The sequence below is a fragment of the Chelativorans sp. Marseille-P2723 genome (genome assembly GCF_902809845.1).
In the GTDB taxonomy this organism is placed as follows: domain Bacteria; phylum Pseudomonadota; class Alphaproteobacteria; order Rhizobiales; family Rhizobiaceae; genus Chelativorans.
Map to the genome: position 1 here is coordinate 171,500 of NZ_CADDWI010000009.1, position 57,540 is coordinate 229,039.

The following is a 57,540-nucleotide window of genomic DNA, read 5'->3' on the forward strand; positions in this document are numbered from 1 at the left end:
GCGAGCTCATACCAATGCGGATAGAAGTGCCCGCCGATGAAGCCATATTCGCGGACCGCTCTTTCGAACTCGCGAACACCCGCCATGCCTTCAGTAGGATCAAGGCCGGCGATTCCCAGGAAGCGGTCAGGATGTGCCTGTACAGCATCGGCTACCAGCTTGTAGGGCACGTGATAGCATGCTGGGTGGCCGAGCTGCCCCACCTTAGCGGCTACCAGAAATGCCTTTTCAATCCCAGCCGCATCCATGCGCGCCAGCATGTCGGGAAGTGAAAGCCCTTCCATATCGACATTCACACGCATTTTGCCGGTGTAGAAATTCTTCCGGTCCGGACGGCCAGCCAAAGCCTCCTTCGTCCAGATATTCACTGTCGAATCGATCGCCTTTATTGGTCGCTCGTCTGTCATCTCGAGTCGATCCCTCCTATCAGTTGGTTTGGCTGGCACATCAAAGGCCTAGCTGCCGCGCGATCAGCTCGCGCTGGATTTCGTTGGAGCCTTCACCGAAGGTGTAGAGACGGGAATCACGCCAGTAGCGCTGCATATCGCTTTCCATTGCGTAGCCGGCGCTGGCCAGAATCTGCATCCCGTGATGCGTGACATATTGCAATGCTTCAGTCGCGATGACCTTCGCCTGCGATGCTTGCCGTCCGCATTCCTGGTTCTGCGAGATCATCCAGGCCAGATGGTGTACGATGAGTCTTGCCTGGTCCACCCGCATCTGCATATCGGCAAGGCGGAAGCGGATAGCCTGGAACTTGCCGATGCTTCTGCCGAACTGCGTACGCTCCCGTGCATAGGAAAGGGCCAGGTCGACTGCCGCCTGGGCGCAGCCTGTCACTGTCGCCGCCATGCTGGCGCGCGAGTAGTGCAATGTAGACATGAGGTTGGCGAACCCATCACCTTCCTCGCCGATCAGCGCGTCCTTCGGCACGAAGACATCGTCAAAACCGATGTCGAAGCTTGGCATGCAGTTGTTGCCCACTTTTGGCAAGCCCGTCATCGATATGCCAGCCGCCTTGGGCGGGACCAGGAAAAGCGAGATTCCCTTCGCGCCTTCCGTTCCTGGTTGGCGCGCCGCTACAAGCAGCAAGTCGGCTCCTTCGGCATCGCTGATCCAGACCTTGCGTCCGCGAAGCCGCCATCCCCCATCCACCGGAATGGCGCGCGTTGACAACGCCGACGCATCCGAACCCGCGCTCGGTTCTGTCAAGGCCAGAGCAATCAGCAGCCGCCCCGCCGCAATTTCCGGAAGCAGCTCTTCGCGCTGGGCAGGCGAGCCATAGGTGAGAATTGACATCGCACCGAAACCAACGACGCGATTGAAGATCGACGCGGCGCAATAAGCATGGAGGCCCAGCCGCTCCTGGACGAGCGCTACCATGCTCCAGCTCGCATCCAACCCGCCATACTCGGAAGGCAGTGGCAAGGCAAAAAGCCCGAGCTCAGCCATGGCTGGAAGAAGATCATATGGAGGGATGTGGCCGTCGTCGCGTCTTCGCACCTCCTCAGGAGGCAAGTGATGCGCGATGAAACGGTCAACGCTCTCGAGCAGCAGGCGATCTTGTTCGGAAATCGAAAAGTCCATTTACCCTCGCCAGGTTCGCGAAAAAGCCGCTTATGGGGTCAGCTTCAATCCCGAGTTTTGCTATAAATATATCAAGATTACAATTGCAAATGTGGATTGCCTCGAAAGAGCATGCTAGCGACTAGGCGCGTGCCATGAGAGGCATTGGAAGGGGAGGACGTCCGGAGGATATGCCGGCGATCAACTGGGGAGGCTAAATCGATGTCGGAACTGGAGTGGACTTTCCGCTCCTGCTCCCTTCGCAGGAGACGAACCTTCGCGCTCGAAAACTTTCACTTTGCGGGCGAAACTTTCTCGATCAGCGAACGTCTGGACGGGGGAAGGCGATGAGTAACATGACGGCCAATCCGATGCCGCGTTATCATCAGGTCTATCTACTTCTTAGGCAGAAGATATTGGAAGGAGAATGGCCAGTAGGAACCCCTATGCCGGGCGAGCATGAACTGGCCCTTGCCCACGACGTTTCGCGCATTACCGTCCGGAATGCATTGGGGCGGCTGCAGAGGGAAGGCCTGATCACCCGGCGTCGCGGCTCAGGCACATTCGTGCAGCCATTGAAGCCCCAGCGACGCCGGGAGAACCTGCAGGGACTGCTTGAGAACCTCATTGCAATGGGGCTGCGGACCGAGGTGCGCCTGCTAAAATTCGCTTATGTGCCTGCGCCGCCCGATGTTGCCGAGCAGTTGGAACTGAAGCTCGGCAGCGTGGTGCAGAAATCCATTCGTGTAAGGCTCAGCGATGGCGTTCCCTTCAGCCATCTCACGACCTGGGTGCCTGAGGATGTCGGCCGGCATTACCGGCCCGATGATCTTGCAGAGCGACCGCTTCTGACGCTTCTGCGCGAGGTCGGTTTTCCGCCCACCCACGCCGAGCAGGTCATCTCATGCAAACTTGCCGACTCCGTAATCGCCAAGCTTCTCGAAGTGGAGCCAGCCAGCTCGCTCCTGTGGGTGCGCCGACAGGTTCGCACGCAATCACAGCGACCAATCGAATATATCGAAGCGCTCTATCGGCCCGATCTTTACGAATACAAGATCAGTCTAGTGCGCCAAGGCGACATCTGGAGTCATCTCGGCGAGCGACCCGGCTAGTCGGACGATCAGCCACATACGATTGCAAAAGGCGCTTCAGTGCCAAGCTCCTCTGATTGTGGGAAATCCTCGCTGGGCTGCCTTCTACCCGGAGCCTTTTTTGTATTGCTGATCCGAAATTGCTTTGCTAGGTTGTCTACATTTAGGGACAACTTGCCGGGGCAAAGCCTCGTCTACAGGCAAAAAATTGGGTGGGGCATTGGATAGACTGGATCTTCGTCGTTTCTTCGCGCCTAAATCCGTTGCACTTGTCGGGGCAAGCTCCGATCTCGGCAAGTTTGGCGGTCGTTGCTTCCGTCAGTTGCGCGATTTCGGATATGGTGGAAACATTTATCCGGTGAATCCTCGTCTGAACGAGCTCGACGGTCTTGCCTGCTATCCGGATATACGTAGCCTTCCAGAGACGCCGGACCATGTATGCATCATCGTGCCGAGCGCGGCGATTCCCGAGACGATCCGCCAGTGCGGCGAACGGGGCGTACCGTTTGCAACGATATTCAGTTCGGGCTTCGCTGAGGGTGGTGGCGAGGACGGCAAGAAGCTTCAGGCGGAAATCGTCCATCTGGCCCGCCAGAATGGCTTGCGCTTCATGGGGCCGAACTGCAACGGCCTGATCAACTATGTGGACGGCGTCGCTCTAACCTCGACGGCAACAATCAATGGGCCCCGCGCACCCGCTGGCGACGTTGCCGTACTCGGACATTCCGGCGGACTTGCGCAGGTCAACGTGATGTGGCGTGCCCAGCAGGCTGGTCTGGGCATCAGCTATCAGGTGAGTTGCGGCAACGATGCCGACCTTGATATCATGGACTACGCGGAGTTCATGGTCGATGACGCGCACACGCGTGTCATTCTCATGCTCGCCGAAAGCATCCGCAGCGGGGCCAAATTGCGGCGCCTGGCAGAAAAGGCCCGCAAGGCTGGCAAGCCCATCGTGATGATGAAGCTTGGCCGTTCGGATGCAGGGCGGCAGGCGGCAATTTCTCATACCGGCGCTCTGGCTGGTAGCGACGCGGTAGCAGATGACGTGTTGCGGCAGCTCGGTATCATCCGGGTGAACGATTGTCATGAGATGGTCGATATGGCCATGGTGTTGCGCACCGGCCATCGCTTTTCAGGCGGGGGCCTTGCCGCCGTCTCAATCTCCGGCGGCAATCTCGTTCACCTGGCTGACCAGGGCCCGGCCCAAGGCCTATCTTTTCCTGCCTTCAGCGAGCAGACGCAAAGCCGCCTCTCATCGCTGATTCCTAACTACGTTAAGGCGGCTAACCCGGCTGATGTCACCTCGGCTGCCATCGGCGCGCCGGAAATCTTCTCCGGCGTGATGCAGGCCATCGCTGCCGACCCGTCAATCGACGTGGTGGTGCCGGTCCTCACCCTCCATTCGCGGCAGATCATCGAGGCGGCAGCGGAGGCCATTACCGGCTGCGGCAAACCTTTCGCAATGGTCTGGAGCGGCGGCTGCACCGATGACCCGAACCTGACGCCGGCTGAACTGGTCCGGCGGGGCATTCCAGTATTCCGTGACATCGCACCGGCAATGCAAGCAATTCGGCATGCGGTCGATTATGCCGGCTTGGCAGCCGAGCCGTCGCATAATGGCAGTGTACTTGGCGGAAAAAGCCACCACCTGCGAGCCGCGCTCGCGGAACTGCCTGCGCGTCCCACAGAGGTCCAGGCAAAGCTGCTGCTGACTGAAGCCGGTCTGCCGGTGCCCAAGGGGGAGCTTGTGGCCACTGCGGAATGCGCCAGCGTCGCCTTCGACCGCATTGGAGGGCCGGTAGCAGTTAAGATGGTTTCTCCGGACGCAAGTCATAAGACGGAGCTCGGAGGCGTACGGCTCGGCATCACCTCCGGGCATGCTGCTGCCGAAGCCGCGCGCGCGATCGAGGCGCAGGTCCGCGAAAAGGCGCCTGACCTTCATATTGAGGGGTTCCTTGTGGAGCGGATGGCCGCACCGGGGGTGGAGATGATCGTGGGACTCTCGCACGATGCTGCGTTCGGCCCGATCATTACCGTTGGCCTCGGTGGCGTTCAGGCGGAGATGTTGAAAGACGTTGCCCACCGAATGTTGCCGATCACCGAAGGGGATGCTTATTCGATGCTCAGGCAGTTGAGAGGCTGGCCGCTTCTTGACGGTTTCCGGGGTGCACCGGCCGCGGATGTGGAAGCACTCGTCAGGCTGATGATGCAGGTTTCGGAATTCGGTCTGGAACTTGCCGAAGACATCGGCGCACTTGACCTGAACCCTGTCCTCGTCGCAAGCAAGGGACAGGGCGTCGCAGTCTGCGATGCCCTTCTGATCCGCCCATGATGCGCGCTGCTGCAGCGATCGTCGGCACCGGCGAAAGCCGGATCGGGGTAGTTCCCGACCGCACCTCCATGGAGCTCATCGCGGACGCCGCGGCGCAGGCGCTGGAAAATGCCGGCTTGACGTTCAAGGACGTAGACGGCCTTCTGACAACTCCCTCACGGGTGGAAGGATGGCCCATGCCGTGCGTTGTCGTTGCAGACGCGCTCGGCCTCAAACCATCCTATTTCGCCACCGTGGATGTTGCGGGCGCGTCAGGTACTTCGATGATCCATCAAGCTGCCATGGCGGTCGCTACCGGGGCCTGTTCGACAGTGCTTTGCGTCGCCGGACAGAGCCTGCTTTCCGGCATGTCACGCGGCGGCGCGATCGCGTCCATGGCCACGCGAGGCTCCGCTGCCCATGCAGAATTGGAGCAGCCCCTCGGCCCACCAATTCCGGCGCTCTACGCGTTAGTAGCGCAGCGGCACATGCACGAATATGGCACGACACATGAGCAGATGGCGCAGGTAGCGGTCGAGATGCGCCGCAACGCTGGCCTCAATCCGAATGCGCACATGCGTGAGCCGATCACGGTCGAGGATGTTATCAATGCGCCGATGATTACCTCGCCTCTCGGCCGGTTGGACTGCTCACTCGTTTCGGATGGCGCGGGTGCTGTGATCGTCACGACGCCCGAGCGGGCGCGTAATCTCAACGGGCAGCCCGTCTGGTTGCTTGGCGCAGGTTATGGGTTAGGCCACGCCTGGGTGGGCGATTCCGGATCGCTCACGACGACCGCTGCAGTTGCTTCGGGAGCGGATGCCTATAGAGGCGCCAGCATTTCGCCGTCCGACATCGATTTTGCGTGTCTTTACGACTGCTTCACCATTACGGTGATCGCAGAACTTGAGGATCTTGGCTTCTGCCCAAAGGGAGAGGGTGGAGCTTTCGTCGAAAGCGGCGGTATCGCGAGAAGCGGCATATTGCCGGTAAACCCGCATGGTGGATTGCTTTCTGCAGGTCATAGCGGGGTGCCGGCCGGCATTTTTCATGTCATTGAGGCAGCGCGCCAAATACGGCAGGAGGGCGGAGACCGACAGTTGGAGCGCGTTTCTACTGCTCTCGTCCACGGCAATGGCGGCATCATCGGCGTGCATTGCAGCCTCATTCTTGGTGGAGCTGATGCGCTATGACCGTCGCGAACCAGAATGTCTTTCCGACAATGCGGCGATGCACAGCATGTGGCTCATTGCGCTTCTATCCCAAGCCGCTTTGCCCAGCATGCCATGATGCCAAATCTGAAGCGGCTCAAGTCAATGGCCAAGGGGAGCTTTATTCCTTTACTGTTGTCCATCGGGCACCAACACGCGAACTCAAGGCAGAAGCACCCTATATCATCGCCCTCGTAGATCTTGACGAGGGCGTAAGGGTCACAGGCCGCCTCATCATGCCCGAAGGACGCACACCGCGCTGCGGCGACCGCGTGAGGCTTGTGGCTGGCGGACAATCCTTCGCCATTTTCGAGAGCATCGACAGGGAAATCATCTGATGAGCGCCAAGCTGTGTGATGCCATTCAGGCAGTCGTTTCTGCCCGGCTCTCCCCGCGATCCGAAATGTCGGAGAACGAAGATGTGGCGGCAATGGCGCAAGAAGCCATCATGCTTGCCACAGACATTGAGGCATTCCGTCCCCATCTTACCCCGGTGGCATCCCCTGAGCCGCTTTGGCTTCATCTGCGCAGCCATGGGAGGACGCCGCAATGAACGACATCCACCGTCTGGCAATATCGGAAATCCGTGCGCATCTGCAGGACGGAACGCTCACCGCGACGCAAGTGACTGTATCGATGCTTGAGCGTGCACACGCAATCGATCATCGTCTCAACGCCTTTGTTTCGATCGAGGACGAACAGGCATTACGTCGAGCTGAGGAACTCGACAAAGCCGGCTTTGACGGCAGCAAGGCCCTGTGGGGCATACCCGTTGCGCAGAAGGATATGTTCGCACGGCCAGGGCGGCAGCCGCGTTGCGGCGTTGGTCATGCTGTGGAGGGGCTTGACCTGCCGGACTCGCCGGTTATCGCGGCGTTCGAGGCGGCGGGAAGCGTCGATCTGGGTCCGCTTACGATGGCGGAGTTCGCCTTGGGTACGACGGGTACAAATGCTTTTTATGGCAATGCAGGCAACCCATGGGATCTTGATCGATGTACCGGCGCTTCCTCTTCGGGATCAGCAGCAGCGGTAGCGGCAGGTGTCGTGGCCGGTTCGCTGGGCACGGACACCGGCGCATCCGTGCGTATGCCGGCAAGTTTCTGCGGCGTTGTTGGCCTCAAGCCCACCGCCGGCGCGATCGCCTCGACTGGCGTGTTCCCGGCCGCCTGGTCATTGGACTCAGTTGGCGTAATCACCCGAAGCATCGAGGATTGTGCATTATTGTTCAGCGTCGCAGCCGGAAGGGATGTGTCGCTGGCGGAAGGGGTACGCCAGCCGCTTACCATTGGCGTTCCTGATCGATACTATACCGAGCATGCTGACCCGCAGGTTGTGGAAGCCTGGCTGAACGCTCGGGCGACGATGGAAAAAGCAGGGTTCCGGGTTGTGGATACGGCCGTTGTGGAGACTCCGGAAATCCGTTCCCTGCTGCGCATCATCATGCGCGCTGAGGCCGCTTGTGTCCATCGCGAGCTTATGGCGAAGCGCCCCGAAAACTATCCGATGGCGGTGCGCAAGTTCATCTCTTCGGGCGAAGGTGTGCTCGGCGTCGACTATATCGACGCGTTGCGGTTGCGCGCTACTCTTCTGAAGTCGGCCTTGTCCACCAACTTCGCGCAGGCTGACGTCTTGATGACGCCGACAGTGCCGGTCCTTCCGCCTCGCTACACAGAAATTTCCGATGCCCAAAATTCGGAACAATGGCGGACTGTGACGCTGCTGGCGCATTACACGCAGCCTGCGTCCTATCTGGGTCTACCTGCTATTTCCGTACCCTATTCGCTATCTGCGGAAGGATTACCTATCGGCATGCAACTGATCGGCGCTCCTTGGAGCGAAGCGTCCTTGTTCCAGTCGGCAGTGCCTCTTCAGAAGCATTGGCTTTCCCTTGGCGCCGTACCTCCGGAAATGTCTTGAGCACGGTTGCCGCTGGCTTGTTTCGCAATTTCGAAAGGAGGTGCGCCATTCATTATTCAATGCTGAAATCCACCAATGAATGAACCTTCTCGTTTAAAAGGGGAACTTACAATGCCGACCCTCAAGCTCAATCGCAGAAATTTTACGGCAGGACTTCTTGCAACGCCCTTTGTGGCACGGTCAGTGCCGGCGCTTGCCCAATCGTTGCAGGAGATTTCCTACATCACGCCGTTCGGCCACTCTGTCGTTTATGCGCCCGACTATGTAGCAGCCACTTCAGGTCTCTTTGAAAAGAACGGTCTGAAAGTGAACATCATTGGCGGAACAGGCTCGGCTGCCGCTGTTCAACAGCTAGTCGCCGGTCAGGTGCAGGTTGCACGCACAGGCGGCATAGACATCGTGCGCGCAATCGCAAATAGCGATGCGCCGATCCGCGCTATCGCCACGGTCTCTCAGTCGTCGACCTGGCACATCATCAGCTCGCAGGATGCCCCCATCAACACGCCGGAAGAGCTGGCAGGCAAAACCGTCGGCATTGTCTCGGCCGGTGGCGGCTCGGAAGACACGGTGGATATCGTGCTTGCAGGCGCCGGAATACCGAAAGAAGAGGTCAGGCGACAGGTTGTGGGCAACTCCCCTGGCGCCTTCGATCTTGTCAAGCTTGGCAGGATCGACGCGTTTATCTGTGACCTGTCGGTGGTGTCGAACCTGAGGGCTATCGATGCACCGATGGCAGTGATGCAGGTGGATCCGTTCGTAGCTATCCCGGGCCAGGCCTATATCGCCACGCAGGAGACCATCGACAACCATGGCGACATGCTACTTGGCTATCTGCGGTCGGCGAAAGAGGCGATCCAGGCGATCGAAGCCGATACGGATGGCCAAGAAACCCTCAAGCTTATGGAGCCGTTCGATTTTCCAGAGCTGAGGGACCCCGATACCGCGCTCGCGTCGCTACGTGCCGAGCAGCAGGTCTGGTTGTCGAAGGGTAGCGAGAACGTCCTGCGGATCTATCCCGAGGTATGGGAAGAAGGCTGGGCGCAGATGGCCGCTGCGGGCATCGTTGAAGCGGGTGACGCTTCGAGAGCTTACACGACGGTCTTTTCCGAACAGCTTTGATGCATCACGTGAACCAATGACGATTTCGATTAGCTGCCGGGGACTCGGCAAAACATATCATTCGCGTTCTGGCGACGTGCGCGCGCTGGAGCCGGTGGATCTTGAGGTTAAGCCTGGCGAGTTCCTAGTGCTCATCGGACCGTCCGGTTGCGGAAAGACCACCCTGATGCGCATCATCGGGGGACTTCAATCCGCCAGCGAGGGGACGCTGAAACTGACTACCGGCCCGGATGGACGGGATACGGTTGGTTTCGTTTTTCAGCAGTCAAACCTCCTGCCGTGGATGACCATTGAGGACAATGTGGCGCTACCGCTGCGGTTGCGCCACATTGGCAAGCAGGAAAGGCGCGAAAGAGCCGTAGAGCTCTGCAATAAGGTCGGGCTGGCGGGTTTTGAACGTAGATGGCCGCGTGAGTTGTCCGGAGGTATGCAACAGCGCGCGGCGATCGCCCGTGCGCTTGCGGACGATCCGGCCCTTTTGCTCATGGACGAGCCCTTTGGGGCGCTGGATGCACTAACGCGTACGCGCCTTAATTCGGAGCTGGAGCGCCTCTGGATGGCGTCAGGGGCAACTGTTGTACTTGTCACTCATTCAATTTCCGAAGCCGTGATGTTGGCTGATCGAATAGTGGTGATGAGTGCGCGCCCCGGCCGCATCCGCAGCATCACCCAGGTTCCCTTCGAGCGGCCCCGTCCGGTCAGCCTCGAAGGGACAGCCGAATTTCAGGCAATCGCAAGCGAACTGCGCGCACAGTTGGATCAAACGGCATGACCCGTCTTCAGAAATCCCTGCCCGGAATCGTATCGGTTACCGGCTCCTTCATCATCTGGGAAGCCTATTGCCGCCTTTCCGGCATGCCCGCGCTGATACTTCCAGCTCCCACCCAAATCCTCGCGGTGTTTTTCGATGTGATGTCGGAGCGGAGCACGTTCTACCATCTCAGTATAACGCTATGGGAGATTCTGGCTGGGTTTTCGATTGCGACGGTCGCGGGCGTCTTTCTCGGCTGGCTCATCTATGTCTCGCCGATCATCCAGCGCGCCTTGCACCCGTTTATCGTGGCGAGCCAGGTCGTACCGAAGGTCGCGCTTGTGCCCCTTTTCGTGCTGTGGTTTGGTTTCGGGCCGGCTTCCAAGATCATAGTTGCCGCGGTGATCGCCTTCTTCCCCGTTATGGTAAATACTCATCTTGGCCTTCGCTCCGTCGAAGACGGGCACAAGGACGTCTTCAAGGCATTGCGGGCCAACCCCTTCCAGCGGATCATGCTGCTTCAGATCCCCAGCGCGCTTCCCGCCATTCTCGCTGGAATGGAGATGGCAATCGTTCTGGCGACTATCGGTGCCGTGGTCGGGGAATATCTGGGGGGTAGCGAGGGGCTTGGTTATCTCGCGGTTGCCACCATGAACGCGTTCCAGACGGATCGGTTGTTCGTGCTGATCATTCTGCTTACCCTGATTGGATTTTCGCTCTTCATCGTCATCGCGACGTTGCGCCGTATGTTGACCGCGTGGCATTCGGTTGATTGAGCAGCCGGAAGGCAGCTCTCTTACCGCGACCTAGTCCAAGGTCCGCAGGTCTGCACCCGAGTATTCGGGTGCATGATCCACCCATGGAGCGGCCAAGGGTTCTACTCTTTCGGTGGCCGGCTCATGAACCAGTTGGATACGCCGAGGACATCTTCCTGCCGGACTATGGCAAAGCCGAGCGTTTTATAGAAGGCGACATTGACTTCCAAATCCGTCTCCAGATAGGCGGTGGTGCCATCCGCATCGACATCTTGGCAGCATTTGAGCATCAAACGGCGACCAATTCCGCGCCGTCGAAATGCCGGATGCACAGCTAAAGGCCCGAGATGCCAGTGCGGCTGAACCGGATCATTGCGCCCCCAGATTTTGAGCCAGCGCAGGATGCGCAATGTTCCCGTCGGTGGATTGCTCGTCACGATGGTGCCAACGAGGCTCAGCACGTCTCTCAGCGAGGGACGGCAGCCGCCCGGCTTCATCATTCCCAATACGCCGACCAGTTCACCTTGCGCATATGCGCCCAGCAATCGGCCATTCGAGTGGACGTAGCGGACAACCCAGTTCAGGAAGCGTAGCAGTCGCCTTTGCCCGCGTGCAGTCTGCCTGCCAAACACCTTCAGATGGTTGGGGTTGTCGCGCATACCCTGCGCCAGGATGCGAGCTGCTGCCTGCAGTTCGCCCGGGGTCAAAACTCTTATTTCCTCGCCGGTACTTATGGTTGATTCATCCGTTTTCGTAGCCGAACTGAACCCTACGGCTGATCTTGCCAGACGCTCATTCTAGTTCGCAAAGGAGCTGAGTGTTAGTGTGCGTGCGCTCCTAGTCCGGCATCGACTGGCTCCTGGTTGAAGGCCACACGCCAGGAACGCGAAATCAGCTACTGAGCTTCTTGCACTTTGCGACTGTGGGATGAAATCGGCGTGAGCCCGTTAAATCAAGCTCAACCCTCAGGAATTTGCTTTAATTCAAGCCTGTTCAAAGGGCGGCTGATAAAGAACGCAGCCGCTTGCTACCTGACTGCTACTGAGTGGAGGCGGTGATCTGGGAAATTCAACCTGAAGCGCATGGGCGGGCCGAACTTGTCTTCCTGAAGTTCCAGATCCAGGCGTGGCCCACATAATTCCGCACTCTCCACATGCAGCTTCTTATCGCCCAGCCAGGCCTCGCCCGAGACTTCCTGGTACTTTTGCCGCAACTTGACGCGATAGCGTTCGCCATTCGCTCTTTTCCACTCCCATACGCCCGCTACCTTTGCCGGTACGATCCACTTGTAAATGGTTGTGCCGTTCAACTTGATCCAATCGTCCGCTTTCCAGTCGCCCATGTGGAAGGCGTGAGAGATGACGCGGGTGCCCGGACGGAGTTCGTTCAGCAGCCGCGGCCGCAATTGCGCATTAACCGACTCCAGGAGATAGAGCGTGACCACCGTGGCTTCCCGGATATCGGCGGTGAAGATGTCTTCCTCGATAAAGTCGACAAGATACTCCACCCCGGCCCAACCAGCATATTCCATCGCATCTGCAATGCGCACCGGATCGATTTCAACGCCGATGGCGCGCGCGTTCCTTTCTTTCGCCGCAGCAATCACAATACGCCCATCGCCAGAGCCCAAGTCATAAAGGACGTCTTTTGAACCCACCTTCGCGAGTTTCAGCATCGCATCCACCGCTTCTTCATCGGTGGGGACAAATGGTACGTCCAAATACCGCTCAGGCTCGGCAGAGTAGTTGTCTATTTCATCCAGCAAATCTCTGAACATTTTTACGCCTAACGCCCGCCTTTTCTATACTCTACGATAATTAACCCGATCATTCCTTTTACATTCCCTCCGCCGGCCACGAAGCACGACCCACCCTGTATCTATCGGCCCGGAGGAAAGGAACAAGGGACGCCGCATAAATCGGCACGGCGTCCTGTCGGTCCGGGTACCTACTGTCGTAAGCGATGCTTCCAGCTGACGCGAAGACCCGCCCTAAAAGCGGTAAATTGCTGCAAGGCCCGTATCTGTAGGCATACGCTCCGCCGGAACAATGACCACTTCGCCTCCCGTTTTTAGCGTATGCTCGCCGAGATCGTCCAGCAGGTCATCGACGCCAGGCTCGTCCAGCTTCGCGAACTCGATTGCACCGGTGTCAGGGTCGAAGCGCCCTGGAACCACGCGGTCTGCGTCGACAAGCAAGGTCTCAACGCGTCCCGCGACAACCGCTCTTGCAATTTCAGCAACATCCGCCGAACCGCGCTCTTCTGATCTTGATGCACCAAACTGCTCGACAAGCCGGCCGAGGCGGTTGAGATATATGGGAAGGACAAGCTGCCATGCACGCTCGCGCAATTCTTCGATCGATAATGCGCTGGGATGAACGTCGAGCCCCGTTTCGATCAGATACGGATTGTTGCTCACAGAACGAAACAGAGGCTGCTGCTCCGGTAATGCTGCCAGCAGTAACGGCATTTTCGACGGCTGCGAATACTCCTCGAGAACCGCTTCATCCACCATGCGGAAGAACTGTTCCATCTGAGCATCCAGAAAGGCTTGTCGACTGTCGGTGCCATGTTGAACGTTTTGGCCGGCTGGCCCGTAGGCTCTGTTCCTTTGCTCCGGATCGTCATCTCGACCTTTTACTACCTCATCGCTTGTCCGCGGGAAGCCAGGCCCTGTTTCAACCTCGTCCAGAGCGTAACGGTTTCCTTCAAACAGACGAACCTCCTCGCGATTGAGCCCGAGGATGTGGTAGCGATCGGCCGACTGCAGAATGCGCATGAGGGGCTTTGCATGGAAGGAGTTGGCTGCTATCGCCATTTCCCCGACCAGGCGCTGGAGCCGGTAAACCTTGAAAATATCTACGGTTGCGAAGATCGCAAGCCCGTCGCGAGGATGATGCCAGAACTCTGTATCCTCCGTCAGTTCATGAAATGGACGGAGGAGCGGCTCGCTCTCCCGGTCTGAGTATTTTTGCCGTAAGGACTGCTCCAGTTCCTTTACAAGGTTGCGAAAACGGGTCTTGTTCTGCTGCCTGTCGGGGAACGAACGGAATGTCGGCTGGTACAGCGACAGACAGGGCGGCTCATGATCTGCCAACAGTACAGTCCGGTAATCCCGCTCTAGTGCGTCCATTTCCAAACTTTCCTCATTGTGCTTTCGCTCTTGCTCGCGTGATATCGGCCTGTTGCAATCAATTCACGGCGCCGAACAGCGGCTTCATTTCTTCGGGCAGTTGCCCACGCACTTCCTCCATCTGTCCTGCGGACACATTGTTGGAGATCACCCTGCAAATGGCTAGAAGAACCCGGTTGGCGTCTTGCGGGTCCGAGCCGATGGTTTCACTCAGCTTGTCTTCAATAACCTCGGTGGAGACGTTCCGATCCGGCCCATCGGCGCATTCTTGAAGCCGTGGCTGGAGCAAGGACGGCAATTGCGCGATCAGGTCGCGCGCCTCATCCTGCGTTAAGCGGCGGCAGAGCATGCAGCCGACAACATATAACGCCTTTTCCGCCGATTGGCGTTCGAGCCCCGTCGCGTCTGCCACTTCCTGCAGGAAACGGCCATAGGTCGCTTCGGCACGGGCTTTTGCCCGCATCAATGCACGCGTGCGTGATTGTGCTGTCTGCGCGGCGCTCGGGTGCAGGCTTCCTGCAGGCTTTTGCGGAGCTTCCACCTCAAGCTGGGCGGTTACGATGTTGCGCAACTCCTCAAGGCTCAGGGAACTGTCCACAACGAGGTCATCGAATGTAACAAGACCAACGGGCCTGCCCTCCTCCACCAGCGGGAGACGCCGTATGGCATGCTGCTGCATGAGTTCCACGACCTTGCCAAGGTCGGAACCGATGTCGCAGGTGACCACCTCTTCAGACATGATCTCCGACAGCCGTGTAGCCGGATCGAGGGCGCCACCGAGCACTGCAAGCGCCAGGTCGCGGTCGGTAACGATGCCGGCAATTGCCTGCTTGTCGACCACGAGAACGGCCCCGATATGGTTGTCGGCCATCGCTCGCGCCGCCTGATACGCGGTCGACCTTGGGGTGAGAACTACCATTCGTGACCTCCGGAAGCGCGCAAGCGACATCTCCATACCTCCTCTGCTAGGCAGCCTCGATTCTGTCGCCCGAAGGGCTCTAACGCGGGAGGCCGGCAATGGCGGTTGGGTCAGTACATCAGCCTTCTTGCCCGACCCGGCTGCAGTTGCGCAGCGCTTCAAGGCGGCGCAAGATCCAACCCATGCGGCTGCGAATTGTTCCTGTCGCGGGGAGCATCGGCGGGATCGGTGTGATCGGCTTCCGGCAGTCAATCGGCGGCACCCTTCAATGGTAAGCGCTCGTTCAAAGTCGACTTGCAACAACGCGAAATGAAAGAGGCTCACGAGGGGGCGAGGCCCTTGGGCCTCGTCCGCAGGTTCAATCAGCGCTTGAGCTGAAACTCCTGCCACTCTGCCTCATATCGGTCGAGGTAGATGGCAGACTGCTCGTCGTTGAAGATCACGGCGTCCTTGATATTGTCAGGGTGGGTGATCATCTGGCCAGCCTGATCCGGCGTGGCCTTGCCCGCTGACTTCTCTAGAACCGGAGCGTAAATGCCCATGGGAATGAGACGGTCCTGGGCCTCTTCCGAAATGGCATAGTTGATCAGCTCCATAGCGAGGTCCTTGTAGGGTGAACCCTTCGGAATGATGAAGGCGTTCCCCCATGCAATGCCATCCTTCAGCGTCATGGCAACAGGGGCGTCCTCCCTCTGCGCATCGAGGATGCGACCGTTCCACGCCATTGCGATTGCAACCTCGCCCGTCGACAGAAGCTGCGGCGCTTGCGCGCCAGAGCTCCACCAAACAGCGACGTGCGGTTTGATTTCTTCCATTTTCTGGAACATCAACCGCACTTTCTCTTCCGTTACCGGATAGATCTCGTCTGCCGGAACACCGGCTGCCCTCAAAGCCGCTTCATAATTGTAGTGCATGCGCGAGTAGAGACTGCGCGGACCGGGGAACTCCTCGACATTCCAGAAGTCGGCCCAGGATTTCGGCTCCCTCCCCTCCGGGAAGGCGTCTGTGTTGTAGGCTACGACCGTTGCACCTGTGCTGGTAAAAACGCCGAATTCAGCCTTCCAATCATCCGCAAGGTCGTCGTTCCTGATGACGCTATAGTCCATCGGCTCCGCTAGATTCTGATCCTTGGCCTGATACATCCACTGACCGCCAACGCAGACGAGATCCCATTCGACGTTTCCAGCCTCGACCTGAGCCTTGATCTTCGCGTAGTTGGTCGGCGAATCCTCGGCAAATCTCATGCCCCGCTCGGCAAAGAATGGCTCGATGAAGGCCGTCTTCTCCATTTCCTGCAGGGCGCCTCCCCACGAGCAGAATGTGAATGGCCGAGAAGGCTGCGCGATCGCGGTCGCGCCGAATCCGGCCGGCAAGATCGCTGCGGCGCCAAGCGCGGTGCCTGACTTGATCAATGTACGGCGATTCATCATGGTAAACTCCTTCTACTATTATGCCGCCCGCCCAGTATCTTTGAGCAGGCGGACGTTCTGCGGATGCCAACGGATCCGCATCTTTTCTCCCTCACGCACAGGAGGCAGGCCCATCTGTCGCATCCAGACGGAATGCCCTGTTGCAAGTTCCAGCTTGAGTGCAGTGAGCTCGCCGAGATAGACGGCCTCTTCGACTCCAGCCTCGATGCCAGGCTCGTTCTCGGGCGCAGGTGTAAGATCTTCCGGTCGGACGAGCAGGAGAGCGCGATCATTCCTCATCGGCATGCCATCATGCGCCTGCATGCTCCAGATGCGGGATTCACCTTCAACCCGATATGAGATTTCGCGTCCCGACCGCTCGGCGATTTCAACGGGCAGCAGGTTCGATTCCCCGAGAAATCTTGCGACGAAGACATTCTTCGGTTCCCGGTAAAGCTCTGTCGGCGTGCCCACCTGTTCGATGCGGCCCTGGCTCATGACGGCGATACGGTCTGACATGACCAGCGCTTCTTCCTGGTCATGGGTCACGTAGATGGTCGTACGGCGATGCTCGTTATGGATCCGGCGGATCTCAAGCTGCACGTGCTTGCGCAACTGGCGATCAAGGGCGCTGAGCGGCTCGTCCATGAGCAGAAGATCAGGCCTGATCACCATGGCGCGAGCGAGCGCGACGCGCTGCTGCTGCCCGCCGGAAAGCTGCTGAATCCTACGCTCTTCAAAGCCCTCAAGCTGGACCATGGCAAGAACAGCGCGCACGCGCGTGCGGATCTCTGCCTCCGGTATGCGGCGGACCTTCAGCCCATAGGCAATGTTATCGAAGACGTTCAGATGCGGGAACAGCGCATAGTTCTGGAACACCATGCCGATATTGCGGTGGCGCGGCGGCAGATGCGTGACATCGCGGTTTCCCAACAGGACCCGCCCCCTATCCGGAGAAACATAACCGGCGGCGATGTTGAGCAGCGTCGTCTTCCCGCTTCCCGATGGTCCAAGAAGCGTCAAGAACTCGCCGGGGCCGACCTTCAGCGAAGTGGGCAGGAGCGCCTGAACCGTGTCAAAGCTCTTGCTTACCTCATTGAAGAAAATCGGGTTGCCTTGTGCAGAATCTCTCATGTTCAGGTTGCACCTCTTGATCGGATGAACTGGACCAGCAGGAACAGCAGCACTGTGGCAATCAGGATTACGGTGGAGGCGGCAGCAGCGACGGGCGTGAACTCGATCCGAATCTGCTCCCAAAGCTGAATGGGAAGCGTCTTCGCGCTGACACCGGAAAGGAAGATCGAAATCACGACTTCGTCAAAGGAGGTGATAAACGCAAAGGCTCCGCCGGCCGCCAACCCCGGCCTGATCGCCGGCAGCGTCACGGTGCGGAAGATGTAAAGCGGCTCTGCCCCAAGCCCTGCTGCAGCTCGTGGCAAGGAAGGATCAAGGCGCGCCAAGGAGATCCCGACATTCAGGACCACGAAGGGCATGCATAACAGGGTATGTCCCAGCGCCAGCCCCAGAACACTGCCATGCAGGCCGATGTCCAGCATGACATAATAGAGCGCGATGCTCGTCATGATTACCGGCACGATCAGCGGCGCAAGCATCAGCCCTGTCAAAAGGCCCTTTGTGCGCGCCTCGACCCGCTCCAGTCCCAGCGCTGCCAAGGTGCCGATCACGAGGGAGATGAAGGTCGCCAAAAGCGCAACCTTCGTGCTGGTCAAAATCGCAGCCAGCCAGGCCGGATCGCTGAAAAAAGCTTCATACCAGCGGGTTGAAAGCGCCTGCGGAGGGATCTTGATAAAGGAAGATCGATTGAAAGAGGCCGGCACGACCGCGAAAATCGGCAGCACCAGAAAGGCCAGCACAAGCGCGCCAAGCACCTGAGCAAAGCCGGCGCCGTAACTACGCTCCCTCATCGCGTCACCAGCATCTGCCCGATCGACAGGAAGCGTGCTGCTACTGCCAGGATTACAAGGATGATAAACAGGAGGATGAAGGATGCTGCCGCGGCAAGCGGCCAGACAAGGCGCTCATTGACAAAGTTGTCAATCAGCATCGCAACCGTGAGATTGTGGAACCCGCCAAGAAGCATCGGCGTAATGTAGAAGCCGAGTGAAAGCAGGAAAACGAACGTGGCGCCCGCCGCAACGCCAGCGGCAGTGAGCGGAAGGGTCACCCGAAGAAACGTCTGCAACCCGGAGGCTCCGAGTCCGTTGCTTGCCTGCAGCAAGCGCGGATCGAGTTTCAGCAGGGAGGCATAGATCGGCAGCACCGCATATGGGAGCAGCACGTGAATCATGCCAAGATGGACAGCTAAGTCATTGAACAGGAGTTTCAGCGGCTGGTCGGTAACGCCGAGCCACATCAGCGTAGAGTTCACCGGCCCATTGCGCTCCAGCAGCAACATCCAGCTAAAGGTGCGCACAAGCACGCTGATCCAGAAAGGCACCAGCACGCAGTAAATGGCCAAGGTGAGCCATCCGTCCTTGAGCCGGGAAAGAAGATAGGCTGCCGGATACGCGAGCAGGACAGAAATCACCGTGACGGTTACAGCAAGAATCAGTGTCTGCACGAAAACGGCGCGGAAAACCTCGCTTCCGATGATTTCGCGATAGGCCGACAGCGTGCCGCCCTCACTTTCCAGGCTTAGCGTGAAGAGCTTGATGAGCGGGAATACAAATCCACCGGTGAGAAAGAGGACGGCCGGTAGCAGGAGCAGACAGGTGACGATGGCTTCGCGCGAGGCCAGCTTCGTGGCAAAGACCCTTCCCGCCCTGTGGATCGGATACGCGATCTTCTGCTCCCTGCTTGTCTCTGCCGTTGTCATACATGCCTCATCAAACCGTTAAGCCAAAAATCCGCAAATCACTCCGGCCTTTAGTCGCCGTCCGCTGGATGCGGAGATGTTCTTCCCTGATCGCGCCGACGGATTGCCGGGGTGAATGCAGTTTGCCGCAGCCTTCAGCTCTGGCGCATTGCTGTTAAGTAGCCTGCCGTTTACCGCGCGGGAGGATTCGCCGCGCTTGTGGCGTGAAGATCTACTGATCGACGGCCAGAGGCGAGCATCAAGGTGACCGCCTGCAATTTTGCAGCTCGACGACCCAAAGAGTTCAACAGCGTCTTTGCCGGATAGCTACAGTCAATATGCATGTAGCAGGAGATCGTCGGTCGATCAAAGCGACGACATTCCCGACGAAGCGTTACCAACCCGGAAATGTATATCTCTCAAATCTCAAAGTATTTACAGCATGCCACATACGAAACGAGCGAAATTCCGCTTCATCAAAAATAATCTCACTACACGCTCAAGACACAATTCAAGTATACAAGACATTAATACTTGATATCATAAGACGCCATCATCCGCATTTATGACTTTATTTCGCTTATGTCAAGATCATCGACTGTGTCAACATCGTCGCAGGCGGAAGACGCGTATTTAACCGTAGCCGCAGTTTGTCACGGCGGGACTGCCGGCGTGAGGGCAAGACAATCTGGTCCGCATCAAAAATCACACGTAATGCGCTGAAAATGCTCTACACCCGCTACTGCGGGTTGCAGCACCGCGCGTGCGAGGACGGAGCGCGTTCCGATCGCCCTGCTTACGGCGCCCTCATTCTTGCTGGCCTGCTCCTGTGGTAGGCTGGCTCAGCACAGCCTCGTAGCCGCAGCGATGATGATTTCAAAATAACGCTTGCAATAAAATGCAAACATATCTACTTGGTGTCATCCGCTTAGCGGACACAAGTAAGAACAAGAGGACGAATCATGACAGCTAGGCCGGAAGTCACAGGGTTCTACGATAAGCGCACTGGGTCGATCCAGTATGTAGTTGCCGACCGGGAAACAAAGACGTGCGCCATAATCGATCCGGTGCTTGACTATGACGAAAAATCCGCTTCGACGGCTACTACTCATGCCGACAATATACTCAAGTTCATCGCCGACAAAGGCTACAACGTTCAATGGATTCTCGACACCCATCCTCATGCGGATCACGTTTCTGCCGCTTCCTATCTGAAGGAAAAGACGGGTGCACCCATCGCCATTGGCGAGAAGGTCACCGAGGTGCAGAAGCTGTGGAAGGATTTCTACAACCGGCCTGACTTTCCGGCGGACGGATCCCAATGGGACAAGCTCTTCGCGGACGGTGAAACCTTCAAGATCGGGAATATCGGCGCGAGGGTGATGTTCTCGCCGGGGCACACGCTGGCCTCGATCACCTATGTCATAGGTGATGCGGCCTTCGTCCACGACACGCTGTTCATGCCAGACTCCGGAACAGCCCGCGCTGATTTCCCCGGCGGCAGTGCGAAGCAGCTATGGAAGTCGATCCAGGACATCCTCGCTTTACCTGACGAAACCCGCATTTTCACCGGCCATGACTATCAGCCGGGAGGACGGGAACCGAAGTGGGAATCCACTGTCGCGGAGCAGAAGGAAACGAACATCCACATGTCGGTCTACAAGACCGAGGAGGAGTTCGTGAAGGCACGCGAGGCCCGGGACAAGACGCTTCCCATGCCGAAGCTGATCCTGCACGTCCTGCAGATCAACACCAATGCAGGACGTTTGCCCGAGCCTGAGGACAACGGGCGCCGCTACCTGAAGATTCCGCTGAATCTGCTGGAAGGCGCAGCCTGGGGCGATTAATGGGATGACACTGATTGCGGATGAAGCTCGGGAACTGAAGGGAAAGGCCGGGGAAGCCACGGCCTTTCTCAAGAAGCTGGCCAACCGGGATCGTTTGCTGGTGGCCTGCGCACTCGTCGAGGGCGAGCGATCAGTGCGGGAGCTGGAGGATGGGCTCGGCATTCGCCAGCCCGGCCTCTCGCAACAGCTTGGCGAATTGCGCGAGGCAGGGCTCATCGCCGGACGCAAGGAAGGCAAACAGGTATTTTATCGCTTGGCTGACCCGCGGATCGAGACGTTCATCCACACCATGCATCAACTGTTCTGCAAATAGACGGGACCATCGTCTCCGCAAACCGCTGGGCCGGCATGTTCATCGCCATCGGCTCCCGCTTGCATCCGTTTTGGTCTGTCTGTTTCGTCTTCCGTCGTGCCGGGACGTTGATGTTCGGCTGATTTGCGGGTTGTGCTTGCCCGCTGTACTCAGCAGAGGCTGGAGACACATGGAGCGAGCTCGGCTTGAGCCAGCTTGCATTCCTCGGTATGCCGCCAATTACAAACAGCAAAGGGCTATTCGCATCCCCTGCCAGAGCGCCCTAGCCGCAAAACTTATCCATCGGAGGAATAGGAGAATGCGCTTGCCCTAGCCTCAAGGGACTGCTGATCCGGTGCCTAAGTTCACCGCCGCTTAATCCTCAACCGGGCTGTAAATCGCCTTGCCTCCCCGGGCAACACCGTCCGCTTTAGAGTTCTCCTCGTGCCGGCGTCCTTGTTCATGATCAATCGTTATTTCCCGTTCCTCCAGTGGGCCAACGCCTATAACAGCGTGACACTGTCAAGCGATCTTCTTGCGGCAGTGATCGTGACGATCATGCTGATCCCGCAATCGCTTGCCTATGCAATGCTGGCTGGCCTGCCAGCCGAAGTGGGACTTTACGCCTCGATCCTGCCTCTGGTGGCCTATGCAATATTCGGTACCAGCCGCACGCTGGCCGTCGGCCCGGTAGCCGTCGTCTCCCTGATGACAGCTTCAGCAATCGGCGAGATTGCCGCAGAAGGCACTCCCGACTACCTCGGCGCTGCGATTGTTTTGGCTCTGCTTTCGGGCGGTATGCTCGTCGTAATGGGTATTTTCCGACTGGGGTTCCTTGCCAATTTCCTTTCGCACCCGGTCATCTCGGGCTTCATCACCGCTTCCGGCCTGCTGATCGCTGCTGGACAGGTTCGCCACATTCTTGGCGTGCCGGGAGGCGGAAGCACCCTCCCCGAAATTCTTTCGTCGCTCTTCGGTCAGGTCACCGCCATCAATCCGGCAACGCTCTCCATCGGAACCGGCGTTCTGATATTCCTGTTTTTCGCCCGCAAGTCTCTTAAATCCATGCTGATCGCTGCCGGCCTCCCGGCGCGGCTTGCCGATATGATTGCCAAAGCCGCGCCGATAGTCGCGGTCGCGGCAACCATTGGGCTTGCAGCCGGGCTTAACCTCGGTACGCACGGTGTCGTTCTGGTCGGAGAAATTCCCCAAGGATTGCCGTCCTTTGGCATGCCCTCCTTTTCTCTCGACCTTGTCTCCACTCTGCTTGTCCCGGCATTTCTCATCTCGGTGGTGGGCTTCGTGGAGTCGGTCTCAGTGGGACAGACGCTCGCCGCCAAGCGACGCCAGCGCATTGATCCCGATCAGGAACTCATCGGACTGGGAGTAGCAAATATCGCCGCCGGGCTGTCTTCAGGATATCCGGTCACCGGCGGATTCGCGCGGTCCGTGGTGAATTTCGATGCCGGCGCCCAGACGCCAGCGGCCGGCGTTTTTACTGCCGTCGGGATCGCTCTCGCCGCCCTGTTCCTGACCCCGCTGCTGGCGAGCCTGCCCCAGGCGACGCTGGCTGCCACGATCATCGTCGCCGTGCTTTCTTTGGTGGATTTCGGCGCGGTTCGCAGGGTCTTCGCTTATTCGAAATCCGACTTTGCAGCCATGGCAGCGACGATCGTCACGACGCTCTGCTGGGGTGTCGAACTCGGCATTGTAGCGGGGGTCCTGCTCTCGCTGCTGCTGCATCTTTACCGGACGAGCAAGCCGCATAGCGCAATTGTCGGGCAGGTGCCCGGCACTGAACATTACCGCAATGTCGACCGGCACACGGTAATCACCTTCCCCGAGATCCTCTCGATCCGCGTGGATGAGAGCCTGTACTTTGCCAATTCACGCTTTCTGGAGGACACGATCGCCGTGCACGTCGCCGAACGTCCCGAGGTGAAGCATGTCATCCTGATGTGCTCGGCCGTTAATGATATTGATGCTTCTGCACTGGAAAGTCTGGAAGAAATCAACCGCCGGCTCTCCGATTCCGGTATCGGCTTCCACCTTTCGGAGGTGAAGGGGCCGGTCATGGACAGGCTCAAGGGGACGGAATTCCTGAAACATCTGAATGGAGGGGTTTACCTCAGCCAGCACGAGGCCGTGAATATGCTGAGAACGACGGAGAAATGCACGGCATCATAGCCCTCGCGCAGAAAGTTGCGGAGATGATAAGCCACTGCTGCCCGCCTTCTTGGAGCGCCTTGGAACGGCAGGCACAATTCCCAGATGTTTCCTCCCTGCCTTGTACATGAAGATGAGGCAGAGAAGGGCGCAGGCTTTATATCACGGCAGTGTGCCCGTCAGAACATAGCGCAAGATCTGGACGACCTGTTCGGGTTGCTCCGCAACTGCAAGGGCAGCCGCATCAATCTCCTTCAGTGCATGCTGATGTTCGGGCCCATGTAAAATGATGAGCGATTTTCCCAGCGCCGATGCAACGCCTGCATCGAAGGCTGCATTCCATTGCCGGTACTGCTCGCCAAAGCGCACGACCACCACGTCGGCTTGCTCGATGCCCCGGCGGATACGGATCGCGTTGATCTGGGCGCTCTTGCGATCGTGCCAGAACTTGTTCTCCTCGGGGCCGAGGATCGCGGCACCACAATTGTCGCTTGCCTCGTGATCGGTCACCGGACCGTCGAAGCTGATATCCAGATCCTTTGCGCCCGTGATGATCTGTTCGCGCCAGTCGGTATGGATCTCACCGGATAGATAGACCTTTAGCGTCATCACTTATTCCTTCTTCTGCAGGCTTGTGCCTTCGGCGGCCCGCTTCGGCTTAGTCATGCGCTACTTTAGGCAGCACCGGGCACGCAGTCTACGTTGCCCCATGACAACGGCAGCCGCCGCGGAGCGTTCCGCAGCGAGACGGCCTATCGCGGCAGCACGGTGCTTCCCATCAGAAACTCGTCAATGGCGCGGGCGGCCTGCCGGCCCTCGCGGATTGCCCAGACCACCAGCGACTGCCCCCGCCGAACATCGCCGGCGGCGAACAGGCGATCCACGCTTGTGCGGTAATCCTGGTCGTTGGCCACTATATAAGTGGAGTTGCGCCGGTCGACAGCGATTGAAAGGGTATCGCCAAATTCGGAAAGCACCCCTGTCACCATGGGGCCGGCAAAGCCGATGGCGATGAAGGCGAGATCCGCCTTGATGACGAATTCCGTTCCGGCGATCGGCTGGCGATGCTCGTCCACCTGGCAACAGCGAACGCCGGTCAACTCCCCTTCCTCGCCGATGAACGCCAGCGTGGCAACCTGGAACTCCCGCTCCGCGCCCTCGGCCTGAGAAGACGACGTGCGCATCTTCGTCGCCCAGTAAGGCCAGACGGTGAGCTTGTCCTCCTTTTCAGGCGGCTTCGGGCGAATATCGAGCTGGGTGACGCGCACGGCGCCCTGCCGAAAGGCGGTGCCAACGCAATCCGATGCCGTGTCGCCGCCACCCACCACGATGACATGCTTGCCGCCCGCAAGGATGGGCTCCGATGGCCAGGCCGCCGACTGGATATCCTCTCCGCCAATGCGGCGGTTCTGCTGAACAAGATAGGGCATAGCGTCGTGTACGCCGCTGAGTTCCACGCCGGGAATGCTTGCCGGGCGCGGCTTCTCCGAGCCGCCGCAGTAAAGCACGGCGTCGTATTCGACGAGCAAGGCGGTCACGGGCTTGTCCACCCCGACATTGACGCCGCAGAAGAAGGTTACGCCCTCGCCCTGCATCTGCTCGACCCGGCGGTCGACGAAGCGCTTCTCGATCTTGAAGTCAGGGATGCCGTAGCGCATCAGGCCGCCCGGCCTGCTCTCGCGCTCATAGACATGCACCTCATGGCCGGCGCGGCCAAGCTGCTGGGCCGCGGCCATGCCCGCGGGTCCGGAACCGATGATGGCGACGCGCTTGCCCGTCTTCCTTTCCGGTGGCTGCGGGCGCACGAAGCCAAGTTCATAGGCCTTGTCGCCAATCGCCTGCTCGACGGTTTTGATGGCCACCGGCACGTCTTCGAGGTTGAGCGTGCAGGCTTCCTCGCAGGGTGCCGGGCAGATGCGCCCCGTCCATTCCGGGAAATTGTTGGTGGAGTGAAGGTTGCGGATCGCCGACTCCCAATCTCCCTGGTATACGAGATCGTTCCAGTCCGGGATCTGGTTGTGGACCGGGCATCCGGTCGGCCCATGGCAGTAGGGAATGCCGCAATCCATGCACCGGGCGGCCTGTTTTGAAACCTCCTGCTCCGACATCGGCAGCGTAAATTCGCGGAAATGCCGGATGCGGTCCGAGGCCGGCTGGTACTTGTTCTCTTGCCGGTCGATTTCCAGAAACCCTGTAACCTTGCCCATGCTGCTTCCTTGTTCCTGAAGATGCCCCCGGCTTACTCGGCAGCGATTCCCATGCGCATGCGCTCCATCTCCTCCAGTGCGCGGCGATATTCGACCGGCATCACCTTGCGAAACTTCGGTCGGTAGTCCGCCCAGTTGTCGAGGATCAGGCGTGCGCGGTCTGAGCCCGTATAGCGATAGTGATTTGAGATCAGATGGGCGAGCCGCTCCTCGTCGTGGCGCGTCATGTCGCCGGAGACGTCCACCCGGCCCATATGGGCCAGATCGCCGCCGTGATGATGCAGCTTCTCCAGGATGTCATCCTCATCCGGCACCGGCTCCAGCTCGACCATAGCCATGTTGCAGCGCTCGGCGAAATCGCCTTCCTCATCGAGCACATAGGCGACGCCGCCCGACATGCCGGCGGCGAAATTGCGGCCTGTCTTGCCGAGCACGACGACAAGACCTCCGGTCATGTACTCGCAGCCGTGATCGCCCACGCCTTCGACCACCGCCACCGCGCCAGAATTGCGCACTGCGAAACGCTCGCCCGCCACGCCGCGGAAGTAGCACTCACCCTCGATGGCGCCGTAGAGGACGGTATTGCCTACGATGATCGAGCGTTCCGGCACGATTTTCGCTTTGTCCGAGGGCCTGATGACGATACGTCCGCCGGACAGACCCTTGCCGACATAGTCATTCGCGTCCCCGGTAAGTTCGAACGAAATGCCGCGCGCAAGGAAGGCGCCGAAGGACTGGCCAGCGGTGCCTTGGAAACGGACTGAGATCGTGTCGTCCTTCAGGCCCTTGTGGCCATAGCGCCTCGCCACCTCGCCAGACAGCATCGCGCCAGCCGTGCGATCGGTGTTGCCTATCCTGAACTCGAGCGTGACCGGCTTCTTGCCCTCCAGCGCCGGCATGGAAGCCGCGATGAGCTTGCGGTCGAGAACATCTTCGATCGGGTGCTTCTGCCGCTCGGTCCAGCGGATTGCCTCGCGCGGAGCTTCCGGCTTGAAGAAGATACGGGAGAAATCGAGGCCCTTCGCCTTCCAGTGCTCGACCATCTGACGCTTTTCCAGCAGGTCGGACTGGCCCGTGATCTCGTCGAGCTTTCGGAAGCCCATCCGGGCAAGGATCTGCCGCACCTCTTCCGCGACGTGGAAGAAATAGTTGATGACGTGTTCCGGGGCTCCCTTGAAGCGCTTTCTCAAAACAGGGTCCTGCGTTGCCACGCCAACGGGACAAGTGTTGAGGTGGCACTTGCGCATCATCACGCATCCCGCCGCGATCAGCGGCGCAGTGGAGAAGCCGAACTCGTCCGCCCCGAGCAGCGCACCGACAATGACGTCCCGGCCCGTCCTCAGGCCGCCATCCACCTGTAGCGCCACGCGGCTTCGCAGGCCGTTCAGCACCAGCGTCTGGTGCGTCTCGGCAAGGCCCATCTCCCAGGGGCTGCCCGCATGCTTGATGGAGGTGAGCGGCGAAGCGCCCGTGCCGCCGTCATAGCCGGCAATCGTGATGTGGTCCGCCCGCGCCTTGGCCACGCCCGCGGCCACCGTACCCACGCCGACCTCGGAAACGAGCTTGACCGAAACGTCTCCCGCGGGATTGACGTTCTTCAGGTCGAAGATGAGCTGCGCCAGATCCTCGATGGAATAGATGTCGTGATGAGGCGGCGGCGAGATGAGGCCCACGCCCGGGGTCGAGTGGCGCACCTTCGCGATGGTGGCATCGACCTTATGGCCGGGAAGCTGGCCGCCCTCGCCGGGCTTGGCCCCCTGCGCCACCTTGATCTGCATCATGTCGGCGTTCACCAGATATTCGGTGGTCACGCCGAAGCGGCCACTCGCCACTTGCTTGATGGCCGAACGCTCGGGATTGGGCTTGCCGTCCGGCAGGGGCAGGAAGCGGTCGGCCTCCTCGCCACCCTCGCCGGTGTTCGACTTCCCGCCGATGGCGTTCATGGCGCGCGCGAGCGTCGTGTGCGCCTCCCGCGAGATCGAGCCGAACGACATTGCGCCCGTGGAGAAGCGCCTCACGATCTCCTCGGCCGGTTCGACCTCCTCGACAGGGACGGGGGAGCGGCCGGTGTCTGCGGCTTCCCTTATACGGAACAGGCCGCGGATGGTCTTTGCGCGGGCAGTCTCGCCATTGATGAGCTTGGAGAATTCCTCGTAGTCTCGCCAGGAGTTCTTGCGCGCGGCATGCTGAAGCGTTGCGACAGCATCGGGCGTCCACACATGGTCCTCGCCGCGCATGCGGTAGTTATACTCGCCGCCCACATCGAGGAAATTGCGCAGTAGAGGGTCGTCGCCGAAGGCTGCGCTATGGCGGGCAACGGTTTCGGCCGCGATCTCTTCCAGCCCGACGCCTTCGATCGTGGTAGCGGTGCCGGTGAAGTAGCGCTCCACGAAGCTCGACTTCAAACCGACGGCATCGAAGATCTGCGCGCCGCAATAGGACTGGTAGGTGGAAATACCCATCTTGGACATCACTTTGAGGATGCCCTTGCCGATGGACTTGATGTAGCGCTTGACGACCTCGTGTGCATCCACCTCGGGCGGGAACTCCCCGCGCGCGTGCATGTCGATCAGCGTGTCGAAGGCCAGATAGGGGTTGATCGCCTCTGCGCCATATCCCGAGAGGCAGCAGAAGTGATGCACCTCGCGCGGCTCTCCCGATTCCACCACCAGGCCCACGGCCGTCCTCAAGCCCTTTCGGATCAGGTGATGATGCACCGCCGCCGTGGCGAGCAGCATCGGAATGGCAATGCGGTTCGGCCCGATTTGCCGGTCAGACAGAATGATGATGTTGTATCCACCGGCGACCGCCGCCTCCGCCCGCTCGCAAAGCCGGTCCAGCGCGCCAGCCATGCCCGCCGCCCCTTCAAGGGCGGAATAGGTGACATCGAGCGTCTTGGTGTCGAAGCGGTCCTCGGTGTGGCCGATGGAGCGGATCTTTTCGAGATCCCCGTTGGTCAGGATCGGCTGCCGCACCTCCAGCCGCTTGCGGCGCGAGCTGCCGACGAGATCGAAGATGTTGGGTCGCGGGCCGATGAAGGAGACGAGGCTCATCACCAGCTCTTCGCGGATCGGATCGATCGGCGGATTGGTGACCTGCGCGAAGTTCTGCTTGAAATAGGTGTAGATGAGCTTGGGCTTGTCGGACATGGCCGAGATCGGCGTATCCGTGCCCATCGAGCCGATACCCTCCTGGCCGGTCGTGGCCATGGGCGGCATCAGCATGCGCACGTCCTCCTGCGAATAACCGAAGGCCTGCTGGCGGTCGAGCATGGAGACATCCTGGCGCAGCGCACGCGGAGCCACGGGCTTCAGCTCCTCCAGGATAAGCTGGGTGTTGTCCAGCCAGTCGCGGAAGGGATGCCGGACAGCAAGCTTGGCCTTCAACTCGTCGTCGGAAACGATGCGCCCGTCGGCAAGATCGATGAGCAGCATTCGGCCGGGCTGTAGGCGCCATTTCTCCACGATGCGTTCCTCCGGCACGGCGAGGGCGCCGGCCTCGGACGCCATGACGACCCTGTCGTCATCGGTCACGATAAAGCGCGCCGGCCTGAGGCCATTGCGGTCGAGGGTGGCGCCAATCTGTCTTCCATCGGTGAAAGCCACGGCCGCCGGTCCATCCCACGGCTCCATGAGGGCAGCGTGATACTCGTAGAAAGCCTGCCGCTCGGGGCTCATCAGCTTGTTGCCGGCCCAGGCCTCAGGAATGAGCATCATCATGGCGTGCGCCAGGCTGTATCCGCCCTGGAACAGGAACTCCAGCGCATTGTCGAAGCAGGCCGTGTCCGACTGACCCTCATAAGAGATCGGCCACAGCTTTGAGATGTCGTTGCCGAACAATTCGGAGTCCACGGAGGCCTGGCGCGCGGCCATCCAGTTCACATTGCCGCGCAGCGTGTTGATCTCGCCATTGTGGGCGACCATGCGATAGGGGTGCGCGAGCCTCCAGGAGGGGAAGGTGTTCGTCGAAAAACGCTGGTGAACCAGAGCGATGGCCGACTCGAAGCGCGGGTCCGAGAGGTCGCGGTAATAGGCGCGAAGCTGGGAGGCGAGGAACATGCCCTTGTAAACGATGGTGCGCGCCGAGAGCGACACCGTGTAAAAGCCATTGTCGCGGCCATTCGTCTCCTCATAGATACGGTTCGAGATCACTTTGCGCACGATATAAAGACGGCGCTCGAAATCCTCGTCATCGGCGATGTTCACGCCACGACCGATGAAGACCTGCCGGTGGACGGGTTCGCACGCGACGATCTCCGGTGCTGCCGAAAGGGAGGAATTGTCGACCGGCACGTCGCGGAAGCCGAGAAGCACCTGCCCCTCGGACCGGCATACATCGGCGATCACCTCCTCGATGTGCCTCCGCAGCGCCGCATCCTGCGGCATGAAGAAATGACCCGCGCCGTAGCAGCCGGGGGCGGGCAGGTCGATGCCCTGGCGTGTCATCTCCTCGCGGAAGAAGCGGTCGGGGATCTGCACGAGGATGCCGGCGCCGTCGCCCACCAGAGGGTCGGCGCCCACGGCGCCGCGATGGGTGAGATTTTCCAGCATCGCAAGCCCGTCCTGGACGATGGTGTGCGACGTTCGGCCCTTCATATGCGCGATAAACCCAACGCCGCATGCGTCATGCTCATGGCGAGGATCGTAGAGGCCTTGCGCGCGAGGCAAGACGGGGAAGCTCCTGTGCTGGGCGGCTTTCACGCCCGCCTGCTCAGCGGACAGAGGTCCAGTCGATACGGACGGCATCGATTCCGTCATCGCTTTTCTCCACCTGGGGCGCCAATGCCGGCGGTTGACTCAGGACGGCTCACCTTTGGCCGCGCAACCCGCTTGTTCAGCGTCATAATTTTGTATGTCGGAGAAGTGACGTGTCGACTTACGCGGACGCCCCTTCATAGTGGGCGGCTGTCCGGCTTCATCGCCTTCAACACCGCCTGCCGCGCCTCCTGAACTGCCAGCGCGCCGGCACAAAGAGCCTTTCGGAGGGCGCACATGAGACAGCACTGCTGTCCTATTCCTCCAAATGCCAGAAAATTTAGCGTCGCACAAGACGGAAGAACAAAAAAAATCCGATGCCGGAGCAACAAAATTACTCTAGGAGAGAGTCTTTCGGCTAGCCACTGGCAATTCCATGGGCCACGGAGGTTACATAGAACTTGAAACTGCTCCCGCAACACGCAAGGTTTGCGCGCAGGATTTCAGGAGACTCATCCTATGCCGTTGTATTTTGCTTCCGATAATTGGGCTGGCGCGCACCCAACGGTCAGCAAGGCATTGACGGCTCATGGGGAAGGGTTTGCCACAGCGTATGGAGCGAGCGCTCTTGACCGCAGGGTGGAAGAACGCTTCTGCGAAATTTTTGAACGCAAAGTGGCTGTCTACTTCGTGGCGACTGGCACCGCCGCAAACGCTCTTTCCATGGCCCTGCTCAATAGGCCGGGAGGCGTCTTCTTTGCGCAAGCTGGGGCCCACATGATCGCAGATGAAGGCGGGGCACCTGAATTCATGACAGGCGGCGGGAGACTGCATGGCGTGCCAGGCCCGCAAGGCCGCATGACGCCCGAGGCGCTCGATGCCGCCATCCGGCTTTTTTCGCCAGAGTTCGTTCATTCCGGGCAGCCCGCGGCAGTCTCCATCACGCAGTCGACCGAGATCGGGACGGTCTATTCACTGGAGGAGATCGATGCCATTGCCGCGATCTGTGCGGCTCACGGCCTGCCGCTTCACATGGATGGAGCGCGTTTTGCCAATGCCTTGGTAGCACTGGGCACAACGCCCGCCGAAATGACGTGGAAACGTGGGGTCGACATCCTCTCTTTCGGCGGAACGAAAAATGGCTGCTGGTGCGCCGAAGCAATCGTGGTGATGGATCCGGCACGCGCCAGGGATATGCCGTTCATCCGCAAGCGGGCGGCCCAACTGTTCTCCAAATCCCGTTTCATTGCGGCGCAGTTCGAAGCCTATTTCAGCGACGGCCTGTGGCTCGAGAACGCCCGTCACGCGAATGCAATGGCGGCTCGGCTTGCCCGGCATATACGCAATTTGCCAGCCACACGCCTTGCATGGGAGCCGCATGCGAACGAGGTTTTCGCGGTGATGGATGGCAGGTCAGCCGAGACCCTACGGGCCCAGGAGGTGTTTTTCCATCCCTGGGACTTGCCGCGCGACGCGGATATCAGGCTGGAGGAAGACGAGGCGCTTTATCGCTTCGTCACATCCTTCGCGACAAAGCCGGAAGAAGTGGATGCTTTTGCAGAGCTGCTGGCGACCTAGACAGATCAACAGCGCAGGCCATCGCACCCTGAACGTAAGCCAACACATACAAAAATGGCGGCGCCAGTGGCACCGCCATCATCAAGAAGCGCGGCTGTTCAGGCGGCCTGCTTCGTAGCCTCAAGCTGCTTTGCTTCACCCGTACCGACGCGCGTGATCGGAATCCGGCGCGGCTTCAACTCCTCGGGGATGTTGCGGGTGAGTTCAATATGCAGCAGGCCATCCCGGAGTACGGCGCCACTCACCTCCACATGGTCGGCAAGCTGGAAACGCCGCTCGAAGGTGCGGGAGGCGATGCCGCGATAGAGGACCTCACGTTCGTCCTCATTCTTATCTTCGCGCTTCTCACCCCTGATCGTCAGCACGTTGCGATGCGCCTCCACCGAAATTTCGTCTTCGGTAAAGCCGGCGACGGCCATGGTAATGCGATAGGCGTACTCGCCGGTGCGCTCGATATTGTAGGGCGGATAGGTCTGACCGCCGTCGAGCTGATTAAGGGAATCAAGCATTGTGAAGAGACGATCGAATCCTACGGTCGATCGGTATAGGGGCGAAAAATCGACATGACGCATGGTCTGTCCTCCTTTTGAGCAACAAGTTGCGTTTGACCACGCCGGAACCCATTCAAGGCATTTCCATACGGGCCAGCGGCCCCATAAAAGGCGGCCGCATCCCATATTTGGGAGCTTCCTGAAACCCATTCAAGTCCCAGAAAACACACACGCCGCAATGGGCGCCACAATCATGAATGCAAGCTGAACGCTTCTTTCGCCTGCCGTTCAGGAAGGACATCCTAGCATCAGTTCTTGCTATCGGACCGGATGTAACCGTCCCTTCCATCGGTCCGGCAAGGCCGGAGGCGCTCCTTGGGGGGACCGCCTCCGGCACTGTTTCGGGGCATGTCTAGAAAATCCTTTTGATTTTGGTGGGACGCATCTCTATCAGCGGGAAAGGCGATGCGGTGAGGCGATCCTGAATGCCCAATTTGCTCCGCGAAATTCCGGAAAATCCCATCCCCGAAGGCGCTGTGTCGGGCATGATGTCCGCCTTTGATGGCCGCCAGATCCGATATGCGTGCTTCCCTTCCGCCGGCAGTGCGGGAACCGTTGTCATTCTTCCCGGCCGCAACGAGTGCATCGAAAAATACTTTGAGACCGTCGAAGATCTTGCGTCGCGCGGTTTCTCCGCGGTTTCATTCGATTGGCGCGGTCAGGGGGGCTCTGAGCGCCTGCTCAAGGATCCAAGGCGCGGCCATATAGAAAGCTTCGACGATTACGTGGCCGACCTCGACCAGTTTTTCCGAGAGATCGTGCTGCCCGACTGCCGCCCGCCCTACTCCATCCTCGCGCATTCGACCGGAGCGCTGATTGCCCTATTGGCTTCCAGCGACCTTGCCAATCGTGTTCGCCGGATGGTGCTGCTTGCGCCCCTTCTCGACGTCGCTGCGCCTGTGCAAAGCAGACTTTTGGCCCGGTTTTCAGCGTTCCTCAATGCCTTCGGCCTCGGCCGCATCTATATTGCCGGCGCCAGCCGGCGCGGACAGGAAATTCCTTTCCAGCCAAGCGCGCTGACAAGTGACCAGCGACGCCATGACCGTAACCAGGCGCTTCTTAAAGCTTTTCCCGAACTTTTCATCGGTGGACCCACCGCCTCCTGGGTGAACGCGGCATTTGATGCCGTACAGCGCGTGCGTCACCCGGATTTCGCCGCCGGTATTCGCATTCCGGTGCTAATGCTGACGGCGGGGGCGGATCGGGTCGTCTCGACTACCGCCGCGGAGGAGTACGGCCGAAGCCTGCGGCTCGGCAAGGTCCTGTCCATTGACGGAGCCCGCCACGAATTGCTGCAGGAGGCCGATATCTATCGCGAACAGGTGCTGGCAGCATTCGCCGTCTTTGCAGGTTCGGCATCCTCAACGACCGTCTCCGGCATTACGGACTTGGTCTGAACGGCTTATTCCCTCAGGAACGTGAGTGCCGCAGCGTGCAGTTCAGGGGTTGCCGCCGCAACGATATCGCCTCCCTCCTCGGGGCGCCCGCCTTCCCAGGTCGTAATCACGCCGCCAGCCTTCTCGATTATGGGTATGAGAGCGACAATGTCATATGGCTGCAAGGCGCTTTCCACGACAAGATCCACATGACCTGCGGCAAGCATGGCATAGGCGTAACAGTCCGTACCGTAGCGCGGAAGGCGCACGGCCTCCTCCACTTTCTCGTAAAGGCCCCGCTTTCGCGTAGCGAAGAGGTAGGGCGAGGTAGTGCAGAGCGTAGCGTCCGCAAGAGAGGTGACAGTGCTAACGCGAAGCCGGCTTTCCCCTCCCGGTCCCTCATAGAAAGCACCGCTCGAATTGGCGTAGTAGAACTCGCCAGTAAAGGGCTGAGACATCATGCCGGAGACCGCCCTTCCCTCTACGATGAGACCGACCAGCGTGCCCCAGAGCGGCAGACCAGAGATGAAGGCGCGCGTGCCGTCGATCGGGTCGATCACCCACACATGGCTGTTATCTGGCTGTTCGGAGCCAAACTCCTCCCCCAGGATGCCGTGCTTGGGAAATTCGGCCCGTATAATGCTGCGGATCGCCAGTTCGGCTTCACGGTCGGCCTCGGTAACCGGGTCAAAACTGTCTGCAAGCTTGGTGGCGACATTACTCTTGCGGCGAAATCGCGGGAGGGTCTGCGCAGCCGCAGCCGCCGCAAGCCGGCGCATAAACTCGGGACCGGGATCTAGAGGCATGCCACTTCCTTGCAGAGCATTCTGGTTCCTTGTTGGTTAGACGGATGAAGGATTGACAATCCTGCACCGCAAAATAAGCTTGATTCGGATAGTGATTCTGTCCGATGCCCGCATTGGGCGTTTCCTCCCTAGACTTGTGGCCGTGTCGTGTAAACGATGCGGTCTCTTTTTAACGAAACGGCGAAAAGTTACTCAGCCGCTTGCCGCATCGGATGGAAATGGCGCGCGGGGATCAAGGTCAGCGCCGCGATGAAATCCCGTAGGTCGGCCGCAAGGCTGTCGAAGTGGCGCGTCCGGGCAAGCGTGCGCTCGTTCATGTAAAGACCTCGGTTGATCTCGATTTGCAGTGCGTGAACGCACTCGGCGGGCCTTCCGTAATGCTCGGTAATGAAGCCGCCCGCATAAGGTTTGTTATAAGCCACGGTATAGCCCTTCGCCGCAAGAATGCCGACGGCGTATTCCGTCAACGCAGCGACGGCAGAAGACCCGAACCGATCGCCGATGATGAAGTCCGGCGTAGGCGCCCCGTCACCGGCGCGAACATTCGCGGGCATCGAATGGCAGTCAATCAGGATGGCATAGCCGAAGCGCTCACGCGTCTTGCGGATGAGGCTGGCTAGGGTTTTATGATAAGGCTTATAGATGTGCTCGATCCGTGTCAGCGCCTCGTGCAATGGCAGCCGGTCCGGATAGATGTTAAATCCCTCGCCTACCAGCTTCGGGATGGTTCCCAGCCCTCCGGCAACACGCGGGGAGCGGATATTGGCGAAGGGCGGCACCGGCTCCCGGAACATGCGTGGATCGAGTTCCCAAGGCTCGCGGTTTACATCCAGATAGGCGCGCGGGAAATTGGCCGAAAGTAAAGGCGCGCCCAGAGCAGCTGCAGGAGAAAACAGCTCTTCCACATAGCAATCTTCCGAACGCCGGATGGTCGCGGAATCCAGCCTGCTCATGGCGAGGAAGCGAGGCGGATAATGGCGCCCGCTATGGGGGGAGTTGAACACGAATGGAATTCGCTGTTCCCCTGATTTCAGGATCTGGAAGGGCGGAATTTCGGAGAAATCCGTTTCTGCACCCATCGATGGCCTCTTCGCTGACATGTCTCACCCTGCCATTGGGAATGGGGCATGTCCAGATGGGCGCCACCCGCCTTGTGCGGTCTTTGCGTTCACTTGATATTTACCATGCCCCGACCATATGGCAGATTGATTTGCGCCGGATCCCGGCGCGCGGATCGGGTTTCATTCGGTAGGCGTGATGGCACGAATTCTTCTTGCGGAAGATGATGACGATATGCGTCGGTTCCTCGTCAAGGCGCTGGAACGGGCCGGCTATGAGGTTGTGGATTTCGATAATGGCGCAGGCGCCTACGAACGGCTCCGGGAAGAGCCATTCTCTCTACTTCTAACAGATATCGTGATGCCGGAGATGGATGGGATCGAGCTTGCCCGGCGGGCAACGGAAATCGATCCTGACCTAAAGGTGATGTTCATCACAGGCTTTGCTGCCGTGGCGCTGAACCCGGATTCACAGGCACCAAGGGATGCAAAGGTGCTGTCGAAACCTTTCCACTTGCGCGATCTTGTGGATCAAGTGGAAAAACTCCTGCAGGCCGCCTGAACTTGTCCAGGCATACGCGCATGCAGGCTATTGACGCACCGGCCATTTATATGGTCTATGCGCGCGTGTCGGATGGGCGTGTAGCTCAGCGGGAGAGCACTACGTTGACATCGTAGGGGTCCCTGGTTCGATCCCAGGCACGCCCACCATCCTAACCGCTTGAGATATAATTTGGATGCCAAGTTGACCCTGACATAGGCTTAATGAACAGTCGTCAATTTGCGAGTCATTTTGGTAGCACCTTAGCCGTAGAGGTTTTCCAGCCCGCCTTAGAGAAGCCGCGACGACGCCGCTCCTCAGCCTCTGTCCCCGCCTGCTGATGCTTCCGGGCTGAAAAGTTCGTCTGCGCCAGTTAAGCTCAGGCAGCGGCCCCTAATGCGCCTGCCCCACGAAAGACGCAAGGCGCAGCAATTTCCGCTCGGAGGCCTATTGCGGGCGGCGCACGAGGCCGAAGCACAGGATCGACGCCGCCATTATGCCTGCGAGCGTCACAAGGGCGGCGAAATCGGAACCGCGCTCTATAACAATGGCGAGGGCAAGCGGACCTATGGCTTGCGAGCCCAAGCTGCCGAAGCCAAGAATACCTGCTGCTTTGGGGTAGCCGTCATGGCCGAATAGCGCCAGTGGCAGCACGCCTCGCGCGATGGTCATGACGCCATTGGCAAAACCCATCATCAGGACGAACAGTACGGCCGTTGGTGTGGAAAACCCGACCGCCACAACAGTGGCGAAAGCGCAGAAGAAGGTAACCACTGCCGCGCGCGTTATCAGCAGCGGGTGCGAGCGCTGCCCGAACATGAACTCGAATAAGCGTACCGCCAGTTGCATCGGCCCGAGCAGCATGGAAATGGCAACTGCGGTGCCCTCCCCTACCCCACTGCGGGCCATCATCGGGATGATATGCGCCAGGGTCGCAGAAATCGCGAAGGCATAGCTGGCAAAGCCCATGAACAGAAGCCACAGCGGCAGCCCGCGAGGAGGCCATCGTGACGCAACCACTTGCGAAATCTTCTGTGCGGATGCGGCAGGCGTCCCCGCCTCGCGCGGCAGCACATAGGCCAGGAGCGGCGCAATGAGGAAAGCAAACACGCCAGCATAAAGCAGAAGCGGGGTACGCCAGCTTCCAACCTGAAGGAGAAGATAGGTGGAAGCCCAACTCACAGAGCCGGCCAGGCCGGCCATCATCGAGATGAGGACCATGGGCCTGCGTACGTTATCGCGGAAAATCCGGGCCAGCGCGACATAGCTGGAATCGGAAAGCACCAGGGACATGCCAGCCCCAAGCCATATCCAAGCCCCGATATAGGCGACCTTGCTTGCGGCTAATGTCAGCGCCACGAGGGCGCCCGCTGTTAGCAGGGCGCCGATGGCGATGGCAACCTGTCCGCCGGCGCGATCAACCCACCGCGTCGAAAGGGGCGAACATAGCCCGGCGACAATCAGCCCGATGGTGATGCCGCTGATGGTGAATGTCAGCGACCATTCCCGCTCCGCGGCGATTAACGGTGCAAGCAGAGCCGGCGCATAATAGGTCGCGCCCCATCCCGCTATCTGGACCAGCCCGAGGATGGGAACAGCCCGTCCGCGCCCCTGGACGGCGTTGCGAAGGAGAGAAATCTGCTGCGCATCTTCAGTCGTCACGTCTTTTCATCCGCTCTGGCCCGGGGTCGGTGTTGGAAGGAAGGACTGACCACATCCAGCGCGCCCTCTCGGGCCAGTCATGGGGAAAATCGAGCATCCTTTCCGCTCTGACGCTCTTTTGTGATCAATCGTCGGCTGCAGGAATTTCCTCCCTGCGATGCGCTACCGCCGGAAGAACCGCAGTTATTACGATGATCATGGAAAGCGCCAGCAGGACCAGCGTGAGTGGATCGCTCAGGAAAGGAACGAAGTCACCCCGCGCCAGCACAAGGCCGCGCCTCAGATTGTTCTCAAGCAAGGACCCCAGGACAAGGCCCAAAAGGAGGGGTGCGGCCTCCAGCTTCAGTTTCGAAAGCAGGTAGCCGGCAAGTCCGAAGATGCCCACCTGGATGACATCCGCCGGCTGTAGCCCAACCGAGAAGATGCCGGTGCAGCACACGAAAACGATCGCAGGAAACAGCAGCCGATAAGGCACGCGCAGCAACTTCACCCATATGCCGATCAGCGGCAGATTGATGATGACCAGCATAGCATTGCCAAGCCACATGGACGTGACCACCCCCCAGAACATTTCCGGATGCATATCCATCATCTGCGGGCCCGGCAGCACGCCATGCAGCATCATCGCCCCCGCCATCAGCGCCATGGTCGCGGTGGCCGGTAACCCCAAGGTCAGCAGCGGCACGAAGGCGGTCTGCGCTCCTGAATTGTTGGCAGATTCCGGCCCTGCAACGCCCTCGATCGCGCCTTTTCCGAAACGCGAAGGATCCTTGGCAAGGCGCTTCTCAAGCGCATAGGAAGCAAAGGAAGCGAGTATGACGCCGTTGCCTGGCAGGATACCTAGAATCGAACCGAGCAATGAACCGCGCCCTATCGCCCCTGCCGATTGGCGAAAATCGTCTCGGTCCGGCAACAGCCTGCCTACCACCGGCGTAATCGTCGGTCGGGCCTCCCGCAATTCGAGATTCCGCAAGATCTCGGCAATGCCGAACAGACCCATCGCGACGATGCCCAGCTCGACGCGGTCGTAGAGCGTCTGCAGGCCGAATGTCAGGCGCGGCTCGGCGGTAAGCGGGTCCGCGCCAACCAGCGCCATCGTCACACCGATGATGAGCATGCAGGAAGCCTTGATGAGCGATCCTCCCGCCAGCACCACCGCCAGCGTCAGGCCAAGCACCATCAGCGCGAAATAGTTGGAGGCAGTGAAGCTGAGCGCGATGCCGGCCAGTGGCGTTGCCAGAGCTGCAACCACCAGCACGCCAAATGTGCCGGCGATAAACGAGCCAATGGCGGCAATGCCGAGCGCCTTGCCCGCGCGGCCCTCCTTCGCCATCGCATGACCGTCAAGCGTGGTGACTACGGAAGAAGCTTCCCCGGGCATGTTGACCAGGATGGCCGTTGTCGAGCCGCCATATTGCGCACCGTAGTAGATGCCGGCCAGCATAATCAGCGCGCCGACCGGATCGACATTGTAGGTGATCGGCAAGAGGATGGCGATCGTGGCCAGCGGGCCGATGCCCGGCAAAACACCGATAAGCGTTCCCACAAGACAGCCCAGCAGACATAGCAGGAGATTTTGGAGGGAAAAGGAGACGGAGAAACCGAGGGCGAGATGATCCAGCAATTGCCCGGTCATTATCTGGCCTCCGGCCCGCTGACGGGTTTGCTACCGAGCCCCTTCCGGAAGTATCGAGCGAGCATTGCTGCTATCGTCATGAAGCCGAGTGCTGTCAGCCGCGCCGGCCACTCAATCCCCCATTGCGGGGGTAAGTTGCGCTCGACGAAATCTGGCAGCACCGGGAGCCGCACATCCAACACATCCACGAAGAGCAAAGCGCCCAGCCCGCTCAGGCCGAAGGCCAGAACAATGAGTTCACGCGGCCGGGCTTCCACGCTGCCAAGACCGGAAATGAAAATCACGAGGCATCCCGCCGCCAGCAGACCGAATTGCGGGACGATGATCGGTCCGACCCCATAACCCCTGATCGTCAGCGCGAACAGCAGTATGCCCAGCCCGACAAGGAGGGGCCCCCGCATCGCCAGCACGAGCGGCTCGGCCTGGGTATCTGGCTGCGTCAGTCCGCGAAAAAGAAGGGCTAATCCGCCAACCAGCAATGCCGCCGCACAGAGCCTCGGCATGAAGCCCGGACCGAAATAGCGTAACTCGCCAACAGGCAGATGTGACGAGCCGTACCAGATCAGCGCCGCAAGCGCACTGACGAGCACGCCCGCCACCACATCGATGCGCAGGAATAGCGGTATCGTCCCGCGCCAGGCGTCTTTGCCAACCACTGACGTCCCCCTTTCAATCCGGTGAAAAAAAAGTTCGCGCGATATGCCGAACCCCGCCGCCAGCCTGGACCGGGTCATTCGCAGTATTCATGTAGTAGACGCAGAGAAGGCGGCCCTGTTCGAGTTCGATCACGCGGGGGTAGCCGAGATCCCAGCTTCCGCCGTCATCCCGCAGAATGATCTCGCTGCCCCAGCTCTCCCCGCTATCCTCACTGACACGGGCACGTATCCCCCATGGCCTCACTCGATAGCCATAGACGCAGACCACCCTGCCGTCGCGCATGTGCACGAGATCTCCGGGTGCTCCCCAATCATTTACCCGCGAAAGAAAGCTCCAGGTCAGGCCTCCGTCCCGCGAGCGATAGACGTCCGTCCAGATCACTTCCCGCGCGTCGCGCTGGAATCGCACCGAGGCCAGTATCGTCCCGTCGTGAAGTTCAATCAGACGGGGATAGAACTGGCGGATCGCACCGAAAATGAATGGGCCGGCGCGGTCACTGATCGCCGATCCCTCGTCTCCCTTCGGCGTAATGAAAGACAGGAAGCGCCACTCGACTCCATCACGGCTGGCGTAGACCAGAGGTCTGTTTACCCAGCCACCTTCGGTGGTCGTCGCCAGGCCGATGAGATTCATGCCGTCGGAACGTACCATTGAGGAGCCGCTGCCCGACAGGCTTGGCAAGCCGCCGTTAGGCAACAGGATATGGCGCCGCCAGGTCCGCCCACCGTCGGTTGATGCACGCAGCCAGGCCTGGCTGTCGGGCTTGAGAAATGCGGGGACGGCGCCAGTCATGATGAGCGTATCCGGGCTCGTCAGATCGAGCGGTCCTTCCGCCTCGTAACACCGGGGGCCGTGCGCAAGAATCTCGTCGGCGGTCATGTCGAGCCGGTGCACATGGGAAAGCCCCTCCTGCGGCCATGTATGCCCCCCATCATGCGATCGGATCAGGTATAAATCTCCGCGGCGGAAGGTGAGCTTCTCGTGGGAGACCTCGTCTTCATCCGCGTAGGCATTGGGAATGCGTTTGAAGCTGGCAACGATATCCCCATTTGCGACCCGCCACAGACCGCAATAGAACGGCCAACCGCAGAACTCGCCCTCGTTCCTGTATATGATGGCGTGGTCACAATTGCGTGCCTTGCGGGGTGGCAGTTGGCGGTAGCTTTTCACTGTCATGCCTCTTGGGAAACATGCCGGCCGCATTTCACGGGACGGGTCCGTTGTCCGGAAGAGCGCTTCAGTCCACGGAATTGACCTCTTCGATGGTCCGCGCCCAGATTTCGCTCTGCGTGACAACGAACTCCTTCCACTCTTTTGGGCTCCACGTGTAAACATCGGCGCCGAGTTCAGCGAGGCGAGCCCTGACTTCCGGATTGTCGAACACCTTGTTCGTCTCTTCGTTAAGGCGTGCCACGATATCGTCCGGCGTATCGGCGGGCGCAAACAGGCCAACCCAGGAATTGATATCGACATCATGGACGCCGGCATCCGCGAAGGAAGGCAGCCCGGGCAGCAGTTCCGTTCTGTTGGGTCCAGTAACCGCCAGCGCCTTGACGTTGCCGGAATCGATGAATGGCCGTGCGGAAGTATAGTCCAGCGTCGCGACGGACGTCCGCCCGGCAACGAGGTCGTTCAACGCCGCAACCGCACCGTCATAGGGCACTGGCTGAATGTCGACGCCTGTCCTCAGGGTGAATATCTTGCGAGCGATCTCACCAGTGGATGTCCATCCGCCCCAGGTCAGCTCTCCCGGGTTCTCCTTTCCGTAAGCGATCAGCTCCTCGACACTGTCGATGCCAAGCTGCGCGGACGCGACCATGATCCACGGCGTATAGGCGAAAAGCGCAACTGGCTTCAGTTCGGTAAGCGGAGAATAGCCGATTTCATCTCCGAGCACATGCGGGTTGATGGCTATCGTGGAGGCAGTTCCGGCGACTACGGTATACCCGTCGGGTTCGGCCCCGATTGCCGCCTTGGTGCCAATTGCCCCTGCTGCGCCAGGCATGTTTTCGATGAGGAAACGCTGACCCGTGGCCTTGCCCATTCCCTCGCCCCAGATGCGTGCGAAAATGTCTGTTCCACCGCCCGCGGCGAACGGCACGATCGCCCGCACGGGCTTGGTGGGATACTCCTGCGCCGCGACCGGCACTGCAAGTGTGCACAGCATTCCGGCAACCGCGCCAGCGCCCATTACCTGCTTCAACAGTCTCGAAATCATCGCTCATTCCCTCCCGGATTTTACGGGGTTTGTGCCTGGTTCGTCGCTTCAGCCAGTTGCACTGATTGCAGGCAGGGGTCGCGCCGGTCAGCGGGATCCTTCAGCCGGTCGGCAAGATGCAACGGGCGGACTTTCGTCGTTCGCTATGCCCAGACGAGGCAACTGCCCCGTGAAGGCAAGCTAGAGCAATTTCGGACCGGCCTCATTGCCAACATGGCTTAATTTCGAAGGCCGAAACTGCTGTTGCAGGCGGGTTCCGCACCTTCCCATTCAGGGCATGGCAACCGCCGTCCCCCTTCCCTTGAAGGGTCCGCCAGGCCAATACTCGTACGGTCCTCCGGTGGTCAGAAGCCGGGTTCCATGTGCGCTTGCGCCTCGGCAGGCGCGCCAGTGCCACAGGAACTGAAGAAGGCAAGCGCCGCCTCGATATTGGCTATTGTCTCCTGCACGGGCTGGATCACGCGGCGATAGAGCTCGTGCGCCGGCACGGCCGTGCGGAAAACACTGACGGAGACAAGGGCACGAACCTGCCCTTCCTCGCGAAGGGGCAGCCCGATCGTGATCGTCCGGAACGGTGGTGTCCGCGGGTTGCGGATTGCAAAGCCATCCATGCGGGCACGATCCAGTATCGTACGGAAGCTCGTCTTCTCCTGATCGGTGAAGGACTGGCCCATCTCGTTGACCGCCGCCTCGATTCGCATCTCCCGCTCCTCCTTGCTGCAGAAGGCGAGATAGGCGCGGCCCATTGCCGAATTGTGATAATCCGGGCGAAGCCCGAGCACCGTGTTGGTATGCGCCCAGGGGCTGATCGTCCCCGTCCAGAACTGGATCGCGATCGCATCTCCGTCGGGGACGCCGAGGCCGATCGGCCAGTTGATCCGCCGCGTCAGGTCTATGGCGAAGGGCCGCGCGGTTTCGATCACACGGCTGACACCATCATAGCCGGAGGCAAGCTCCTGCACGTTGCGCGTCACACGGTAGCCGCCGCACATGTTGTCACGCGCCACGTAACCCTGAGCCATCAGCGTCTCGAGCATCCGGACCACCGTCGACTTTGGTATGTCTGTAATCTCGTGGATCTCGTTTACCTTGGCAATCCGCAGGTCGTTGACTGCACGCAGCACATCCAGGACGCGGCAGGCGGCCTCCACCGGGGGATACGACGGGCGGGAAAGATCGGTCAGTCCGCGCCGGGAGTTGGTGCGGCAACGAGGCACTGCGGAGGCTGCTGATGGTCTCACCGGACGGTCGTCGGCGACCGCCGCCACTGTGGCAGGTTCCATATCTTGTCCTCCTCCATTCCCGCTCTTGCCGCGCCGTCTTATTGTCTTTGATACGGTGCCACTGGGCGGGTCCTTCCACGCAGGGGTAGCTGCCGCGCAGTATTGCAGCGGGTAAAGCTACACAACCAACACCCTCCGCTATCACTCATCATAGAAATACTGCGCTTGAACGGGAAGGGTTTGCTGTCAATTTCGCTGTACGAAACTGAAATGCGGCCCCCGCGTGGGCGATACCGTCACAAACCGCTGAACTGTCTCAGTGCTGCGCTTGCAGCCTGGCGCATGAAGCCATGATCGCTCTGGATCATGAAGGCGGAGGCGCCAAGTCCCGCCATATGCTCGGCATCGCCACGGTCGGGGCAGAGCATGATGATGGGCATGACCGCCGCGCGCGCCGCGGCCATGATCGGTTCTACCACGCACATGGTCTCGGGCGAGGTCATCGACGGCGCATCCAGCGCCGCCGACAGGTCGCCACGGCCGATGAAGATCGCGTCAAGCCCCTCCACTTCCAGGATGTCCCCGATGGAATCCAACGCCTCTACATCCTCAATCATGGCGATGCAGACAGTTTCGCGGTCCTGCCTGCTCTTGTGTTCGGCAAAACTTGACGAGCCGAAGCCGCCGGCCCTTGTCGTGTTCGCAAAACCCCTCGTCCCGGTATATCGGCATGCGCGCGCGATACGTCGCGCCGTTTCCGCAGAGGAGACGTGCGGCACCATTACGCCGGTCGCTCCGCAATCCAGCACGGTCTGAATCATGGCCGGGTCGGCGCTGGCCACGCGCACAATGCCAGCTACATTGGCTGCCCGTGCGGCAAGGATCATCATGTCGAGTGCACTGGCGTCCAGCGGCGCGTGTTCCTGGTCAAACACCACGAAATCATAGCCGATCTGTCCGAGAATTTCCGTCGCGTGTGTCGTCGGTGTCTTGATGAATGTCCCGAACATCGTGGTGCGTGCGGCAAGCCGCTCGCGGAAGGTACGAAAGGAAGGCCGCGCGTCGTTCATGGTCAGATCCCCTGCATTGACTGACCCGATTCTTGCGTTGGCATCGGTCTGACGCGAGCGGTGCGGACGGCATTTTCGACAGGAGAAATTGGCGTGGTTTCAGCCTGCTCCGAGGCCAGCACAGGGATAAGAATGCGTGACCGTTGGAGAGGTGTCATGGCCGCTGAGAACAGCAAGATTATCATTACCTGTGCCGTCACTGGCGGTGTTCATACGCCGACCATGTCAGAGGCGTTGCCGGTAACGCCGGACGAGATCGCAGAGCAGTCGATAGCGGCGGCCGAAGCTGGCGCATCCATACTGCATCTTCATGCTCGCGATCCGGAGACAGGTCGGCCGACACCGGACCCGGCGGTTTTCATGCGCTTCCTGCCACGCATCAAGCAGGCTACCGACGCGGTAGTGAACATCACGACTGGCGGCGGCATGAAGATGACTTTGGAAGAGCGGCTCGCCGCGCCGCTCGTTGCGCGGCCGGAAATGTGCTCCCTCAATATGGGTTCCATAAACTTTGGCATATTCGGCATGGCCGATAAATACGAAGGATGGAAGTACGACTGGGAAGAGCCTTATCTGCGCCAGACCACAGACTACATCTTCCGCAACACGTTTCGAGACATCGAGCGGGTCATCCGCATCCTGGGTGATGAGCATGGCACCCGCTTTGAACACGAGTGCTACGATGTCGGCCACCTCTACAACCTTGCCCATTTTGTGGATCGCGGCCTCGTCAAGCCGCCCTTCTTCGTGCAGATGATCTTTGGCATTCTCGGCGGCATCGGTCCCGATCTGCGTAACCTGCTGTTCATGAAGGAAACGGCGGATCATCTGTTCGGCAGCGACTATCGCTGGTCCGTGCTGGCCGCAGGGCGGCATCAGATGCCCTTCGGTGTAGAAGCGGCCATGCTTGGCGGGAATGTGCGCGTGGGGCTGGAAGACAGCCTCTACATCGCCAAGGGGCGGCTGGCGAAAAGCAATGCCGAGCAAGTGGCCAAGATCCGGCAGCTCGTCGAGGAACTGGGCCACGAGGTCGCCACGCCCGCAGAGGCGCGCGCCATGCTTCAGCTCAAGGGCGGCGACCTGGTCGGCTTCTAAGTAGCATCTGCAATATTGGGAGCCCTGTCGATGCGCATGTTCGATCTTTCGGGGAAAGTGGCAGTTGTTACCGGGGGCAATGGAGGTATCGGCCTTGGAATGGCGGTCGGAATGGCACAGGCCGGTGCGGCTGTCGTCGTCGCCTCGCGTGATCCCGTCAGGAACTCCGCTGCAGTGGAAATGCTTCAGGCCGAAGGTGCCCCCGCAATGGCGGTTCCAACCGACATCCGTGACCCCGAGGCTTGCAAACGGCTGATCGAAAAGGTGGTAGACGAGTTCGGGCGCGTCGACATTCTGGTCAACAATTCGGGCATCAACTACCGCAAGCAGCCGCAAGACTTCACGCTGGACGAGTTCCGTGACGTGATGGATACGAATCTGACGGCCGCTTTTGTCTTGAGCCAGGCCGTTTACCCGCATTTCCTGCGACAGGGTGGCGGAAAGATCATCAATGTCGGCTCTATCGCTTCTTTCATGGCAAGCCCTGTTGGCGTTGCCTACGCGCCTTCCAAGGGCGGTATCGTGCAGCTGTCCCGAGCGCTCGCCGTCGCTTGGGCCAAGGACAACATACAGGTAAACGCAATCCTTCCCGGCTGGGTAGACACCCCGTTGTCGGTAAGGTCTCGCGCCGAAATTGTCGGCCTAGAGGAAGCGGTAATCGGCAGGACGCCGGCGGGGCGATGGGGGTCGCCGGAGGACTTTGCCGGAGCAGCGGTCTACTTCGCAAGCGCCGCTTCCGGCTTTGTAAACGGCGCTGCGCTGGTGGTCGATGGCGCCTATTCAGCGAAGGCTTGATGAAGTGCCACCTGCCTTTCCGGCAGCTCGTTTTCACCCATCGAAATTCAAGAAAAAGCGATTGGAGGGCGGGCCCTGCTTTCGACAATCCTCGTGCCTCTGAAGGCAGGCGCAACCGGCGAATAAGGGGAGCATCAACATGGGTGCATCGAGCAGAAAGTGCGGATTATCCGCATGTAAAAGAGGGAGGAAAGAACATTGTCCGGAGTAGTTTCACGAGCGCTGGCGCTGGGTCTTGCAGCAGCCGCATTTTTCTCCACGCCACCTCAGGAGGCCGAAGCTGCAGCGCGTACGCTCAGCCTCGGCGTCAACAACAACGAAAGCGACTTCATTGCGGACGCTTTCAAGTTCTTCGCCAATCGGATTGGGGAGCTCTCCGATGACGAGCTGGAAGTTCAGATCTTCTGGAGTTCCCAGCTTGGTGGAGCCCGCGAGATGGTCCAGGGCGTTGCTGCCGGCTCGATCGACATGCAGATGGATGTGATCGAGCTTCTGGTAACCATGGAACCGCGCATTGGCGTGCTCAGCCTTCCGCTGGTCTTCCGCAACCAGACCCATTTTGCCACATTTCTCGGCAGCGACGTGTTCGGCGAAATGCTCGATGGTCTTGAAGCAAAGGGCATCCTATTCCCCAACCGGGAGGGGCTGAAGGACCTTGAAATCGCGCGCAACTGGATCAGGCCTTATGATCGCGGTCTGGTCAGCACGAAGCCGATCTTCACCCCTGCCGATCTGTCGGGCTTCAAGCTGCGTATGTATGAATCGGAAATTCCGATCAAGTCATGGGAGGCGTTGGGAGCGAATGTGCAGGTCGTGCCCTGGCCGGACGTTTACACCTCGCTTGCAACGGGGCTGATCGATGGTCTGACCGGTACCGTGACCGACAATTACGAGATGAAGCATTTCGAGGCGGCGCGCTACTGGACCAATGTCCACGAATACTTTCAGATGATGCATCCCTGGGTTTCCCGGATGACATGGGAAAGCCTGACGGACAACCAGCGCACGGCGATCGATCAGGCTACGCGAGAGGCAAGCTACGAGTTCGCGCGCCTGATGGCTGAGGCCAACGCCGAAGCCGTGGCTGCCGCGCAGGAAGCCTATGGCGTGTCACTAATTGAGCCACCGATGAAGCCGTGGGTTGACAAGATGGAACCCGCTCACACGGATTTCGAAGCGCGCGGTCTTGTGCCGGCGGGGCTTCTTGAGCGGATCAAGGCAATCCAGTAGCAGGCCAAAATCATGATCGTTGACACGATGTCTGCCGGGCATGCATTGCCGAAGGGGTTGGCGATATTCCGCCAGCTCCTAGCAGGCATCGGTAAGGCCGAACTCGTCCTGGCAGTCGCCTCGCTCATCACTGTTGTCGTGCTTTCGGCCGCGCAGGCTTTCCTGCGATATTTTGGCGGCGGCTCGCTCTGGTGGGCCCAGGAAGTGGCCGAAACCACGATCCTGATAAGCTACTTCCTGGGGATCAGCTATGTATTCAAGACACGCCAGGAAATCTACATCGAGTTTGCAGCCTTTCTGATGCCGCTGGGTGTGCAGATGCTGATGTTCATCTTCGAGCAGCTGGTCACCCTGGCTTTCACCCTCACGTTGCTGTGGCTCGCCTGGCTGTTCGCTCCCACCATGCTGAACATGCAGACGCCGCTGCTGAAGCTGCCGGGATGGGTGCCTTTCTTCCCGCTCATCCTTTCCACCGCGATGATCGCCCTGACCAGCATCTATTATTGCCTGTTCGGTCTTTGGGCGTTCGCAAGCGTGGACAGGGACGAGTCGATAAGGGAGGTCGAACAGCATGGTCTGGTGCTGCGGCCCTGGGAGGTTCAACTCTGATGGGCAATGATTTTCCAGGGGCCGGTTAACGGAGAGCTCGACGCCATGATCACCCTTAGCATGATGCTGATCTCGGTCGGGCTGTTCCTGATACGCGTCCCTGTATCAATCGCGCTCGGTATTTCCGCGCTGATCGGAATATGGATGCTGGGTGTCCCGCCGGCGATCATACCCGTGCGAATGATCGACGGCGTGGACAGTTTTGCGCTCATTGCGGTGCCGTTTTTCATCCTGGCCGGAAACCTGATGAGCGCGGGTGGCTTGACCGACCGCATCTTCGACTTCGCGCGCGCCTGTGTCGGCTGGATGCGCGGCGGCCTTGCACAGGTGAACATATTTGGCAGCGTGATCTTTGCTGGCATGTCGGGCTCGGCCCTGGCCGATCTTGCGGGGCTTGGTGCGCTTGAGGTGCGAGCCATGCGCCACAGCGGCTATCCGGTGCCGTTCTCGGCAGCGGTAACCCTTGCCTCCTGTCTGGTAGGACCACTGATCCCTCCCAGCGTCATCCTGGTGATCTACGGCCTTGCTACCGGCACGTCGATCGGCAAGCTCTTTCTCGGCGGCCTTATCGCGGGCCTTTGTACCGCCGCCTGCCTAATGATCTATATTTACCTCTATATGCGGCTCGCAAAGCCCGACTGGGGGCAGCCCGAGCCGTTCCGCATCAAAGACGTAATGCAGACGGGTGTTGAAGGGGCACCAGCCCTCCTTGCGCCAATTGTCATTCTGGGCGCCCTTATTCTAGGGATCGCGACCCCCTCGGAGTTGGGAGCCATAGCGATCGTCTATGCCCTGGCCGTCGGCATCTGGTACCGGCATTTTACATGGATCAAGATTCGGGCGGCGTTCGTCGAGACGATCACGATGACGAGCGTGATCATGTATCTCTTCGCGGTAGCCTCCGCGCTCAATTTCGTGGTGGCGCGGGAGCGGATCGCACATCAGGCGGCCGACTTCATGTCGGGCCTAACCGCCTCTCCCTTCATCGGCATCATGCTGGTCAATATTTTCCTGCTGATCGTCGGCAGTTTCCTGGAAGGTCCGGTCGCCATACTGATTATCGCTCCCATCCTGCTGCACATCGTTGCCGAATATGGTATGGGACCGGTACAGTTCGGCATCATGTTGTCGTTCAACCTGCTGATCGGAATGATTACCCCGCCGCTCGGAATCGGCCTGTTCGTTGCCGCCAAGGTGGCCAGTATCTCGTCCGAAGCCGTGTTGAAGGCCAGTTGGCCGTTCTTCCTGCCGCTGCTCGGCGCGCTTATGATCATCTCCTACGTGCCATGGGTGACGGAATGGCTGCCTTCCCTGGTCTTCGGACCGTAACGATGGACTACGCAGGACAATGCCGGTTTTCGGCCAATCTCGGTTTCCTCTGGAAGGATCGTCCGTTTCTGGAGCGGATCGGGCGGGCAGCCGCAACGGGCTTCGAAGCGGTTGAGTTTCATGACGATGCCCAATTCTATGATCTTGAGGCGTTACGCGACGCGCTTGCGCAAGCGGGTCTTCCGGTTCTCGGGATAAACGTGCGGATGGGCCAGACGGCCGGCTGCGCGGCGATCCCTGGCATGGGCAACCAGGCCCGGCGCGATATCGACGCGGCTGTTGAAGTAGCCGAAGCAATCGGGGCAAGCGCCGTGCATGTGCTCGCCGGAAAGGTGAACGGGAGTGGCGACTACTCCCAGTATCTGGATGTCCTGCGTTACGCCCTGACAACGTCGGACCTGACAATCCTCATCGAGCCGATCTCGGGCTATGCCATGCCTGGCTATTTTCTCGATAGCCTCGATCTGGCGATGGAAGCCATTGATGAAATAGGCGAGGAAAGGCTGAAGATCCTGTTCGACTGCTTCCATATCGAAAGTACTCACGGGGATGTCGTCGGGCGTTTCCGTTCTGTCGCACCGTCGGTCGGCCATGTGCAGATCGCTTCCGTTCCGGAACGAAGTGAGCCATGGCCGTCGCGCATCGACTATGCCGAAGTCATACCGGTCTTTATCGACTGTGGCTACGATGGAGCCTTCGGCTGCGAATACACGCCCGCCTCGACCGTGGAAGCAGGTCTTGGCTGGCATGAGGATCTGCGCAAGGGACTCGCTACAGCCGCGACCAACGGCGGCGGCGGGACATGAAATGCCAGGGCCATGCGTACTTGTCATTGCTGATGATCTGACAGGCGCGGTGGACCGCATGCGGATACGGCGCGCTGGAGGCTGTCGCCATCCGACAATGACGAGATAGCGCCTACGCTCGCGGGCAGGCAGGCGGGCCAATGCCTTGGCGATGAACTCCGCGCCCACGCCTGAAGGACCGCCCGGCGTGATGGCAATAGGGCGCTCGTCAGCCTCCTCCGTGGCTTGATCAATCCTCCTCGACAAAGATTTGTTCACGCGACTGCCGAACCATCGGCAGCACGATGATGACGAGCAGCACTGCCGCCACGATCAGAAGACCGGCGCTGATCGGGCGTGTGAAGAACACGCTGGCATCACCGCCTGTAATTAACATCGTGCGGCGCAATTGATGCTCAAAAAGAGGCCCCAGAACGAAGCCCAGGATGAACGGTGCCCATTCAAGATCGAACTTGGTCAGGGCATAGGCCAAGAGCCCCGCAAACATCGTCATGTAGACATTGAACGGCGCGTTGGAAACGCTGTAGACGCCGATGCAGCACAACCCGATGATGATCGGGTAAAGCAACCGGTAAGGCACCTGCAGCAGCTTCACCCAGATACCGATCAGCGGCAGGTTCAGCACCAGAAGCATGGCGTTGCCGATCCACATAGATGCGATCAGGCCCCAAAACAGGGCGGGATCGCGTGAAATGACGTTCGGGCCCGGCGTAATGCCGTGAATGGTCAGCGCACCGATCATCAACGCCATGATCGGGCTTGCCGGCAGGCCGAGCGACAACATGGGAATGAACGAGGTCTGTGCGGCGGCGTTGTTGGCAGATTCCGGTGCCGCTACGCCCTCGATCGCGCCATGGCCGAATTCGGCCGAGTTGGGCGAGACCTTCTTCTCGATATTGTAGCTGACAAAGGCGGATAGAAGCGCCCCTCCACCCGGGAGAATGCCCAGGAACCCGCCAATGCCGGTACCGCGCAGGATTGGTCCGGCAATCCTGCGCCAGTCATCACGGGTGGGCATCAAGCTGGTGATCCTGCCGACAAGTGGACGGCTGCTTGTACCGCTCTCCAGATTGCGCAGGATTTCCGCAAAGCCGAAAATTCCGACCGCGAGCGCCACGAAATCAATGCCATCCATCAATGGGAGCATCCCAAAGGTGAAGCGCTGCTGGCTCGAATAGATATCCACACCGGTGAGGCCAAGAAGCAGGCCACAGCAGATCATGCCGATCGCCTTGACGACTGAACCGGAAGCAAGCGCGATCGAGGAAACAAGGCCGACGACCATCAGCGCGCAATATTCTGCCGGCCCGAAGCTGAGCGCAACGGCGGTGAGCGGGACGGCCACCACGGCGATGAGCATTGTCGTAACCGTTCCGGCAAAGAACGAGCCGATGGCGGCGACCGCCAGCGCCGGCCCTGCCCTGCCCCTCCGGGCCATTTGATAACCATCGATCATGGTTACGGTGGAAGAGGCCTCGCCCGGAAGGTTGACCAGGATCGCCGTGGTCGAACCGCCATATTGCGCCCCGTAGAAAATGCCGGACAGCATGATGAGCGAGGTCACGGGCGACATGCCGAAGGTCAGCGGCAGCAGCATGGAAATCGTCGCCAGCGGACCGATTCCAGGCAGAATGCCGATAACCGTGCCCAGCAGCACGCCGAGGAAACAGAAGGCGAGGTTCATCGGCAGCGACGCAACCGAAAAACCAAGCATCAGGTGGTCAAGCATTTCCATTGCGGTCTATCCCGTCAGCCAAGTGCCGAAGACAGGGATGGCGAGGCGCACCCCATAGATGAATACTCCGACACAGAGTGCCGCGACGGCCAGCGCCAGCATCAGCGCTTCACGAGGCCGGGTTTCAGGACTGGCAAGGGCGCAGGCGAAGGTGACGGCAGCAACGGCTGGGGCAAAACCGATCTGGCGAATGAAGGCCCCGAAGAAGACGACAGCGGCCGTGATCGTGAAAATGCCGCGCCATGCGATCCTCCCTTCCAGACGCGCGCGCGAATTTGCGAACAGGCCGCGCCCGACCAGAAAGATTCCAAGGACCGCCAGGATCGTGCAGAGGATCAAGGGGAAATAGGCCGGCCCCATGCTCGTAATCGTGCCAATGGGCAGCGTCTTCATTGCGGTGCCGCCATAGATGGCCGCAACGGCAATAAACGTTGCACCGGCACCTACATCCTTGGAATTGATGAACATCCCGCCTCCCGCAGATCCTGCGCCATGACCGCAAGGGGAGCCTCCCTGGCCTGTTTAGGCCACCTTCCATTTCAGCATGGACGGCGGCGCCCTTGACGTGCATTCTGCAATGCCCTGACCTTCAGTCACGGCTTGAGCATGGCATTGTAGAACTCCGACAGTTCCCTTGCGAGCCGCGCGTTGCCCTCGGCGCCCAGATTCAACCCCTCGTTCTTGAAAGCCTCCATTTGTTTAACGTAGGATTCAGCCTTCACGCCCTCGTCGATGGCCTGTTCAAGGCAGGTGGCAATTTCAGGCTGCAGACCCTTCGGCGTTATGAAGATGGTATGGGAAATGAGCGGCTGCGCCTTCGATCCCTGCTCCTCCAACGTACCGACGTCAGGCGCATATGGCACGCGGCGATCGATGATCGAGGTGATGAGCTTCATCTTGCCGGCTTCGATCTGCTCTACATGAAGCGTGCCCTGCGTGGTCGCGTCGACATGGCCGCCAAGCGCGCTGGTGAGCGCCTCTGCTGCGCCCGCGCCGGGGATTGCCACGAGCTCGACATCGAACTCCTCGGCAAGCTGCTTGATCAGGATCTCCTGGTTGATGCCTGCCACCGCCACAGTTGCGCGACCCTTCTGGCGGGCAAGCTCTACCAGCTCCTGAAGATCGTCAAACGGCGCGTCAGACAGCGCGACAAGTCCGAGCCAGGTCTGCATGCCCGAGCCAAGATAATCGAAGTCGGCCCAACTATAGCCGACGTCGCTGATCGCCGGGTTGATCGCGATGGCATCGGTACCGGTTGCGCCGATAATATACCCGTCCGCGGGCTGGGTCTTCAGCCATGCGGCTGCGTTCGCGCCGCCGGCCCCCGGGCGATTCTCGACCACGATCGTCCAGCCCTGCTGCTGCTCGATCGCCGTTGCCAGCGCTCGGGCGATGGTGTCGGTTCCGCCGCCCGCGCCAAAGCTCACTACCATGGTGATCGGCTTTGAAGGAAAATCGGCGGGGCATTCCGCCGCCAAGGGCGATGTAGTCGACAGGAGCGTAGCCGAAAGGGCTGCCCCCAGCATGCCTAACGTTATCCGTATCATATAGTCCTCCCATTTCGAGATATCTTGCGTCCCTGTGCGGCGCTCCTCTCCGCTACATTATCAATTCCCCTCCTCCTGCCGGCTTTATACTGCCCGTATTTCGGGGTCCGAAATAGGGAGCGTTGAACAATCAGGGCTAATCCCACTCCACATCGAAATGATCCACTACATCGCGGATCTGGGACGGGGTAAGTAAGCGCGGATTGGCGCCGCGCAACAACAGGGTGAGGCGGGCTGTCTCCTCCAGCTCCTCGATAGCATAAACAGCGGCCTCAAGCTCGCGAGCGGCAACGACAGGGCCATGATTGGCGAGCAGGACCGCCGAACGCCGGCCAGCAAGGCGGCGGACGGCCTGACCCATTTCCGGATCGCCTGGGCGGTAATAAGGCAGCAATACCACCTTGCCCAGACGCATGATCGAGTAGGCGGTTAGCGGCGGCAGGGCGTTATCGGGATCGACCTCCGGAAGCATAGACAAGGCGACGGAGTGCGTGGAATGCAAATGCACGACCGCGCCCGCTTTTGCGCCTCGTGTTTCGTAAAAGGCTTCGTGCAGCGGCATCTCCTTTGTCGGGGGCGAGCCCTCCAATAACGCGCCGTTGGTATCGAAAAGGCTCAGTTCGGCCGGGTCCAGAGCGCCGAGCGAGACTCCGGTCGGCGTCACCAGCAGTCCCCCATCGGGCGTACGGACGGAGATGTTGCCGGAAGCCCCGTTGGTAAGGCCGCGCTCGAACAAAGAGCGGCCATAAAGGCATATGGCCTCGCGCAGTTTCGTCAATGTATTCATGACCGGCCAAGAACCTCCGCGGCTCGCTCGAAAAAATCCTCTCCGCCGAAATTCCCCGACTTGAGCGCCAGTACCAGTTCCCGGCCACTTGCTGCAAGCGCAGGCACACCAGGTGCGATTTCCGGCCCGATCTCCAGCACGTCGATTTTCAGCGCCTCCACTATGGCCCCTGACGTCTCACCGCCAGCGCAGACGATGCGTGCGACCCCGGCATCGACAAGATGGTCTGCGGTTTTGGCAAGAAAGCTCTCGATCGCGGAGGCAAGGCGCTCCTTTCCGTAGCGTTCCTGCGCCGCAGTAACCTCTTCCGGGTCTGCGGACGAATATATGAGCGGAATGCCGTCACGATACCGCAACGCCCATTCAGCTACTCCCGCCGGCACGATCGCGCCCGCCATGACTGCATCCACGGTGATCTCCAGGGCGGGGTGCTTCTTGCGATGATGTTCGACCTGCGCCCTGGTAGCCCTTGAGCAGGAACCGGAAATGATGGCGCAAAGACCTTCCCGGCCCAGCCATTCCGTCATTTTCCTGCTAATAGCGCCCGTGCTGCGAAAGTTGGCCGGCAGTTGCAGCGCGATCCCGGAGCCGCCAGTCAGAAGCGGAAGATCCGCTGCGGCCGCTCCAATCTCCACAAGGTCCTCGTCGCGAATCGTGTCGATCACAAGAAATCTTGCACCCGCTTCGCGCTGGTGCTGAAGCGCGGCACGGATCTCGCCGCGCCCCTTCAGAACAGACGCTGCCGGTATATGGCCGATCCGCGATCTGCTTTGAAGCGCCAGCCAGCGGCGGATATCGGCATCCGTCATCGGGGTGAGCGGATGATGCTCCATTCCGCATTCATTAAGCAGTTTGTCGCCGACGAAGAGATGTCCGGCATAAACGGAACGACCAAGCGAAGGATAGGCCGGACAAACGAGAACCGGGTCTGCATCAAGAGCGTCCGCCAGCGCATCGGCTACCGGACCGATATTGCCTTCGGCGGTGGAGTCGAAAGTGGAGCAGTATTTGAACAGGAACTGCGTGCAGCCCTGTTGGCGTAGCCAGTTTAATGCCGCCAGTGAACGCTCCACGGCTTGGTTGGCAGGCACCGTGCGTGTCTTGAGGGCAACGATGCCTGCCTCGACTGAAGGATGGGCCGGCCTTGTCGGCAGTCCGCAATATTGCGCAGTACGCATTCCACCTTTGGCAAGAGTGTTCGCCAGGTCCGATGAACCCGTAAAATCGTCCCCAATGCAGCCAAGAAGCATAGCACCCTCCGCTACAGCGGCTTGTGTTCCGGACACGCCGGGAATTCCGTCACCGGCCAAATTATCGTTCTTCCTGAAAGCCATTCCGGCTTCCGGGAAGGAGCGTTCAGGCGGGTTTTTGCCAGCTCAGCAGAGTTCCGCCCGTTTTCACCGCACGGTCGCTGGCATTGGCTGGCAGGGGGTATTCATCCTCGTTGAGGACGAACCCCTTCTTGCTGGCGAAATCGAGCCGGGGCGGACAGAAGATGTCATAGAGGGATGATTCCGGCCCATCCGGGCCGATATCGCGGCTCGTATGGATCGCGCGGGCCGGAATGATGATCACCGATGGCGTGTCTATCTCTTCATGATCGTCCGGCCACCATTCATCGAGATCGGAACCCCAATTGTAACGGGTGTGATGGATCCAGCGGCCATTAAGGCACAGCGAAGCCTGCTCGAAATCGTCATGCCAATGCGGGCTGAGCGCCTTGGTATCGCGCCGCGTATGATAATGCGCGAAGATGTTCACGAGCATGTTCGTTGAACGGAAAACACGCGGCTGAATACGCTCTCCGCCCGGCGTTGCATATTGCGCCAGCGGATAGTGCCGCAACCTGTAGCCGTCATACGGCTCGGGCCAAAGGTCTGGCGGTGCCAGTTCGGGTGCGCCGTCAGCATAGGCTTCGACGTTGGACGCCTTTGCCATGATGTCTTCGGACCCCTTCGAGAAAATCCGCGCGATAACGCCCTTCGAGGTGGCGACGATGCGGCTCGCCCCCGGTGGAACAATCGTCAGTGAATCGCTGCCCGCCTCGATTCTTTCGCTGCCGGCCTCAATTGTGGCCGTGGTGCCGTCCGGCGGCAGTATGACCATGTATTCTTCCGGATTGTCCTCGCGAGCCAGCACCGCTCCCGGTTCTACCTCGGAATAGCAGACAGCAAAGTTGCCGCCACGGGTTATCCAGGTCCTGGCCTTGCGGTCCGCCGAGACCTCCTGCGGCGGCACAGTGCGGAAGACGGTTTTGGTTGCCTTGCGGGCCGATACCTCACTCACTGCTCTCTCCATTCTGCCGGCACCTTGCCGGCTTACTCGTCGTCCAGATTAGGGTTGGTGGCCGGCGTGCCGCCCTCGAACCAGCATTCGAACTTGCGCGACGTCAGAAGCCAGCCTTGCTGCGGATCGCGCACCAGATGGTCGGTCATGTATGCGATCTGTATGGGGGGATGTGTGGGCAGAACCGGAACGCCGTCGGCGGCATACAGCATCAGAAACCAGTGGCACCTGGCTTTGTCAGGTCCTTCCGGAAACGCCTGGAAATTGTGGACGCTGTGAACGACAGTGCGCGCGCCGCGATCCTCGCGCCACTTGTAGAAGGCGCGTATCTTCTCGCGCCCGGCATAGGACGCGGCAGTGCCGATAAAAAGACCATCCGGCGTATAGTATTCTGGCGCGTTGCGACCCCAGTTCGTGTCAACGTCGTGCCAATAGTCTATGGTCAGTGCATGCAGCTTTTGCGTCAGCGCAAGCCGTTCGTCCGAAATATCCATTGCCATACTCCCTTCCGCGGCGCTGTCGCGGCGCCGCCTGTAAACTTGTTAATCCAGAGAGATGCTTTCGGCGATGCGATAAATGCCGTAATGCCAGACAAAGAACCTTGATTTCATTGTAAGAAATTGTTGTTTAAACACTCTGGAATATTGGCGGACATGCTGATGGTTCTGTCCGTCCGGACCTTGATCATGAAGGGTTCTGCGGGAGGAGATAACTTGTCATCAACGCACGCGCCACTCAT

General features: G+C 59.8%; 52 protein-coding genes, 1 tRNA gene and 1 pseudogene (2 of these 54 only partly in view). 23 read left to right on the top strand and 31 right to left on the bottom strand.

Annotation, left to right across the window (positions count from 1 at the left end; genetic code table 11):
• Together HUS57_RS08185 and HUS57_RS08190 are read right to left on the bottom strand one after the other, a co-directional pair.
• A protein-coding gene (locus HUS57_RS08185) for an amidohydrolase family protein (RefSeq protein ID WP_173932600.1) crosses the window boundary here: on the bottom strand, positions 1-407 show its 5' portion. 466 nt of this gene lie to the left of the window's left edge; 407 of the gene's 873 nt are visible here — the first part of the coding sequence; the start codon lies at positions 405-407; its stop codon lies off the left edge, out of view.
• Positions 408-447: 40 nt separating this feature from the next.
• Entirely contained in the window at positions 448-1,587 is a 1,140-nt protein-coding gene (locus HUS57_RS08190) for an acyl-CoA dehydrogenase family protein (RefSeq protein ID WP_173932602.1), read from the bottom strand.
• A gap of 326 nt (positions 1,588-1,913) precedes the next feature.
• Between HUS57_RS08190 and HUS57_RS08195 the strand changes: the two genes are divergently transcribed.
• The 9 genes from HUS57_RS08195 to HUS57_RS08235 all read left to right on the top strand — a co-directional run bounded on the left by HUS57_RS08195 (position 1,914) and on the right by HUS57_RS08235 (position 10,745).
• Positions 1,914-2,678, top strand: coding sequence for a GntR family transcriptional regulator (locus tag HUS57_RS08195; protein ID WP_173932604.1), 765 nt, complete (start codon positions 1,914-1,916; stop codon positions 2,676-2,678).
• Between the two features lie 199 nt (positions 2,679-2,877).
• Positions 2,878-4,992 carry an acetate--CoA ligase family protein gene (locus tag HUS57_RS08200; protein ID WP_173932606.1) on the top strand — a complete coding sequence of 705 codons (2,115 nt, stop codon included), beginning with the start codon at positions 2,878-2,880 and terminating at the stop codon, positions 4,990-4,992.
• Positions 4,989-6,164 (top strand): thiolase family protein, encoded by a 1,176-nt coding sequence (locus HUS57_RS08205; protein ID WP_173932608.1) that lies wholly within the window; start codon positions 4,989-4,991, stop codon positions 6,162-6,164. Before HUS57_RS08200 ends, HUS57_RS08205 begins: the two co-directional genes overlap by 4 nt.
• Positions 6,161-6,520 (top strand): OB-fold domain-containing protein, encoded by a 360-nt coding sequence (locus tag HUS57_RS08210; RefSeq protein ID WP_173932610.1) that lies wholly within the window; start codon positions 6,161-6,163, stop codon positions 6,518-6,520. The genes HUS57_RS08205 and HUS57_RS08210 overlap by 4 nt, the downstream gene beginning before the upstream one ends.
• A complete protein-coding gene (locus HUS57_RS08215; protein ID WP_173932612.1) occupies positions 6,520-6,735 on the top strand; it encodes a hypothetical protein in 216 nt (71 codons plus the stop codon). Before HUS57_RS08210 ends, HUS57_RS08215 begins: the two co-directional genes overlap by 1 nt.
• Positions 6,732-8,099 (top strand): amidase, encoded by a 1,368-nt coding sequence (locus tag HUS57_RS08220; RefSeq protein ID WP_173932614.1) that lies wholly within the window; start codon positions 6,732-6,734, stop codon positions 8,097-8,099. Before HUS57_RS08215 ends, HUS57_RS08220 begins: the two co-directional genes overlap by 4 nt.
• Before the next feature lie 111 nt (positions 8,100-8,210).
• Entirely contained in the window at positions 8,211-9,218 is a 1,008-nt protein-coding gene (locus HUS57_RS08225) for an ABC transporter substrate-binding protein (RefSeq protein ID WP_173932616.1), read from the top strand.
• A gap of 16 nt (positions 9,219-9,234) precedes the next feature.
• Entirely contained in the window at positions 9,235-9,990 is a 756-nt protein-coding gene (locus HUS57_RS08230; RefSeq protein WP_173932618.1) for an ABC transporter ATP-binding protein, read from the top strand.
• Entirely contained in the window at positions 9,987-10,745 is a 759-nt protein-coding gene (locus tag HUS57_RS08235; RefSeq protein ID WP_173932620.1) for an ABC transporter permease, read from the top strand. Before HUS57_RS08230 ends, HUS57_RS08235 begins: the two co-directional genes overlap by 4 nt.
• Positions 10,746-10,846: 101 nt before the next feature.
• Here the strand turns inward: HUS57_RS08235 and HUS57_RS08240 are convergent, their stop codons facing one another.
• From HUS57_RS08240 to HUS57_RS08275, 8 genes are all read right to left on the bottom strand, one after another.
• Positions 10,847-11,431 (bottom strand): GNAT family N-acetyltransferase, encoded by a 585-nt coding sequence (locus tag HUS57_RS08240; RefSeq protein ID WP_173932622.1) that lies wholly within the window; start codon positions 11,429-11,431, stop codon positions 10,847-10,849.
• Between the two features lie 320 nt (positions 11,432-11,751).
• On the bottom strand, positions 11,752-12,501 hold the full coding sequence (locus HUS57_RS08245) for a class I SAM-dependent methyltransferase (protein WP_173932624.1): 750 nt from the start codon (positions 12,499-12,501) through the stop codon (positions 11,752-11,754).
• A 213-nt stretch (positions 12,502-12,714) separates the two neighbouring features.
• On the bottom strand, positions 12,715-13,857 hold the full coding sequence (locus HUS57_RS08250; protein WP_173932626.1) for a hypothetical protein: 1,143 nt from the start codon (positions 13,855-13,857) through the stop codon (positions 12,715-12,717).
• 58 nt (positions 13,858-13,915) lie between these two features.
• On the bottom strand, positions 13,916-14,776 hold the full coding sequence (locus tag HUS57_RS08255) for a DUF2267 domain-containing protein (RefSeq protein ID WP_173932633.1): 861 nt from the start codon (positions 14,774-14,776) through the stop codon (positions 13,916-13,918).
• A 362-nt stretch (positions 14,777-15,138) separates the two neighbouring features.
• Positions 15,139-16,206 carry an extracellular solute-binding protein gene (locus tag HUS57_RS08260; protein ID WP_173932635.1) on the bottom strand — a complete coding sequence of 356 codons (1,068 nt, stop codon included), beginning with the start codon at positions 16,204-16,206 and terminating at the stop codon, positions 15,139-15,141.
• Between the two features lie 18 nt (positions 16,207-16,224).
• Positions 16,225-17,319, bottom strand: a complete 1,095-nt coding sequence (locus HUS57_RS08265; protein WP_173932638.1) for an ABC transporter ATP-binding protein — start codon at positions 17,317-17,319, stop codon at positions 16,225-16,227.
• Between the two features lie 2 nt (positions 17,320-17,321).
• Positions 17,322-18,110, bottom strand: coding sequence for an ABC transporter permease (locus HUS57_RS08270; protein ID WP_173932639.1), 789 nt, complete (start codon positions 18,108-18,110; stop codon positions 17,322-17,324).
• Complete coding sequence (locus HUS57_RS08275; RefSeq protein WP_173932641.1) at positions 18,107-19,021, bottom strand: ABC transporter permease; 915 nt, start codon at positions 19,019-19,021, stop codon at positions 18,107-18,109. The genes HUS57_RS08270 and HUS57_RS08275 overlap by 4 nt, the downstream gene beginning before the upstream one ends.
• Positions 19,022-19,962: 941 nt before the next feature.
• Between HUS57_RS08275 and HUS57_RS08280 the strand changes: the two genes are divergently transcribed.
• From HUS57_RS08280 to sulP, 3 genes are all read left to right on the top strand, one after another.
• Positions 19,963-20,847, top strand: a complete 885-nt coding sequence (locus tag HUS57_RS08280) for an MBL fold metallo-hydrolase (protein WP_173932643.1) — start codon at positions 19,963-19,965, stop codon at positions 20,845-20,847.
• 4 nt (positions 20,848-20,851) lie between these two features.
• A complete protein-coding gene (locus HUS57_RS08285) occupies positions 20,852-21,160 on the top strand; it encodes a metalloregulator ArsR/SmtB family transcription factor (RefSeq protein WP_173932644.1) in 309 nt (102 codons plus the stop codon).
• Positions 21,161-21,601: 441 nt separating this feature from the next.
• The gene (sulP, locus tag HUS57_RS08290) at positions 21,602-23,326 is read left to right on the top strand and encodes a sulfate permease (RefSeq protein ID WP_173932646.1); all 1,725 of its coding nucleotides are present in this window, start codon (positions 21,602-21,604) and stop codon (positions 23,324-23,326) included.
• A 141-nt stretch (positions 23,327-23,467) separates the two neighbouring features.
• On the opposite strand, the gene HUS57_RS08295 is transcribed toward sulP, so the two are convergent.
• The 3 genes from HUS57_RS08295 to gltB all read right to left on the bottom strand — a co-directional run bounded on the left by HUS57_RS08295 (position 23,468) and on the right by gltB (position 30,269).
• Positions 23,468-23,914, bottom strand: a complete 447-nt coding sequence (locus tag HUS57_RS08295; RefSeq protein ID WP_173932648.1) for a YtoQ family protein — start codon at positions 23,912-23,914, stop codon at positions 23,468-23,470.
• Between the two features lie 143 nt (positions 23,915-24,057).
• Complete coding sequence (locus HUS57_RS08300) at positions 24,058-25,512, bottom strand: glutamate synthase subunit beta (RefSeq protein WP_173932650.1); 1,455 nt, start codon at positions 25,510-25,512, stop codon at positions 24,058-24,060.
• Positions 25,513-25,544: 32 nt separating this feature from the next.
• Positions 25,545-30,269 carry a glutamate synthase large subunit gene (gltB, locus tag HUS57_RS08305; protein WP_173932651.1) on the bottom strand — a complete coding sequence of 1,575 codons (4,725 nt, stop codon included), beginning with the start codon at positions 30,267-30,269 and terminating at the stop codon, positions 25,545-25,547.
• Between the two features lie 462 nt (positions 30,270-30,731).
• On the opposite strand from gltB, the gene HUS57_RS08310 reads away from it, so the two are divergent.
• The gene (locus tag HUS57_RS08310) at positions 30,732-31,784 is read left to right on the top strand and encodes a low specificity L-threonine aldolase (RefSeq protein WP_173933232.1); all 1,053 of its coding nucleotides are present in this window, start codon (positions 30,732-30,734) and stop codon (positions 31,782-31,784) included.
• 98 nt (positions 31,785-31,882) lie between these two features.
• Here HUS57_RS08310 and HUS57_RS08315 read toward each other — a convergent pair whose 3' ends face one another.
• Complete coding sequence (locus HUS57_RS08315; RefSeq protein ID WP_173932653.1) at positions 31,883-32,356, bottom strand: Hsp20 family protein; 474 nt, start codon at positions 32,354-32,356, stop codon at positions 31,883-31,885.
• Positions 32,357-32,760: 404 nt separating this feature from the next.
• Here HUS57_RS08315 and HUS57_RS08320 point away from each other — a divergent pair, with 404 nt between their 5' ends.
• Positions 32,761-33,732 (top strand): alpha/beta hydrolase, encoded by a 972-nt coding sequence (locus HUS57_RS08320; RefSeq protein WP_173932655.1) that lies wholly within the window; start codon positions 32,761-32,763, stop codon positions 33,730-33,732.
• Positions 33,733-33,737: 5 nt separating this feature from the next.
• Here HUS57_RS08320 and hisN read toward each other — a convergent pair whose 3' ends face one another.
• Together hisN and HUS57_RS08330 are read right to left on the bottom strand one after the other, a co-directional pair.
• Entirely contained in the window at positions 33,738-34,517 is a 780-nt protein-coding gene (gene hisN, locus HUS57_RS08325; protein ID WP_173932657.1) for a histidinol-phosphatase, read from the bottom strand.
• 188 nt (positions 34,518-34,705) lie between these two features.
• A complete protein-coding gene (locus HUS57_RS08330; RefSeq protein ID WP_173932659.1) occupies positions 34,706-35,596 on the bottom strand; it encodes an N-formylglutamate amidohydrolase in 891 nt (296 codons plus the stop codon).
• 178 nt (positions 35,597-35,774) lie between these two features.
• Between HUS57_RS08330 and HUS57_RS08335 the strand changes: the two genes are divergently transcribed.
• Together HUS57_RS08335 and HUS57_RS08340 are read left to right on the top strand one after the other, a co-directional pair.
• Positions 35,775-36,137 (top strand): response regulator, encoded by a 363-nt coding sequence (locus tag HUS57_RS08335; RefSeq protein ID WP_173932661.1) that lies wholly within the window; start codon positions 35,775-35,777, stop codon positions 36,135-36,137.
• A gap of 74 nt (positions 36,138-36,211) precedes the next feature.
• Positions 36,212-36,286 (top strand) — tRNA-Val (locus tag HUS57_RS08340).
• 277 nt (positions 36,287-36,563) lie between these two features.
• Here HUS57_RS08340 and HUS57_RS08345 read toward each other — a convergent pair.
• From HUS57_RS08345 to HUS57_RS08375, 7 genes are all read right to left on the bottom strand, one after another.
• Positions 36,564-37,778 (bottom strand): MFS transporter, encoded by a 1,215-nt coding sequence (locus tag HUS57_RS08345; protein ID WP_173932663.1) that lies wholly within the window; start codon positions 37,776-37,778, stop codon positions 36,564-36,566.
• 124 nt (positions 37,779-37,902) lie between these two features.
• Positions 37,903-39,414, bottom strand: a complete 1,512-nt coding sequence (locus HUS57_RS08350; RefSeq protein WP_173932665.1) for a tripartite tricarboxylate transporter permease — start codon at positions 39,412-39,414, stop codon at positions 37,903-37,905.
• Positions 39,414-40,070 (bottom strand): tripartite tricarboxylate transporter TctB family protein, encoded by a 657-nt coding sequence (locus HUS57_RS08355; RefSeq protein WP_173932667.1) that lies wholly within the window; start codon positions 40,068-40,070, stop codon positions 39,414-39,416. Before HUS57_RS08355 ends, HUS57_RS08350 begins: the two co-directional genes overlap by 1 nt.
• Before the next feature lie 13 nt (positions 40,071-40,083).
• Positions 40,084-41,247, bottom strand: coding sequence for a sialidase family protein (locus HUS57_RS08360; RefSeq protein ID WP_173932669.1), 1,164 nt, complete (start codon positions 41,245-41,247; stop codon positions 40,084-40,086).
• Positions 41,248-41,308: 61 nt separating this feature from the next.
• Positions 41,309-42,289, bottom strand: coding sequence for a tripartite tricarboxylate transporter substrate binding protein (locus HUS57_RS08365; protein ID WP_173932671.1), 981 nt, complete (start codon positions 42,287-42,289; stop codon positions 41,309-41,311).
• Positions 42,290-42,633: 344 nt separating this feature from the next.
• Entirely contained in the window at positions 42,634-43,572 is a 939-nt protein-coding gene (locus HUS57_RS08370; protein WP_173932673.1) for a helix-turn-helix domain-containing protein, read from the bottom strand.
• Positions 43,573-43,808: 236 nt separating this feature from the next.
• The gene (locus HUS57_RS08375) at positions 43,809-44,582 is read right to left on the bottom strand and encodes an aldolase/citrate lyase family protein (protein ID WP_173932675.1); all 774 of its coding nucleotides are present in this window, start codon (positions 44,580-44,582) and stop codon (positions 43,809-43,811) included.
• 156 nt (positions 44,583-44,738) lie between these two features.
• On the opposite strand from HUS57_RS08375, the gene HUS57_RS08380 reads away from it, so the two are divergent.
• From HUS57_RS08380 to HUS57_RS08405, 6 genes are all read left to right on the top strand, one after another.
• Positions 44,739-45,677, top strand: coding sequence for a 3-keto-5-aminohexanoate cleavage protein (locus HUS57_RS08380; RefSeq protein WP_173932677.1), 939 nt, complete (start codon positions 44,739-44,741; stop codon positions 45,675-45,677).
• Positions 45,678-45,701: 24 nt separating this feature from the next.
• Positions 45,702-46,472: a glucose 1-dehydrogenase gene (locus HUS57_RS08385; RefSeq protein ID WP_210256072.1), complete on the top strand. Its 771-nt coding sequence runs from the start codon at positions 45,702-45,704 to the stop codon at positions 46,470-46,472.
• Between the two features lie 198 nt (positions 46,473-46,670).
• Positions 46,671-47,702 (top strand): TRAP transporter substrate-binding protein, encoded by a 1,032-nt coding sequence (locus HUS57_RS08390; protein WP_173932679.1) that lies wholly within the window; start codon positions 46,671-46,673, stop codon positions 47,700-47,702.
• A 12-nt stretch (positions 47,703-47,714) separates the two neighbouring features.
• Positions 47,715-48,311: a TRAP transporter small permease subunit gene (locus tag HUS57_RS08395; protein WP_173932680.1), complete on the top strand. Its 597-nt coding sequence runs from the start codon at positions 47,715-47,717 to the stop codon at positions 48,309-48,311.
• A gap of 45 nt (positions 48,312-48,356) precedes the next feature.
• Complete coding sequence (locus HUS57_RS08400) at positions 48,357-49,640, top strand: TRAP transporter large permease (protein WP_173932682.1); 1,284 nt, start codon at positions 48,357-48,359, stop codon at positions 49,638-49,640.
• Between the two features lie 2 nt (positions 49,641-49,642).
• Positions 49,643-50,446, top strand: a complete 804-nt coding sequence (locus HUS57_RS08405) for a TIM barrel protein (protein ID WP_173932684.1) — start codon at positions 49,643-49,645, stop codon at positions 50,444-50,446.
• Positions 50,447-50,536: 90 nt separating this feature from the next.
• Here the strand turns inward: HUS57_RS08405 and HUS57_RS17935 are convergent.
• The 8 genes and pseudogenes from HUS57_RS17935 to HUS57_RS08440 all read right to left on the bottom strand — a co-directional run.
• Positions 50,537-50,644 (bottom strand): annotated as a pseudogene (locus HUS57_RS17935) (4-hydroxythreonine-4-phosphate dehydrogenase PdxA); the annotation flags it as partial.
• 31 nt (positions 50,645-50,675) lie between these two features.
• The gene (locus HUS57_RS08410; protein ID WP_173932686.1) at positions 50,676-52,181 is read right to left on the bottom strand and encodes a tripartite tricarboxylate transporter permease; all 1,506 of its coding nucleotides are present in this window, start codon (positions 52,179-52,181) and stop codon (positions 50,676-50,678) included.
• A gap of 6 nt (positions 52,182-52,187) precedes the next feature.
• Positions 52,188-52,649: a tripartite tricarboxylate transporter TctB family protein gene (locus tag HUS57_RS08415; protein ID WP_173932688.1), complete on the bottom strand. Its 462-nt coding sequence runs from the start codon at positions 52,647-52,649 to the stop codon at positions 52,188-52,190.
• A 125-nt stretch (positions 52,650-52,774) separates the two neighbouring features.
• A complete protein-coding gene (locus HUS57_RS08420) occupies positions 52,775-53,728 on the bottom strand; it encodes a tripartite tricarboxylate transporter substrate binding protein (protein ID WP_173932690.1) in 954 nt (317 codons plus the stop codon).
• A gap of 136 nt (positions 53,729-53,864) precedes the next feature.
• On the bottom strand, positions 53,865-54,515 hold the full coding sequence (locus tag HUS57_RS08425; RefSeq protein ID WP_173932692.1) for an aldolase: 651 nt from the start codon (positions 54,513-54,515) through the stop codon (positions 53,865-53,867).
• Entirely contained in the window at positions 54,512-55,849 is a 1,338-nt protein-coding gene (otnK, locus tag HUS57_RS08430) for a 3-oxo-tetronate kinase (protein ID WP_348640562.1), read from the bottom strand. Before otnK ends, HUS57_RS08425 begins: the two co-directional genes overlap by 4 nt.
• Before the next feature lie 22 nt (positions 55,850-55,871).
• Entirely contained in the window at positions 55,872-56,801 is a 930-nt protein-coding gene (locus tag HUS57_RS08435; protein WP_173932694.1) for a hypothetical protein, read from the bottom strand.
• 32 nt (positions 56,802-56,833) lie between these two features.
• Positions 56,834-57,295, bottom strand: a complete 462-nt coding sequence (locus tag HUS57_RS08440) for a nuclear transport factor 2 family protein (RefSeq protein ID WP_173932696.1) — start codon at positions 57,293-57,295, stop codon at positions 56,834-56,836.
• Between the two features lie 219 nt (positions 57,296-57,514).
• Here HUS57_RS08440 and HUS57_RS08445 point away from each other — a divergent pair, with 219 nt between their 5' ends.
• Positions 57,515-57,540, top strand: the start of a protein-coding gene (locus HUS57_RS08445; RefSeq protein WP_173932698.1) for an amidohydrolase family protein. Its footprint extends 778 nt past the window's final position; only the first 26 of its 804 coding nucleotides appear in the window; the start codon lies at positions 57,515-57,517; the stop codon falls past the right edge of the window.

What these genes read in the sequence shown, in the direction of transcription:
- HUS57_RS08395 (WP_173932680.1), top strand. Translation starts at nt 47,715, where the DNA reads ATGATCGTTGACACGATGTCTGCCGGGCATGCATTGCCGAAGGGGTTG.
- HUS57_RS08255 (WP_173932633.1), bottom strand. Translation starts at nt 14,776, where the DNA reads ATGGTAGTTCTCACCCCAAGGTCGACCGCGTATCAGGCGGCGCGAGCG.
- HUS57_RS08225 (WP_173932616.1), top strand. Translation starts at nt 8,211, where the DNA reads ATGCCGACCCTCAAGCTCAATCGCAGAAATTTTACGGCAGGACTTCTT.
- HUS57_RS08275 (WP_173932641.1), bottom strand. Translation starts at nt 19,021, where the DNA reads ATGACAACGGCAGAGACAAGCAGGGAGCAGAAGATCGCGTATCCGATC.
- HUS57_RS08270 (WP_173932639.1), bottom strand. Translation starts at nt 18,110, where the DNA reads ATGAGGGAGCGTAGTTACGGCGCCGGCTTTGCTCAGGTGCTTGGCGCG.
- HUS57_RS08350 (WP_173932665.1), bottom strand. Translation starts at nt 39,414, where the DNA reads ATGACCGGGCAATTGCTGGATCATCTCGCCCTCGGTTTCTCCGTCTCC.
- HUS57_RS08315 (WP_173932653.1), bottom strand. Translation starts at nt 32,356, where the DNA reads ATGCGTCATGTCGATTTTTCGCCCCTATACCGATCGACCGTAGGATTC.
- HUS57_RS08365 (WP_173932671.1), bottom strand. Translation starts at nt 42,289, where the DNA reads ATGATTTCGAGACTGTTGAAGCAGGTAATGGGCGCTGGCGCGGTTGCC.
- HUS57_RS08400 (WP_173932682.1), top strand. Translation starts at nt 48,357, where the DNA reads ATGATCACCCTTAGCATGATGCTGATCTCGGTCGGGCTGTTCCTGATA.
- HUS57_RS08245 (WP_173932624.1), bottom strand. Translation starts at nt 12,501, where the DNA reads ATGTTCAGAGATTTGCTGGATGAAATAGACAACTACTCTGCCGAGCCT.
- HUS57_RS08405 (WP_173932684.1), top strand. Translation starts at nt 49,643, where the DNA reads ATGGACTACGCAGGACAATGCCGGTTTTCGGCCAATCTCGGTTTCCTC.
- HUS57_RS08370 (WP_173932673.1), bottom strand. Translation starts at nt 43,572, where the DNA reads ATGGAACCTGCCACAGTGGCGGCGGTCGCCGACGACCGTCCGGTGAGA.
- otnK (WP_348640562.1), bottom strand. Translation starts at nt 55,849, where the DNA reads ATGGCTTTCAGGAAGAACGATAATTTGGCCGGTGACGGAATTCCCGGC.
- HUS57_RS08380 (WP_173932677.1), top strand. Translation starts at nt 44,739, where the DNA reads ATGGCCGCTGAGAACAGCAAGATTATCATTACCTGTGCCGTCACTGGC.
- HUS57_RS08440 (WP_173932696.1), bottom strand. Translation starts at nt 57,295, where the DNA reads ATGGATATTTCGGACGAACGGCTTGCGCTGACGCAAAAGCTGCATGCA.
- HUS57_RS08210 (WP_173932610.1), top strand. Translation starts at nt 6,161, where the DNA reads ATGACCGTCGCGAACCAGAATGTCTTTCCGACAATGCGGCGATGCACA.
- HUS57_RS08330 (WP_173932659.1), bottom strand. Translation starts at nt 35,596, where the DNA reads ATGGGTGCAGAAACGGATTTCTCCGAAATTCCGCCCTTCCAGATCCTG.
- HUS57_RS08195 (WP_173932604.1), top strand. Translation starts at nt 1,914, where the DNA reads ATGAGTAACATGACGGCCAATCCGATGCCGCGTTATCATCAGGTCTAT.
- sulP (WP_173932646.1), top strand. Translation starts at nt 21,602, where the DNA reads ATGATCAATCGTTATTTCCCGTTCCTCCAGTGGGCCAACGCCTATAAC.
- HUS57_RS08285 (WP_173932644.1), top strand. Translation starts at nt 20,852, where the DNA reads ATGACACTGATTGCGGATGAAGCTCGGGAACTGAAGGGAAAGGCCGGG.
- HUS57_RS08295 (WP_173932648.1), bottom strand. Translation starts at nt 23,914, where the DNA reads ATGACGCTAAAGGTCTATCTATCCGGTGAGATCCATACCGACTGGCGC.
- gltB (WP_173932651.1), bottom strand. Translation starts at nt 30,269, where the DNA reads ATGACGGAATCGATGCCGTCCGTATCGACTGGACCTCTGTCCGCTGAG.
- HUS57_RS08425 (WP_173932692.1), bottom strand. Translation starts at nt 54,515, where the DNA reads ATGAATACATTGACGAAACTGCGCGAGGCCATATGCCTTTATGGCCGC.
- HUS57_RS08190 (WP_173932602.1), bottom strand. Translation starts at nt 1,587, where the DNA reads ATGGACTTTTCGATTTCCGAACAAGATCGCCTGCTGCTCGAGAGCGTT.
- HUS57_RS08205 (WP_173932608.1), top strand. Translation starts at nt 4,989, where the DNA reads ATGATGCGCGCTGCTGCAGCGATCGTCGGCACCGGCGAAAGCCGGATC.
- HUS57_RS08375 (WP_173932675.1), bottom strand. Translation starts at nt 44,582, where the DNA reads ATGAACGACGCGCGGCCTTCCTTTCGTACCTTCCGCGAGCGGCTTGCC.
- HUS57_RS08260 (WP_173932635.1), bottom strand. Translation starts at nt 16,206, where the DNA reads ATGATGAATCGCCGTACATTGATCAAGTCAGGCACCGCGCTTGGCGCC.
- HUS57_RS08250 (WP_173932626.1), bottom strand. Translation starts at nt 13,857, where the DNA reads ATGGACGCACTAGAGCGGGATTACCGGACTGTACTGTTGGCAGATCAT.
- HUS57_RS08335 (WP_173932661.1), top strand. Translation starts at nt 35,775, where the DNA reads ATGGCACGAATTCTTCTTGCGGAAGATGATGACGATATGCGTCGGTTC.
- HUS57_RS08420 (WP_173932690.1), bottom strand. Translation starts at nt 53,728, where the DNA reads ATGATACGGATAACGTTAGGCATGCTGGGGGCAGCCCTTTCGGCTACG.
- HUS57_RS08220 (WP_173932614.1), top strand. Translation starts at nt 6,732, where the DNA reads ATGAACGACATCCACCGTCTGGCAATATCGGAAATCCGTGCGCATCTG.
- HUS57_RS08280 (WP_173932643.1), top strand. Translation starts at nt 19,963, where the DNA reads ATGACAGCTAGGCCGGAAGTCACAGGGTTCTACGATAAGCGCACTGGG.
- HUS57_RS08230 (WP_173932618.1), top strand. Translation starts at nt 9,235, where the DNA reads ATGACGATTTCGATTAGCTGCCGGGGACTCGGCAAAACATATCATTCG.
- HUS57_RS08265 (WP_173932638.1), bottom strand. Translation starts at nt 17,319, where the DNA reads ATGAGAGATTCTGCACAAGGCAACCCGATTTTCTTCAATGAGGTAAGC.
- HUS57_RS08215 (WP_173932612.1), top strand. Translation starts at nt 6,520, where the DNA reads ATGAGCGCCAAGCTGTGTGATGCCATTCAGGCAGTCGTTTCTGCCCGG.
- HUS57_RS08300 (WP_173932650.1), bottom strand. Translation starts at nt 25,512, where the DNA reads ATGGGCAAGGTTACAGGGTTTCTGGAAATCGACCGGCAAGAGAACAAG.
- HUS57_RS08360 (WP_173932669.1), bottom strand. Translation starts at nt 41,247, where the DNA reads ATGACAGTGAAAAGCTACCGCCAACTGCCACCCCGCAAGGCACGCAAT.
- HUS57_RS08235 (WP_173932620.1), top strand. Translation starts at nt 9,987, where the DNA reads ATGACCCGTCTTCAGAAATCCCTGCCCGGAATCGTATCGGTTACCGGC.
- HUS57_RS08410 (WP_173932686.1), bottom strand. Translation starts at nt 52,181, where the DNA reads ATGGAAATGCTTGACCACCTGATGCTTGGTTTTTCGGTTGCGTCGCTG.
- hisN (WP_173932657.1), bottom strand. Translation starts at nt 34,517, where the DNA reads ATGCCTCTAGATCCCGGTCCCGAGTTTATGCGCCGGCTTGCGGCGGCT.
- HUS57_RS08415 (WP_173932688.1), bottom strand. Translation starts at nt 52,649, where the DNA reads ATGTTCATCAATTCCAAGGATGTAGGTGCCGGTGCAACGTTTATTGCC.
- HUS57_RS08320 (WP_173932655.1), top strand. Translation starts at nt 32,761, where the DNA reads ATGCCCAATTTGCTCCGCGAAATTCCGGAAAATCCCATCCCCGAAGGC.